Source organism: Micromonospora sp. NPDC049282 (assembly GCF_043197045.1).
Taxonomy (GTDB): Bacteria; Actinomycetota; Actinomycetes; order Mycobacteriales; family Micromonosporaceae; genus Micromonospora.
Genome location: NZ_JBICSL010000003.1, coordinates 446,229 through 502,690, shown reverse-complemented (window position 1 = coordinate 502,690; position 56,462 = coordinate 446,229). Strand labels below are relative to the sequence as shown.

Sequence of the window (56,462 nt, the reverse complement as noted above, 5' to 3'; positions counted from 1 at the left end):
ACCGCCGTCGCCGGCCGGCGGATGGCCGAGACCGTCGCCCGGCGCGGCGCCGTCGCGGTGATCCCGCAGGACATCCCGATCGAGGTCGTCGCGAACGTCGTCGGCTGGGTCAAGCAGCGACACCTGGTGCACGACACGGCGATCACGCTGGGCCCGACCGACACCGTCGGCGACGCCATCCACCTGCTCCCGAAGCGCGCGCACGGCGCGGTGATCGTGGTTGACGAGGATGGCCGGCCGGTGGGCGTGGTGACCGAGGCGGACACCGTGGGGGTGGACCGTTTCGCCCAGCTCCGGCACGTGATGTCCGCCGAGCTGCACACGGTGCCGGCGGACGCGGACCCGCGTACCGGATTCGAGCGACTGTCGGCGGGCCGGCGGCGGCTCGCGCCGGTGGTGGACGACGGCGGTCGCCTGGTCGGCGTGCTGACCCGCGCGGGCGCGCTGCGCGCGACGCTCTACACGCCGGCGGTGGACGACCGGGGCCGGCTGCGCGTCGCGGCGGCGGTGGGCATCAACGGCGACGTCACCGGCAAGGCCGCGGCGCTGCTGGAGGCCGGGGTGGACACGCTGGTCGTGGACACCGCGCACGGGCACCAGGAGCGGATGATGCAGGCGCTGCGGGCGGTCCGCAAGCTCGACCCGGGCGTCCCGGTGGCGGCCGGCAACGTGGTCACCGCGGACGGGGTACGCGATCTGGTCGAGGCGGGCGCCGACATCGTGAAGGTGGGCGTCGGGCCGGGCGCCATGTGCACCACCCGGATGATGACCGGGGTGGGGCGTCCGCAGTTCTCCGCGGTGCTCGACTGCGCGGCGGCGGCCCGCTCGCTGGGCCGGCACGTCTGGGCCGACGGCGGCGTACGCCACCCGCGGGACGTGGCGCTGGCGCTGGCCGCAGGCGCCTCGAACGTGATGGTCGGTTCCTGGTTCGCCGGCACCTACGAGTCCCCCGGCGACCTCTACACCGACGCCGACGGCCGGCGCTACAAGGAGAGCTTCGGCATGGCCTCGTCCCGGGCGGTCAGCGCGCGCACCGCCGAGGACAGCATGTTCGACCGGGCCCGGAAGGCGATCTTCGAGGAGGGCATCTCCTCGGCCCGGATGTATCTCGACCCGAACCGGCCGGGCGTCGAGGACCTGATCGACGAGATCGTCTCCGGGGTGCGCAGCGCGTTCACCTACGCGGGCGCACGCAGCCTGGAGGAGTTCCACGAGCGGGCGCTGGTCGGGGTGCAGAGCACCGCCGGCTACACCGAGGGCATGCCGCTGCCGACGAGCTGGTGACCGGGCCGCGTCAGGAGAAGAGCCGGCCGACCACCGTGCGGGCGGCCGGCTCGGGGTCGACGCCGACCCGGTCGGGCAGGGCGCCGGCCAGCCACAGCTCGGCGAAGCCGTGCGCGATCGACCAGGCCGCCAGAGCGTCCAGGTCCGGCTCCCGGCCGGTGTGCCGGGCCACGCCGCCGCGCAGCAGCTCCCCGGTCCGCTGCCGGGCCGCCACCAGGGCAGGGTCGTCCGCCCGGTAGAGGTCCGGGCGGAACATCACCTCGAAGTGCGCGCGGTGCCGCACCGCGAAGACGACGTACGCGACGCCGGCCTCCCGGAAGTCGTCGCCGGCGGCCCGCAGCGCGGCGCCGAGCAGGTCGAAGCCCTCCGTGGCGAGCGCGGTGAGCAGGCCCGCCTTGTCGCCGAAGTGGTGTGCGGGCGCCGCATGCGAGACGCCCGCCCGGCGGGCCAGGTCGCGCAGGCTCAGCGCGGCCGGCCCGGCGTCGGCGATCGCGTCCACCGCTGCGGTCAGCAGCGCGCGGCGCAGGTCCCCGTGGTGGTAGGAGCGGGAGGAGGTCATACCCCACCCTATCTTGTCGTTGACAAGATGGCACTCGACGAGTCAATCTTGTCAACGACAAGATTGCTCCGCTGGAGGGACGACCCATGGCACCCCTGATCGCACTGCTCACCGGCACCGCCGTGGCGCGCATCGCCGGCCTGCTCGGCCTGGACGCCCTCGACGGCTGGCATCCCGCCCTCCGCGTCGGCCTGGCACTGATGTTCCTGCTCACCGGCACCGCCCACTTCACGTCCCGGCGGGCGAACCTGGTCGCGATGGTCCCGCCGACGCTGCCCCGGCCCGACCTGCTGGTCACCCTCACCGGCGTACTGGAGATCGTCGGCGCGCTCGCCCTGCTCGCACCGGTCACCGCGCGCTGGGCGGCGGCCGGACTGGCGCTGCTGATGCTGGCCATGTTCCCGGCCAACGTCTCGGCAGCCCGCCGGCGGCTGACGCTCGCCGGCCGGCCGGTGACGCCGCTGGCCACCCGGACGGCCCTCCAGGTCGCCTTCGTCGCGGCCGCGCTCGCGACCGCCCTCGGCGGCTGACCGCGCCGACCTCCCGAGTCAGACCCGGGCCGGTTCCGCCCCGGCCGACGGGTGACCGGGCACGCGGTCGGCGAGGTGCTGGAGGCGCTGCGCCCGTTGCTGGTCGGCGTCGACCGGGCCGTCGCCCGGCTCACGCCCGAGCAGGCCGAGGCCACCGCGGCGTTCCTGCGCGAGGTCGCGGACGTGATGCGCGACTACATGGCGACCGCCCCGGACGAGCCGAAACCGGCCCGGCGCACCGGCGCCGACGGCGGCTGAGGTGATTCTCAGAAATTAGTTTGGGACCTGATGGTTCGGGCGCTAATCTAGCGCCCGTGAACATGGGACCGCTCGTCCGCTTCCCCGACGCGCTGCAACACGCGCCGCTCGGCCGGCTCGTCTCCATCGCCGGCCACATCGTGGAGCAGCACTGGGGGCGCTACCTGGCCGAGCACCACGGCCTCACCTCCGCCGGCATGCGCGTGCTGATGATCCTGCTGCGCTCCGGCGACGTCACCCACCGCGAGATGGCGGAGCTGTGCTTCGTCCGGCCGGCCACCCTCACCGGCATCGTCGACACCCTGGAACGTGACGGTTTCGTCATCCGCCGACGGAGCCCCGAGGACCGGCGCGCGGTCCAGCTCACGCTCACCGACAAGGGCCAGGAACACGCCCGCGCGATCATCGACATGATCCATAGCGACCGGCCGCTGACCTCGGTCGACGTCGACCCGGCCAAGCGTGCCGTCATCCGCGAATTCCTGACCGAAATCATCACCGGCATGTCCGACGGGGACCTCCGTCGGTTGAACCGGCACAGCGAGTCCGACACCGAGTCGCCAACGGGGAGACATCCGTGCTGATCCGCCTGCTCCGCACACACCTACGCCCGTACCGACGACTACTGGCCGCCGTGGTGGCGTTCCAGTTCGTCGGCACGATGGCCTCGCTCTACCTGCCCAGCCTGAACGCCGACATCATCGACCGCGGCGTCGCCCGCGGCGACACCGACCAGATCCTGCGTACGGGCGGGTGGATGCTGGTGGTCAGCCTGCTCCAGATCGCCTGCTCGATCGCCGCCGTCTACCTCGGCGCGAAGACCGCGATGGGCTTCGGCCGGGACGTCCGGAGCGCCATCTTCGGGCACGTCAACCGCTTCTCCGCCCGCGAGGTCGCCCGGTTCGGCGCCCCGTCGCTGATCACCCGCAACACCAACGACGTCCAGCAGGTGCAGATGCTGGTGCTGCTGAGCTGCACCATGCTGGTGGCCGCACCGATCATGAGCGTCGGCGGCGTGGTGATGGCGCTGCGCGAGGACGTCGGGCTCTCCTGGCTGATGCTGATCTGCGTGCCGGTGCTGGCCGTCGCGCTGGGCCTGATCATCCGCCGGATGGTGCCGGGCTTCCGGCTCATGCAGACCCGGATCGACACGGTCAACCGGGTGCTGCGCGAGCAGATCACCGGCATCCGGGTGGTCCGGGCCTTCGTCCGCGAGCCGTACGAGACCGACCGCTTCCGGGCGGCCAACACCGACCTGACCGCCACCGCGCTGCGCATCGGCCGGCTCCAGGCGCTGATCTTCCCGATCGTGATGCTGGTGCTCAATGTCTCCAGCGTCGCGGTGCTCTGGTTCGGCGCGGGCCGGGTCGACTCCGGTCAGATCCAGATCGGCGCGCTGACCGCGTTCCTGGCGTACCTGATGCAGATCCTGATGGCGGTCATGATGGCCACCTTCATGCTGATGATGGTGCCCCGCGCCGCGGTCTGCGCCGAGCGCATCGAGGAGGTGCTGGACACCGAGTCGTCGGTGGTGCCGGCGCCCGCACCGGTGACCGAGGTCGCCGGCCGTGGCGAGCTGGAGCTGCGCGGCGCCGGCTTCCAGTATCCCGGCGCCACCGCGCCGGTGCTGCACGACATCTCCTTCCGGGCCCACCCGGGCCGGACCACGGCGATCATCGGTTCCACCGGCGCCGGCAAGACCACGCTGCTGACGCTGATCCCCCGGCTGGTCGACCCGACCGCCGGCGCGGTCCTGGTCGACGGTGTGGACGTGCGGGAGCTGGCCCCGGACGAGCTGTGGCGGCGGATCGGGCTGGTGCCGCAACGGCCGTACCTGTTCAGCGGCACGGTGGCGAGCAACCTGCGCTACGGCAACCCGGAGGCCACCGACGCGGACCTGTGGGCGGCCCTGGAGATCGCCCAGGCGCGCGACTTCGTGACCGAGATGGCCGACGGCCTGGACGCGCCGATCGCGCAGGGCGGCACCAACGTCTCGGGCGGCCAGCGGCAACGCCTGGCCATCGCCCGCGCGCTGGTACGCAAGCCGGAGATCTATCTCTTCGACGACTCCTTCTCCGCGCTCGACCTCGGCACGGACGCCCGGCTGCGGGCCGCCCTCAAGCCGGTCACCGCGGACGCGGCGGTGGTGATCGTGGCCCAACGGGTCTCCACGATCGTCGGCGCCGACCAGATCATCGTGCTCGAGGACGGGGGTGTCGTCGGGATGGGACGGCACGAGGAACTGCTGGAGAACTGCCCGACGTACGCCGAGATCGTGGCGTCCCAGCAGACGGCGGGGGTGACGGCATGAGCGAACGCACCGAGCGCAGCGAGGGCCGTGAGGGCCGTGAGGGCATGCCCGGCCGGCACGGCCTGAGCGCGCAAGGAAGCGGCACGGCCGCCGTACCGCAGCAGAAGGCCGAGCCGAAGCGGCTGCCCCCGGCCGGGCGGCGACCGGGCGGCCCGCCGCACATGAGCATGGGCATGCCGGCCGAGAAGGCGATGCGGTTCGGGCCGTCCGCCCGCCGGTTGCTGGGGCGGCTGCGACCGCACCGCGTCCAGCTCACCGGCGTGCTGGCGCTGGCGCTGGCCAGCGTCGGCCTGAGTGTGGTCGGGCCGAAGGTGCTCGGTCACGCCACCGACCTGATCTTCAACGGGGTGATCGGCCGGCAACTGCCGGCCGGCACCAGCACCGAGGCGGCGGTTGCCGCGGCCCGGGCGGCGGGCAACGGCAACTTCGCCGACATGCTGGCCCGGATGGACGTGGTGCCCGGCGTGGGCATCGACTTCACCCGGCTGGGCCGGGTGCTGGCGTTCGCGGTCGCGCTCTACGTCGTCGCCAGCGTCCTGATGTGGGCGCAGGGCTGGGTGCTCAACGGGGTGGTGCAGGGCACCGTGCTGCGCCTGCGCGCCGACGTGGAGGACAAGCTCAACCGGCTACCGCTGCCCTACTTCGACAAGCAGCCCCGCGGCGAGCTGCTGAGCCGGGTCACCAACGACATCGACAACATCTCGCAGACGCTCCAGCAGACGCTGAGCCAGTTGCTCACCTCGCTGCTCACGGTCGTCGGCGTACTCGGGATGATGTTCTGGATCTCGCCGCTGCTGGCGTCGGTGGCCCTGGTCGCGATCCCGCTGTCGGTGATCGTCACCGGCCAGATCGCCAAGCGGTCGCAGCGGAAGTTCATCGCCCAGTGGACGCACACCGGCGAGCTGAACGCGCAGATCGAGGAGGCCTACACCGGGCACGAGCTGGTCAAGGTGTTCGGCCGGCAGAAGGAGGTCGAGGCCGCCTTCCGCACCAAGAACGAGGAGCTGTTCGAAGCCAGCTTCGGCGCCCAGTTCGTCTCCGGGATCATCATGCCGGCGATGTTCTTCATCGGAAACCTCAGCTACGTCGCCATCGCGGTGGTCGGCGGCCTGCGGGTGGCGTCCGGCGCGATGAGCCTCGGCGACGTGCAGGCGTTCATCCAGTACTCGCGGCAGTTCACCCAACCGTTGACCCAGGTCGCGTCGATGGCCAACCTGCTGCAGTCCGGGGTGGCCTCGGCCGAGCGGGTGTTCGCGGTGCTCGACGCCGACGAGCAGAGCGCCGACCCGACCGAGCCGGCCCGGATCGCCGACCCGCACGGTCGGGTCGAGTTCGAGCGCGTCTCCTTCCGGTACGACCCGGACACGCCGCTGATCGACGACCTCTCCCTGGTCGCCGAGCCCGGGCACACGGTGGCCATCGTCGGCCCCACCGGCGCCGGCAAGACCACGCTGGTCAACCTGGTCATGCGGTTCTACGAGCTGGACGCCGGACGGATCACCCTGGACGGGGTGGACGTCAGCACGATGCGCCGGGACGACCTGCGCGGCCGGATCGGCATGGTGTTGCAGGACACCTGGCTCTTCGGCGGCACCATCCGGGACAACATCGCCTACGGGCGGCCGGACGCCACCGAGGAGGAGATCCTGGCCGCCGCCCGGGCGACCTTCGTGGACCGGTTCGTGCGCAGCCTGCCCGACGGCTACGACACCGTGATCGACGAGGAGGGCAGCAACGTCAGCGCCGGTGAGAAGCAGCTCATCACGATCGCCCGGGCGTTCCTGGCCGAGCCGTCGCTGCTGATCCTGGACGAGGCGACCAGCTCGGTGGACACCCGGACCGAGGTGCTGCTCCAGCGCGCCATGGCGGCGCTGCGCACCGACCGGACCAGCTTCGTCATCGCGCACCGGCTCTCCACCATCCGGGACGCCGACCTGATCCTGATGATGGAGCGGGGTCGGATCGTCGAGCAGGGCACGCACGACCAGCTCGTCGCCGCCGACGGCGCCTACGCCCGGCTCTACCGGGCGCAGTTCACCGGCGCGGTGATCGCCGACGAGGTGCCGGCTCCGGCGGGCCCGCCGGCCGGGATCCGGCCCACCGGCACGCCGGTCGGGAACTGACGTGGATCCCGCGACCGCCCCGACACCGGGCGCCGCCCGGGTGACCGTGAGTCACCCGGGCGGCGGAGCCGGGTCAGGTCGGCGGAAGCAGGTCGGCCGACCGGCTCACGACCACCGCGCCGATGAGGCGCAACGCGTCCGCCCGGGGCATCGGGTCGAGGCCACGCCCGTCGCGCAGGCGCAGCGAGACCGAACCGTCGGCCGCCTCCCGGGCGCCCAGCACCCCGACGTACGGGATGCGACGGCGGGCCGCGTCGCGGATCCGGGCGCCCAGCGAGCCACCGGGGTCGACCTCGGCCCGCAGGCCGGCCGCCTCCGCCTCCCGGCAGAGCCGCCGGGCCGCGTCGACCTGCGCGTCGTCGGTCGGGAGCAGCAGCAACTGCACCGGGGCGTACCAGGCCGGGAAGGCGCCCTCGTGCACCTCGATCAGGTAGGCGAACAGCCGCTCCATGCTGCCCACCAGGCTCCGGTGCACCATCACCGGCCGCTTCCGGCCGCCGTCCGGGCCGGTGTACGACAGGTCGAACCGCTCGGGCTTGTCGAAGTCGAGCTGCACGGTGGAGATGGTCGACTCCCGGCCCGCCGCGTCCACGATCTGCACGTCGATCTTCGGGCCGTAGAACGCGGCCTCACCGGGCGCCTCGACGGCGTCCACCCCGTCGAGGGCGGCGCGGAGCAGGTCCTCGGCCCGCGCCCAGCCGGCGTCGTCGCCGACGTACCGCTGCCCCGGCCCGCGCAACGACAGCCGGAACCCGGCCGGTCGGACGCCGAGCGCGGCGTGCGCCTCGCCGATCAGCCGCAGGATCTCCCGGACCTCGTCGCCGACCTGCTCCAGCGCACAGAAGTTGTGCGCGTCGTTCAGCGAGATGGCGCGTACCCGGGAGAGCCCGCCGAGCACGCCGGAACGCTCCGCCCGATACATCCCGCCCAGCTCGGCGACCCGCAGCGGCAGTTCCCGGTAGGACCGGCCGCGCGCGGCGAACACCAACGCGTGGTGCGGGCAGAGCGCCGGCCGGAGCACGAACTCGTCGTCGGCGCTCAGCCGCATCGGCGGGAACATGTCGTCGGCGAAGTAGCCGAGATGCCCGGAGCGCTCGAACAGCTCCCGTTTGCCCAGCGGCGGCGAGTAGACGTGCCGGTAGCCGGCCCGGCGCTCCAGTTCCCGGACGTACTCCTCGACGGCGTGCCGGGCGGCGGCGCCGGCCGGCAGCCAGATCGGCAGTCCGGCGCCCGCGAGCGGGTCGGAGACGAACAGCTCCAGGTCCCGGCCGAGCCTACGGTGGTCGATCATGTCGCTCTCCTTGATCGGGTACGACCCGGAGGCGAGCGGTCCCGGAACGCCGCGAGGCCCCGGAGCGGATCGCCCCGGGGCCTCGTCGACGGAAACGTCAGTGCGGCGCGCCGGGAACTCCCGGCGTCGTGGTCATCTCCGCGCTGCGCATGCGCCGATGGTAGGGCCGACCGACCGGCCGGCGCGACCGCATTTCCGACCGGCGGGTCAGCGCTTTTCGCAGGCGACGCCGTCCTTGTCCCGGTCCAGGTGGGTGTTCTTGGCGTAGACGGTGTTGGAGACCGTGAAGTTGGTGACCGGCTTGGTGCTGCCCCGCACCTTGTCCTTCGCGCCCTTCTTGCCGACGCCGTGCTTGTAGGTCTTGTTCAGCGCGGTGCAGTTCTTGTATTTCTTCGCCGCCGCCTCCGCCGGACCGGCCACGGCGAGCGTGCCGCCGCCGACCGCCAGAGTCAGGGCGAGTACACCCCGGAGCAGGGTGGAAACCATCGAGGAGCCTCCTGTGGGGGATTGCCGCTAGGGCCCAAGATCGTATCCGGGAAGCGGAACCAGGGAGGCGTGCTGTCGCAGGCCCGACAGCGGAGAGGGGGTGCGGGTCGCCGGCACGGGACCTGCCGACGACCCGCGGCGGCCCGGGCGTCGGGAACGGGGGACCCGACGGCTTCGGTGCCGCGTCCCGTCAACGGTACGCCGCTGAGCACGGATCCGCCGCCCCGCTCGGTCCGGCCGACCGGGAAACTCCGGCGAGGAGGCGGTCGTGGCTGACCTCATCGCCCACGTCACGTCGCCGGTGTGGGCGTACACGCTGCTGTTGATCCTGCTGGTCGCGGACGCCTTCGTGCCGGTGGTGCCGACCCAGGTCGTGATGATCACCAGCGGTGCGCTGACCGTCTACGGAGGGCTCAGCCTGCCGCTCACCATCGCGGTCGGCGCGACCGGCGTCTTCGTCGGCGACCTGGCCTGCTATCTGCTCGGCCGCACCACGCCGGCCCGCCGGGCGGCCCGGCACGCGACGCCGGGACGGGCCCGGCGTGCGGTCGCCCTGGCCACCCGCCGGCTGCGCGAACCCGGACCGCTGGTGATCCTGCTCTGCCGGTTCGTGCCCGGCGGCCGGATGGCGGCGTGCTTCTCGGCCGGCCGCAGCCGCTACCCGTACCGCCTCTTCCTGGCCTACGAGGCGGTGGCTGCGATCGGCTGGGCCGGCTACGGCACGCTGGTCGGCCACCTGGGCGGCGCGGCGCTCACCCGGTCGGCGTGGCAGCTGCTGTTGATCGGCGGCGTGGCCGCGGGCGGGTTCGCGGCGGCCGGCTGGGCGATGACCTGGATCAGCGCCCGCCAGGGCCAGCCGTCCCCAGCGACGCCAGGAACACCTGACCCCATCGAAGGAGAACCAATCATGAACAGTGGAACCAACTGGAGGGACGTCCGGGCGAATGCCCAGCGGCTCGACCCCACCTGGAACGATCCCGAGCGGGTGGCCCGCCGCCGGCAACTCCGCAAGCAGATGCTGGCCGCGGTGGACGGCGCGCGGCCCGGCGGCGAGGAGTCGGACCGGGCCGACACTCCGGTCGACTGAGTCGCGGGATTTCCGAGAACATCGGAGTGCCGCAACCCGCATCGCATAAGGTTTACTTATATTTGTCGGGTGTGGGAGATCAGACTGCATCCTGAGGTCGAAGCCTGGTTCCTCGACCTGTGCAAAGGCGATCCACGCACCGCCGAACTCGTCGAAGAGGCGCTCGACCTACTGGCAGTGCACGGCCCGGCCCTTGGCCGGCCATTGGTCGATCGACTCAAGGGCAGCGCCTATCACCACATGAAGGAGTTGCGACCAGGATCGAGTGGTTCCTCGGAGGTTCGCATGATCTTTGCGTTCGACCCCTTCCGCGAAGCCGTGTTTCTGGTGGCCGGGGACAAGTCGGGGCAGTGGCAGAGTTGGTACCGGATCGTCATCCCGCTGGCGGACGAGCGGTTCCAGGAACACTTGATCAACTCGAAGGAAGACCGGACATGACCGATTGGGCGAACTGGCGCGACGTCAAGGCGAAGGCTCGGGAGGTCGACCCCTCCTGGGACGAAGCCGATCGGGTGGCCCGACGCGGCCGGCTCAGGGAGCAGATGCTGGCCGCGGTCAGCGGCGCGCAGTTGGCGGAAATCCGTAAGCAGCTGGGCATGACACAGGCCCAGTTGGCGGAAGCGGCGGCCCTGTCGCAGGCCCGGATCAGCCAGATCGAGCGCGGAGAGAGCGTCAACCTGGAGATACTGCGCGCCTACGTCACCGGGCTGGGTGGTCACCTCGACGTCGTCGCCCGGATCGGGAACATTCGGCTCGACGTGGCCTGAAGCGTTCCATCGACGCCCCGCTAGGGGCGACCCCGGGGATCGAAGTGGGTGGTGGTCCCGGATCCGTCTGGGGCGGCTCCGGCGACAGGCTGGGCACATGCCTGGAACCCGGAGCAGCGGCCTGCTGGCCCTCGGCGGGATCGCCCTGGCGGCGGTGCTCGCCGTGATCGGTCACCTCGAGGTGAACGACGACCTGAATCCCCTGTCGCTGACCGTCAGCGACTTCGCCGTCTCCGAACGGGGCGGCGTCATCGACACCGCGATGGCGGTCCTCGCGGCGGCCACCGCCGTACTCCTGCCGGCGCTGCGCCGGGCCGGCGCGGACCGCGCGTCGATCGCGCTGCTGGCGGCCTGGTCGGCCGGGCTGCTGGCGGCCGCGGTGGTGCCCACGAACGAGCCGGGCCTGCCCATGGACGCCGCGGCCTACGTGCACCGGTACGCCTCGGTGCTGTCGTTCCTCGCCCTGCCGCTCGCCGGCTGGCTGCTTGCCCGCCGGCCCGGTGGCCGGCCGGCCCGGCGGCTGCGTGCCCTGACCGTGACCAGCCTGCTGCTGGCCGCCGCGATGATCTGGTCCGCCTATCCCGGCGACCGCGCCATGATCGGCCTGACCGAGCGCCTGCTCATCCTCACCGAGACCGCCCTCCTGGCCACCGTCGCCCTCCACCTGGCGAGGGCCGCCGTGGTCGACATCCCGGTCCGGGCCGTGGATGACGTCGACGGCATTGACCCGCCGGGTCACTCCAGCTCGTGCAGCATGAGCTGGCGGGCGGCCTCGGTGATCGAGCCGGACAGGCTCGGGTAGATGGTGATGGTGTGGGCCAGCTCGTTGACGGTGAGGTTGTTCTCCACCGCCATGGTGATCGGCAGGATCAGCTCGCTGGCCTTCGGCGCCACCACCACGCCGCCGATCACCTGGCCGCTGGCCGGCCGGCAGAACAGCTTGACGAAGCCGTCGGCCAGGTCGTCCATCTTCGCCCGGGCGTTGCCGGACAGCGGCAGCATCACCTGGCGGGCCGGGGTCTTACCGGCGTCCACCTCGTCCTGCGAGACGCCGACCGTGGCCAGCTCCGGATCGGTGAAGACGTTCGCCGCGACGGTACGCAGCCGCAGCGGCCGGACCGCCTCGCCCAGCGTGTGCCACATCGCGATCCGGCCCTGCATGGCCGCGACGCTGGCCAGCGGCAGCACCCCGGTGCAGTCGCCGGCCGCGTAGACGCCCGGCACGTTGGTCCGGGACACCCGGTCGACCGTCACGTAGCCGCCCCGGGCCAGCTCGACGCCGTATTCCGCCAGGCCCAGGTCGGCGGTGTTCGGGATCGAGCCGACCGCGATCAGCGCGTGCGAGCCGGAGACCTGACGCCCGTCGGAGAGCACCACCTCGACGCCGTCGCCGACCCGGCGCACCGCCTCGGCCCGGGAGTTGTTGAGGATGCTCATGCCCCGGTTGCGGAACACCCGCTCGATCGCCATGGCGGCGTCGGCGTCCTCGTGCGGCATCACCCGGTCCCGGCTGGAGACCAGCGTCACCTGCACGCCCATGGCCAGGTAGGCGCTGGCGAACTCGGCGCCGGTGACGCCGGAGCCGACCACGATCAGGTGCTCGGGCAGCTCGGTCAGGTCGTAGACCTGACGCCAGGTCAGGATGCGCTCGCCGTCGGGCACGGCGGTGGGGAGTTGGCGCGGGGTCGCGCCGGTGGCCACCAGCACGGTGGAGGCCCCGATCGGGTACGCGGGCGAGCCGTCCGCCGGTGTGACGATCACCTGGTGGGTGTGACCGAGCGTGTCCTCGCCGAGCCGCGCGGCGCCGGCGACGAACTCCACCCCGGCCTTGACCAGCTTGGTGTGGATGTCGGCGGACTGGGCCAGCGCGAGGCGCTTGACCCGCTCGTGGACCGCCCGGGCGTCGACCGTGACAGCCTCCAGGCCGTCCGAGTGGATCCCGAACTCCTCGGTGTCCCGGTAGCCGGTCATCACCTCCGAGCTGGCGATGAAGGTCTTCGAGGGTACGCAGTCGGAGAGCACGCACGCGCCGCCGGCGCCGTCCGCCTCGACCACGGTGACCTCGGCGTCCAGTTGGGCGGCGACCAGCGCCGCCTCGTACCCGGCCGGCCCGCCGCCGATGATCACGATCTGGCTCACAGCTTCTGCCCCTCGTCAGTGCTCACAGTGACTTTCTTCTCCCCGTCGCGTCCGACACGCACCGTCGTATTCTCCCCCACCCGCCGACCGGGCTATCGTCGTCGCCGTGCGTCTCTACGCCGCTTACGGCTCAAACCTGGACCCCGCTCGCATGCGCGCCTACTGCCCGCATTCGCCGATGGTGGGCACCGGCTGGCTGGAGGGGTGGCGACTCACCTTCGCCGGCGAGGACGTCATCGGCTGGGAGGGCTCGGTCAGCACCGTGGTCGAGGCCCCGGGCGACCGGGTCTTCGTGGCGCTCTACGACATCCACCCGTACGACGCCGCCCAGCTCGACGAGATCGAGGGCGTGACCGCCGGGACGTACCGCCGGCTGACCGTCCGCGTCTCGGCGCTTGACGGGGACGTGACCGCGTGGGTCTACGTCTTCGACGGGTACGAGGGTGGCCTGCCGACGTCGTGGTACCTGTCGGAGATCGCGAACGCGGCGGAGAAGGCGGGCGCGCCGGACGACTACGTCACCGAGCTGCGGTCCCGCCCCACCGGCACGGCGTCCGCGTAGCGCGTCTCCCACCCCGACAGTGTGCGCCGGTCGGCCGCCGGCCCGCCCGGCGACCCCGGGGTTGGGGTGCCGGGTCACACCTGCGCGGCGGGCACGCTCCGCTCGTACACGTCGGCCCAGTGCTCCTCCACCAGCCCGACCGAGCGGTAGAGGGTGACCGGCGCGGTCGGGTTGGCCAGGTCCACGCCCAGCCCGGCGCGGGCACGGCCCTTTGCCGCGTAGACCGCGAAGGCCCGGCGCAGCAGCGCCGCACCCACTCCGCGCCGGCGATGGCCCGGCAACACGGAGAGCGTCCGGACCCAGCCCGCGCCCTGCTCCACCGCCTGGTCGGAGGACTGCAGGGCGCCGGCCGGCTCGCCGTCGACCTCGGCCACGAACCACTCGTCCCACACCTTGCCGTAGGAGGGAAGCAACTCCCGCCAGCGGTCGAAGTCGAGCGGCTCGTGATCGAGCGTGTCCCGGAACGCGGTGTCGTAGATCAGGTGGAACAGCCGCAGGTCTTCCTCGTCGTCGGGGCGCAGCGGCCGGACCGTCACCCCGGCCGGTGGGGCCGGCTCGGCCGGCAGGTCGGCCAGCGAGCGGCTCATCCGGAGGTAGCGCTTGACCCGGGTGAACCCGGCCGCCACCAGCTCGCCCGCCCAGCGGGTCTCCGGCGCGTACACCCCGGCGCGGGCGGTCAGCGCGGGCACGCCCCGCTCGGCGGCGCGCTCGGCGACCCGGTCGAGCAGCCGGGCCAGCAGCGGCGCGCGCAGCTCGACGCCGCGGTCGGGGTCGACGAGCACGTCCACCCACTCCCGGCCCACCCCGGTCGGGTTGTTCAGGATCGTCCAGGCCACCACCGTCTGGTCCGGGTCGGTGACCAGCCAGGAGTCCCGGGCCGGGTCGACGAAGGGCGCGGTGAGCGCGTCCCGTACGTCCTCGGCGTCGAAGTCCGGGTGGCCGATGGCGAACGTGTCGGCGGCGTGCACCACCGCCAGGATCGCGGGGACGTCGTCGAGGGTGGGGCGGCGGGCCGTCCAACCGGCGGGGAGCGTCACGCGGCAGATCCTGGCAGCCGGACCACCCGTGGCGCCTCCCATTTATCCGCGCCGGGCGTGCAGCCGCGCGGCGGTGAGCAGGTCGACCAGCTCGGCGCCGCCGGCCGGGCCGAGCGCGTGGAACGCCGGGGACACCAGCCGGTCGGTCACCGCCTCGGCCCAGATCCGGCGCCGCACCAGCGGCCCGACCGGCGGGTAGGGCGGCACCCAGCCGCAGGCGGCGGCGCCCGCCTCCCCCTCCGGCCCGGCCAGCACCGCCTCCAGCGGCGTCAACCCGGAGGCCCGTACGGCCAGCAGGTAGGCCCCGGCGAAGTGCTCGCGCAGCAGCAGCAGGCCGACGGCGGCGCGGGCGCCGGCGGACGGGTCGGGCATCGGCATGGCCCGCCAGGCGGCGAAGAGCGGCATGGCGCTGCCGTCCGCCGCATCGACGGCCCGGCCGAGCAGCCCGGCCAGCCGGGACACGTCGGGCGCGTCGCCCAGCCGGGACGTGCCCCACCGGCAGCACTCGGCCAGGTTGGCGGCGGCCACCTCCAGCGGCGGCACCGCGCGCGCCGCGGCGTCCCAGCCGTCCGCGACCGCCTCCGGGGCGATGAAGCCGAGCGCCGACGCCACCGTCTCGGCGCGGACGTCACCGAGCGCGCCGGCCCGGCCGGTGATGTAGAAGGCCCACCCGGAGATGCCGAGCAGCCGGGCCCGGCGCAGTGTCGACGGGCAGCGGGAGAACGCCTCCCCGAGCTCCAGCACCAGCGGTTTGCAGGCGGCGGCGATCTGCTCCGGGGTCATCGGCGACCCACCGCCGTCCGTCCACCGTGGCCGTTCATCGCGCTCAGTCTGCCCGTTCGTCACCGGCCTCGGCATCCCCCTCTTCGGCGTCGAGCGCCTCCAACACGGCCTCGACCTCACCGGCCCGCCGGCGGGCGGCGGTGACCGCCCGTTCCGCGCCCCGACGGGCCAGTCGGACCCGGCTCAGCTCCTGCTCGGCCACGGCCCGGCGGCGTTCCAGCTCGGCCAGGTCGGTCTCGATCCGGTCCAGCGTGGCGGCGCCGTCCCGCTCGGCCGTGTCCGCCCCGGCCAGCTCCTTCTCGGCCCGGTCCAGGTCCGCTTGGGCCTTCGCCAGCTCGCGCGTCGCGGCCCGCCGCCGTCCGGCCCGCTCGGCCCGCGCCGCCCGCTCGTCGCGGGCCCGGCGCGCGTCCGCCCGCTCGGCCGCCCGGTCCGGTACGCCGGACTTACCCGCCCGGCCCGGTACGCCGGATTTACCCGCCCGGTCCGGTACGCCGGACTTACCCGCCCGCCCGGTCGCCGGGGTTTCCTCCTCGCCGCCGGTCACCAGCCGCAACTGGGGGCGGGGCACCTCACCGAACCCGGCGTAGTGGCTGGCGCGCAGCAGCCGGCCGGCGCGTACCTGCTCGGCCACCTCGGTGTCGGAGAGCGCGGCGTTGAGCGTCGCCTCCACCTCGCCCAGCGGCAGCTTCCCGGCCGGCGGCGCGGCGGGCTCGGCGGCGGCCAGCCGGCGTACCTCGGCGACGAGCGCGCCCACGACGGCGCGGCGCTGCGCGGAGAGTTCCCGGAGCTTGCCGCCACGCAGGTCGCGTTGCGCGGCGCGGAGCGACTCGGCGAGCTGGGTCAGGTCGGCGACCAGTTCGGGTCGCCGGATCGCGAGCAGGTTGACCAGCCAGGCCGCGACGGTGGGCCGCCGCAGCCGGCCGATCTCCCGGGCGGTACGCGGATCGCCGGCCTCGCGCGCCTGCGCGACGGCGGCGTCCCGGGCCGCGACGAACCTGTCCGGCGGCGTGCCGTAGAGCCGCCGGACCACCTCGACGGGGACGTCAGGCATCGATCCGGGTGCCCGGCTCCAGACGGCGGTAGTCGGTGTTGGACATCGCGGTGTACTGCCGGTCCAGCACGCCGAAGCCGTTGGCGTTGAGCAGCCCGTCGTGCAGCGCGTACGCCCGCCGCGGCGCGACCGCGCGGATGAAGTCGAGCACCTCGGAGAACTTCGACCAGGGCGCGTGGATCGGGGCGAACAGCGTGTCGACCCGGACGTCGTCGGGGACGAACAGCGCGTCGCCCGGGTGGTAGACCACGTCGTCGAGGAGGTAACCCAGGTTCTGGATCACCGCGAGGTCCGGGTGGATGACGGCGTGCTGGCCCCCGTACGCCCGCACCGGCACCCCGGCGGCGGTGAACGACTCCCCCGGCGCGACCGCGACGAGCGCCTCGGCGGCGTCGCCGAGCACCGCGGCGAGCGAGGCCGGGCCGTGCACCGGCACCGGCCGTCGCGCCAGCGCGGCGGTCAGCGCCGGGACGTCCACGTGGTCCGGATGCTCGTGGGTGATCAGCACCGCGTCCGCCCCGTCCAGCGCCTCGGACGCGGCACTGAAGACACCGGGGTCGACGACCAGCACGCCCCCGTCGTGCTCCACCCGGAGGCAGGAGTGCGCGTATTTGGTGAGCTGCATCGTGACTCCTCGATTATCGAATCGTGACGTCCTCAGCGCAGTCTGCCGGAACCGGCGCGACAACGCGTCGCGTCCGAGGTATCGGTCCCGGCTCGCGGGGCCGTCGACGATCGGAGCGGGGAGTATGGGCGGACGACGACTCCGGGGCGTGGCCCTGGCAGCGGTGGGCCTCGCCGCGGTGCTGGCCGTGGGGGCCTGTAGCGCGGGCGGGGACAGTGGCGGCAACGACGCGGCGGCACCGGCCGCGGCGGGCGGCGGGGACGCCGGCGCGGCGCGGGACCAGGCGGCGCCGGGCGGGACCGGCGGCGCCGACCTGCGGGTGGACCAGCGGTCCATCATCTACACCGGGACGATGCAGGTCCGGGTGGCCGACGTGGACACGGCGGCGCGGGAGGCGACCGCGGCGGTAACCTCGGCCGGCGGCTTCGTCGGCGGTGACCGGCGGTCCAGTTCGTCGGCCGACGCCCGGGCGGTGCTGACGCTGCGGGTGCCGGCGGACAGGTTCGCCGGCGTGATCGACCAGTTGGCCGGTTACGGCCGGCAGGAGCGCCGGGAGATCCGCACCGAGGACGTCACCGAGCAGGTGGTCGACCTGGACGCCCGGATCGCCACCCAGCGGGCCCGGGTGGAGAGCGCCCGCAAGCTGCTCGCCCAGGCCAGTTCCGTGGACCAGCTGGTCACGCTGGAGAACGAGGTGGGCACCCGGCAGGCCGACCTGGCCGCGCTGGAGGCGCGCAAGCGCCGGCTGGCCGACCTCACCGCGCTATCCACCATCACCGTGACGTTCCTGGGTCGGGACGCCAGCACCGCCGACGAGGGCGCCGACCTCGGCTTCCTCAGCGGCCTCGGCGGCGGCTGGGCCGTCTTCCTCACCTCGGTCCGGGTGCTGCTCACCGTGCTCGGCGCGGTGCTGCCGTTCGCGGTGGTGATCGGCGTACCGCTGTGGCTGCTGCTGCGGTGGCGACGCCGGCGGTCCCGGCGGACGCCGCCGCCGGCCGGACCGAACCAGGCCGGACCGCTGCCGGTCGGGCCGACCGGCGGTCCGGTCAGCGCGCCGCCGCCAGTGCCCGCAGCGCGGTCTGGACCATGAGGCGTACGCCCGCCTCGATGGCACGCTCGTCCACGTCGAACGAGGCCCGGTGCAGGTCCACGTTGGGACCGTTCCGGCCGACGCCGAGGCGGGCGAGCGCGCCGGGCACGTGCTCCAGGTACCAGGAGAAGTCCTCGCCGCCCATGCTCTGCGGCGTCTCGGCGATGCCCTCCGGCCCCAGCGCCGACGCGGTGGCCGCGGTGAACACGCCGATCGCCCCGGCGTCGTTGGTCACCGGCGGGCGACCGCGCAGGTATTCCAGGTCGACGGTGGCGCCGGTGGGGGCCAGCACGTCCCGCACCACCTGAGCCACGATCTTGGGCGCCTGGTCCCAGGTGTCCCGGTCCATCACCCGGAGCGTGCCGGCGGCGGACGCCTCGGAGGGGATCACGTTGTAGCGGGTGCCGGCCGAGGCGTGGCCGAACACCAGCAGCAGTCCGCTGTTGGCCGGCACCCGGCGGCTGATCAGTGTCGGCACCTCGGTGACCAGCCGGCCGAGCGCGTCGACCAGGTCGACGGTCAGGTGCGGGCGGGCGGTGTGCCCGCCCGGCCCGGTGAGCCGGACGGTGACGTTGTCCGCGGCGGCGGTGATCGGGCCGACCCGCAGGCCGACCTTGCCGACCGGCAGGTTCGGGTCGCAGTGCAGCGCGAAGATCTGCACCACGTCGTCCAGGCCGCCGGCCTCGATCACCTCGAGCGATCCGCAGGGCAGGATCTCCTCGGCCGGCTGGAAGATCAGCCGCACCCGGCCGTCGAGCTCCCCGAGGTCGGCGAGCTGGGCGAGCAGCATGCCGACGCCGAGCATCACCGCGGTGTGCACGTCGTGACCGCAGGCGTGGCAGACGCCGTCGACGGTGGAGCGGTAGGGGACGTCCTTCGGGTCGCTCAGCGGCAGCGCGTCGATGTCGGCGCGGAGCGCGATCACCGGGCCGTCCGGGCGGCCGTCGATGTCGCAGATGACGCCGTTGCCCTTCGGCAGCAGGCGCGGGCTCAGCCCGGCCAGGGACAGCTCGCGGTGGACCAGGGCCGCCGTCTCGAACTCCTCGCCCGACAGTTCCGGGTGGGAATGAATGTGACGGCGGGTCGCGATGAGGCCGGGCACCCGCAGCGCGAGCAGATGGTCGAGCTCGAAGGGCAGGGGCTGGGAACCGGTCGGCGACTCGGGCCGGGACGACGCCAGCGGGCCGCCCGAAGGCAGCGTCAACGCACTCGTCACGTCGAATTCTCGATCACTAGAGAGGGATGGATCATCGGGCAGAACAGCAGACAGCCTAGACCCCTGACGGTGACGCTGCGCAACATCTTTCGCGTAGCGGTCGGACCGCACAGCGTCACGAATGCCCTGGTGGGAGTGCTCGAATATCTGCGGGACAGCAGGTAGATCGTGGTCGGACGCCGTCATCTGCCCCCCACCTCCTACAACGCGTAACCGATTCATCGGTCACCAAATCGCGAGTCGTCGTTCCGAATTGTCGCATTAGTCACGGCAATTAACTGCCGCTCCGACAATTGCCCGACAACATTCGGCTGCCGGGCGACTCCCGACGGTGACATGACCGCCCGGCGACCGACCGCACAGACTGTCCGTCCCGTTCACCCGATCGGGTTACCCCTATTCCGAAATTGCACACCCGGACGCGACGCGGCCCGCGTCGGCACACCAGGGGCGCGCCGGCGCGGGCCGTCGTCGGGTACGCGTCAGAACCGGTCGCTCGGCCGGTGGATCCCCCACACCGCGCGCAACGTCCCGCACACCTCGCCGACCGTGGCGCGCGCCCGCAGCGCCTCCTTCATCGGATAGAGCACGTTGACGTCGCCCTCGGCCGCGGCCCGCAGCTCGGCCAGGGCCCGCTCGACCGCGCCGGCGTCCCGATCGGCGCGCAGCTTCGCCAGCCGCTCCCCCTGAGCCGCCTCGATCGTCGGGTCCACCCGCAGCGGCTCGTACGGCTCCTCCTCGTCGATCCGGAACCGGTTCAGCCCCACCACCACCCGCTCGCCCGCGTCGATCTCCTGGGCGATCCGGTACGCGGACTGCTCGATCTCCCGCTTCTGGAAGCCGGCCTCGATCGCGTCCACCGCCGAGCCGTGGTCGGACACCCGCTCCATCAGCGCGGTGATCGCGGTCTCCAGCTCGTCGGTCATCGCCTCCACCACGTACGAACCGGCGAACGGGTCGACCGTGGCGGTGAGATCCGTCTCGTACGCCAGCACCTGCTGGGTGCGCAGCGCCAGCCGGGCCGCCTTCTCGGTGGGCAGCGCGATCGCCTCGTCGAAGCTGTTGGTGTGCAGCGACTGGGTGCCGCCGAGCACCGCGCCCAGACCCTGCACCGCCACCCGGACCAGGTTGACCTCCGGCTGCTGCGCGGTGAGCTGCACACCCGCGGTCTGGGTGTGGAACCGCAGCATCATCGACTTCGGGTTCTTCGCGCCGAACTCGTCGCGCATCAACCGGGCCCAGATGCGGCGGGCCGCCCGGAACTTGGCGACCTCCTCCAGCAGCGTGGTGCGGGCCACGAAGAAGAACGACAGCCGGGGCGCGAAGTCGTCCACGGCCAGCCCGGCCGCGAGCGCCGCCCGGACGTACTCGACGCCGTTGGCCAGCGTGAACGCGATCTCCTGGGCGGGCGAGGCGCCGGCCTCGGCCATGTGGTAGCCGGAGATCGAGATGGTGTTCCACTTCGGCACCTCGGCCCGGCAGTAGGCGAAGGTGTCGGCGACCAGCCGCAGCGAGGGCTTCGGCGGGAAGATGTACGTCCCCCGGGCGATGTACTCCTTGAGGATGTCGTTCTGGATGGTCCCGTTCAGCGCCGACCCGGGCACCCCGGTCTCCTCCGCCACCAGCTGGTAGAGCAGCAGCAGCACCGAGCCCGGGGCGTTGATGGTCATCGAGGTCGAGACCTTGTCCAGCGGGATGTCGCCGAAGAGCGTGCGCATGTCCTCGATGGAGTCGATCGCGACGCCGACCTTGCCGACCTCGCCGTGCGCGATCGGGTCGTCCGAGTCGTACCCCATCTGGGTGGGCAGGTCGAACGCGACGGAGAGGCCCATGGTGCCCGCACGCAGCAGCTGGTGGTAGCGGGCGTTGCTCTCGCTGGCGGTGCCGAAGCCGGCGTACTGCCGCATGGTCCACGGGCGGGACGTGTACATCGTCGGGTAGACCCCGCGGGTGTACGGATAGTCGCCCGGCTCGCCCGACCGGGAGTCCAGATCCGCCGGGAGGTCGGCCGCCGTGTAGACGCTCTTGATCGGGAAACCCGACTCGCTTGACCGCGCATCGCTCATTACCGGATGGTAGGACGCGGTCGCCGCCGCACGGGTGAGGGATACCGCACACCGGGACATGGCGACCCACCGGAGGTGAGTAGCTGCCCACGTACCGTCGAGTAGGTAAACGTCCGTCGCGTCGGGTTTCGCATCGGGCGTCGGAACCAGCAAGATAGAGGGGTTGTGTCCCAGCCCCCTCGATATCCCCCGGTGGCTTTTCTGTGACTCAGATTCCGACGTGGAGCGGTGGACCAGCCAGTCCCCCCACTGGACGCGCGGCGCCCGGCACCACCATCGGTGGTCGCTACTCGCTGCGCTCGCCGGTGGGCAACGGCGGCATGGGCACGGTCTGGCGGGCCACGGACACGTTGCTGCGCCGCGACGTGGCGGTCAAGGAGGTCGTCCTCCCGCCGGGGCTCGCCCCCAGCGACCGCGACGCGCTCTACGAACGCACGCTGCGCGAGGCCCGCGCCGCCGCCGCGATCCAGCACCCGGCCGTGGTGCAGGTCTACGACGTGGTCACCGAGGGTGGCCGGCCGTGGATCGTGATGGAGCTGCTGGACGCCCGCAGCCTGGCCGACATGGTGATCGAGGACGGGCCGGTCGCGCCCCGCGCGGTCGCCAAGATCGGCATCGCCCTGCTCGGCGCGCTGGAGGTGGCCCACGCCCTCAGCGTGCTGCACCGCGACGTCAAGCCGGCCAACGTGCTGATCTGCTCCGACGGCCGCTGCGTGCTGACCGACTTCGGCGTCGCCCGGATGCCCACCGACGTGCAGCTCACCACGCCCGGCATGGTGCTCGGCTCGCCGCACTTCATCTCCCCCGAGCGGGCCATGGGCCAGGAGTTCGGCCCGCCCAGCGACCTGTTCTCGCTCGGCGTGACGCTCTACACCGCGGTGGAGGGCCGGCCCCCGTTCGACAAGGGCGACCCGATCGAGACCATGCACGCCGTGGTCGAGGACCCACCCGCCACCCCGCAGCGCAGCGGCCCGCTCACCGGCGTGCTGATGGGCCTGCTGGAGAAGGACCCGGCCCGCCGGCTCGACGTGCACCGGGCCCGGGCCATGCTGCGCGAGCTGCTCGCCGGCCCGCTGACCAGCACCGCCACCGCGGTCAACTCGGTCACCGACCCGTACGCGGTGGTGCCGGTGCCGCGCCCGACCACGCCGCCGCCGACCGCCCCGGAGCCCAAGCCGGGCGGGCAGATCGGCGGCCGGGCGATGATCGGCCCGAGCGAGTCGCTTACCGACCGGCTCGCCGCCCTGCGCCGCGGCGAGCGCCCCGGCGCGAACCCCGCGGCGGGCGACGCCGCGCTCGACGAGACCAGCGCCGACGCGCTGGCCGGGCCGCTGCACACGCCCACCGGCGCGATGTCCGGGCCGGACGCGCCCGAGGCCACCCGGCGCATCTCCTCGGACGCCACGGTCCGCTTCGGCCGGGGTGCCGGCTCCGATGCCACGCAGCGCGTGCCCACCGGCCCGCCGGCCACCTACGGCGGCGGCGTCGACGCCACCCAACCGGTGTACGGCGGTGGCAACCAGTGGTCGGTGCCCGGCACCGGCCAGCCGTGGACCACGTCGGCCACCGCGCCGCCCACCGGCGGCGGGGGCGCCCGGGGCCTGCTCGGCAAGGTCAAGGCGTGGCCCCGCAAGGTGCAGCTCGCCGCCGCCGGCGGCCTGGCCGTGGTGCTGCTGGTGAGCGTGATCGCGCTGACCAGCGGCGGCGACGACGCTCCCCCGCCGATCGTGGGCACGCTGCCGTCGAACTCGGCCGCCGCCCCGCCGGTGGAGATGCAGGAGCAGTCCGTCAAGGGTGTGACCATCCAGGTGCCGAAGGGTTGGCAACGGCAGACCGGCCGTCTCTTCGTCGACTACGTGGACCCGGACGACGAGGGCCGCAAGGTGCGGGTCGTCGCCGAGGATTGGGGCGGCACGTCGATCAGCTGGGCCGAGTTCGCCTCGCGGAACCTCAAGAAGAACACCACCAAGAGCAAGACCTGCCCCGCGCCCTACACCGAGGTGTCCGTCTCCGAGCAGCCGCTCGCCGGCCAGACCGCGGGCCAGGTCGAATACACCTGCGGCGAGGGGGACGGCATGCGGCACGGCATCTGGCGAGGGCTGGTGAAGGACGGCAAGGTCTACTCGTTCTACCTCTCCTCCACCGACGCGCGCTTCGCCGAGAGCAAGCCGATCTTCGATGCGATGGTCGGTTCGTTCCAGCTCACAGGTGCCAACTGAGTCGAGGCCGACGGCCGGGGGTGATCCGCCGCCGTGCTATCAAGAGGCCATGGCGGCGGATACCACTGACCTTGACGACCTTCGCGTCCGAGCCGAGCGCTGGCTCGCCGACGACCCGGACCCGGCCGACCGGGACGAGCTGCGTGCCGTCCTCGACGGGCTGCCCGGCACGGCCACCGACCTGGCCGACCGGTTCGCCGGTCCGCTGACCTTCGGCACCGCCGGGCTGCGCGGCCCGCTGCGCGCCGGGCCCAACGGGATGAACCTCGCCGTGGTCACCCGGGCCGCCGCCGGGCTGGTCGGCTGGCTCGCCGCCCAGGGCGGCGAGGGGCCGCTGGTGATCGGGTACGACGCCCGGCGCGGCTCGCGGGCCTTCGCCGAGCGCACCGCGCAGGTGGCCACCGGCGCCGGCCGGCCCGCGCTGCTGCTGCCCCGGCCGCTGCCCACGCCGGTCCTGGCGTTCGCGGTGCGGCTGCTCGGCGCGGTCGCCGGGGTGATGGTGACCGCCAGCCACAACCCGCCGCAGGACAACGGCTACAAGGTCTACCTGGGCGCGCAGCTCGGCGGTGAGCTGGGCGCCGGGGCGCAGATCGTGCCGCCGGCCGACGCCGGCATCGAGGCGGCCATCCGCGCGGTCGGCGCGCTCCTGGAGGTGCCGCTCGGCCCGGCCGGCCAGGTGCTCGGTGACGACCTCGTCGCCGCGTACGTGGACCGGGCCGCCGCGGTGGTGGACCCGGCCGGTCCGCGGGACCTGAAGGTGGCGTACACGCCGTTGCACGGGGTGGGGGCGGCGGTGCTGACCGCCGCGTTCGCCCGGGCCGGGTTCGGGGTGCCCGGCGTAGTGCCCGAACAGGCCGAACCCGACCCGGCGTTCCCGACCGTCAGCTTCCCCAACCCGGAGGAGCCCGGCGCGGTGGACCTGCTGGTCGCGCTCGCCGACCGCACCGGGGCGGACATCGCCATCGCCAACGACCCGGACGCGGACCGCTGCGCGGTGGCCGTCCGCGACGCCGGGTCCTGGCGGATGCTGCGCGGCGACGAGGTGGGCGCGCTGCTCGCCGACCACCTGATGCGGCGCGGGGTGACCGGCCTGTACGCCACCACCATCGTCTCGTCGACGCTGCTGCGGGCCATGGCCGCCGCGCGAGGGCTGCCCTACGACGAGACGCTGACCGGCTTCAAGTGGATCGTCCGGGCCGGCGGCGGCAGGGAGCCGCTGGTCTTCGGCTACGAGGAGGCGTTGGGCTACTGCGTCGCGCCGGAGCACGTCCGGGACAAGGACGGCATCACCGCCGCGCTTACCGTCGCCGAGCTGGCCGCCGGGCTCAAGGCCGAGGGCCGTACGCTCCTCGACCGGCTGGACGAGCTGGCCGCCGAGTTCGGCGTGCACCACACCGACCAGCTCTCGGTGCGGGTGGAGGACCTGCGGGTGATCACGGACTCGATGGCGCGGATCCGGGCGGCCACCCCGACCACGCTGCTGGGGCACCCGGTCACCGGGGCGTCCGACCTGCTCCCCGACGCGGACGTGGTGATCCTGCGCACCGACGCCGCCCGGGTGGTGATCCGGCCCTCCGGCACCGAGCCGAAGCTCAAGGCGTATCTGGAGGTGGTGGAGCCGGTGACCGGCGGCGACGTCCCCGCGGCCCGGCGCCGGGCCCGGGCCGCCGTCACCGAGCTGCGCACCGAGATCGCCGCCGCCCTCGGCCTCTGACCGCGATGAAGGAGGGTCCCCTTCTTGACACCTGAGTGTGAGAAGGGGCCCCTCCTATACCGGATGCGTTGAGAGGGGGCCCCTCCTCACACGGCGGGGCGCTTGCCGAGGGCGGCGTCGACCGCCTGGCCCAGGGCGGCGATGACCAGGCTCACCGAGGGACGTACCACGCTGTCGTCCAGGCTCACCGTGCCGGAGAAGCCGGCCCCGGTGGCGATCTCGTGCAGGCGCGTGCCGGCCTCGTCCGCGGCGGCGCCGGTGAGCCCGAGCGCCGGCTCCATCCGCAGCACCGCGACCAGCGTGGCCAGCGCGGCGGTCCGCTCGTCCGGGACCTGGCCGCTGGTCAGCGCCTCGGCCAGCCGCCGCCGGATGTCCGCCTCGACCGAGGTGTCCGCGACCGGGTAGCGGTGCACGTGGATGAAGCCCAGTTCGGTCTCCTCCACGTCGCGGACCACGCCCCGACCGCAGAGGTCGCCGAGGATCCGGTCGCGCAGCCCGTGCCGCAGCCGCTGCACCCACGACGACGGCGTGTGCGGGGTGTCCGCGGCGATCTTGGCGAGCACCGCGTCCGCGATCGGCTCGCCGGTCGGCGCCGGGTCGACCACCGACAGGTTCCCGTCCGCGTACGCGACCCGCCCGGCCAGGGCCAGCTCGACCAGCACCGCGGCGGCCATGCCCAGGTCCAGGCTGATCCGCGGCATGGCGGCCTTGCCGGTTTCGTCGTCATACGCGAGGAGCAGCAACTCCTCGGCGAGCGCAACACCAGTCATGGCCCGGAACGCTAGCGCCTCCCCGCACCCCCGCGCGCCAACTCGCCGGGCTCGCCCGCCACGCCCGACCCGGGTCCCCCGCCTGAGGCACGGAAAGTGGGCCGGTTCGCGCTCGAACAAGCCCACTTTCCGTGCTTCAGCGACGTAGAGCGGTGGGGGTCAGAAGCGGGGCATGCCGCCGAACTGGCGGTCGCCGGCGTCGCCGAGGCCCGGGACGATGAACATCCGGTCGTTGAGGCCCTCGTCGATGGCGGCGGTGACCAGGCGCAGCGGCAGGCCACTGCGCTCCAGCCGGGCGATGCCGACGGGCGCGGCCAGCACGCAGAGCACGGTGATGTCGGTGCAGCCGCGGTCGGCCAGCAGCCGGCAGCAGTGCTCCAGCGAGCCGCCGGTGGCGAGCATCGGGTCGAGCACCAGCACCGGCAGGCCGCCCAGGTCCCGGGGCAGCGACTCCATGTACGCCCGCGGCTCGTACGTCTCCTCGTCGCGGGCCAGGCCCACGAAGCCCATCGACGACTCGGGCACCAGGCCGAGCGCGGCGTCGGCCATGCCGAGCCCGGCCCGCAGCACCGGCACCAGCAGCGGGGGGTTCGCCAGCCGGGTGCCCTCGGTGGCGGTGACCGGGGTCTGGATCGAGTAGTTCTCGACGGGGAAGGAGCGCGCGGCCTCGTACACCAGCATGGTGGTGAGTTCGCGCAGCGCGGCCCGGAACGACGCGGAGTCGGTCCGGGCGTCCCGCATGGCGGTCAGCCGCGTCTGGGCGAGCGGGTGGTCAATGACGTGTACGTCCACGATCGCTCAACCTACCGGTCGCCGACGCGGCGCAAGCCGGGTGCGGTCGGACCAGCGACGCCGCTCACGTGCGGCTTGCGCCTACCCCCGGACCACCTCATCGTGACCAAGATCACATGACTCGCGGGTGCGTACTATTCGGGGCATGACGGCGACAACGACGTCGGCCCGGTCGGACCTCTCCGAGCTGGGACGATCCGAAACCGCTCTGCGGACCTTCCTGCACGGCCTGCCCGGCGTGGACCAGGTCGGCGCGGAGCAGCGGGCGGCCCAGCTCGGCACCCGCTCCATCAAGACCACAGCCAAGGCCGAGGCGATCGACCTGGCGATCCGGATGGTCGACCTGACCACGCTGGAAGGGGCCGACACCCCGGGCAAGGTGCGGGCGCTGGCCGCGAAGGCGCTGCGTCCCGACCCGGCGGACCCGAGCTGCCCGCACGTCGGCGCGGTCTGCGTCTATCCGTCGATGGTCCCGCACGTGGCCGAGGTGCTGCGCGGAAGCGGCGTGCACCTGGCCAGCGTGGCGACCGCGTTCCCGTCCGGGCAGGCGCCGCTGGAGGTCAAGCTCGCCGACACCCGGGCGGCGGTCGCCGCCGGCGCGGACGAGATCGACATGGTGATCAACCGGGGCGCGTTCCTGGCCGGGCGCTACCAGGAGGTCTACGACGAGATCAGGGCAGTCAAGGAAGCCTGCGGCTCTGCTGATGGCGGTCGCCAGGGGCGACCGGCAGCGCACCTCAAGGTGATCCTGGAGACCGGCGAGCTGGCCACCTACGACAACGTGCGGCGCGCCTCCTGGCTCGCCATGCTGGCCGGCGGTGACTTCATCAAGACCTCCACCGGCAAGGTCCCGGTCGCGGCCACCCTCCCGGTGACCCTGGTGATGCTGGAGGCGGTCCGCGACTTCCGCGCCGCCACCGGGCGGCAGGTCGGCGTGAAGCCGGCCGGCGGCATCAAGAACACCAAGGACGCGATCAAGTACCTCGTCATGGTCAACGAAACCGTCGGCGCGGACTGGCTCGACCCGGACTGGTTCCGGTTCGGCGCCTCCAGCCTGCTCAACGATCTGCTCATGCAGCGCACCAAGCTGACGACCGGCGTCTACGCCGGCCCCGACTACTTCACCCTGGACTGAACGCGATGTTCGAATACGCACCCGCCCCCGAGTCACGCTCGGTGGTCGACATCAAACCCTCGTACGGGCTCTTCGTCGACGGGACGTTCGTCGACCCGTCCGACGGCGGCAGCTTCAAGTCGGTCAACCCGGCCTCCGAGGAGGTCCTGGCCGAGATCGCCGAGGCCGGCGGCGAGGACGTGGACCGCGCGGTCCGCGCCGCGCGCAAGGCGTACGAGAAGGTCTGGGGTCCGATGCCGGGCCGGGACCGGGCGAAGTACCTGTTCCGGATCGCCCGGCTCGTCCAGGAGCGCTCGCGCGAGCTGGCCGTGCTGGAGTCGCTGGACAACGGCAAGCCAATCCGGGAGTCCCGCGACGTCGACCTGCCGCTGGTGGCCGCGCACTTCTTCTACTACGCCGGCTGGGCCGACAAGCTGGAGCACGCCGGCTTCGGCGCGAACCCGCGCCCGCTCGGCGTCGCGGCGCAGGTCATCCCGTGGAACTTCCCGCTGCTCATGCTGGCCTGGAAGATCGCCCCGGCGCTCGCGGCGGGCAACACGGTGGTGCTGAAGCCGGCCGAGACCACCCCGCTGACCGCGCTGCTGTTCGCCGAGATCTGCCAGCAGGCCGACCTGCCGGCCGGTGTGGTCAACATCGTCACCGGCGCCGGCGACACCGGCCGGGCGCTGGTCGAGCACCCGGGCGTGGACAAGGTCGCGTTCACCGGCTCCACCGACGTCGGCCGGGCCATCGCGCGCGCCGTGGCCGGCACCCGCAAGAAGCTGACCCTGGAGCTGGGCGGCAAGGCCGCCAACATCGTCTTCGACGACGCCCCGGTCGACCAGGCGGTCGAGGGGATCGTCAACGGCATCTTCTTCAACCAGGGTCACGTCTGCTGCGCCGGCTCCCGCCTGCTGGTCCAGGAGTCGGTCGCCGACCAGGTGCTGGAGTCGCTCAAGCGCCGGATGGCCCACCTGCGGGTCGGTGACCCGCTGGACAAGAACACCGATGTCGGCGCGATCAACTCGGCCGAGCAGCTGGCGCGGATCCGCGAGCTGTCCGAGGTCGGCGCCGCCGAGGGCGCGCAGCGCTGGTCGCCGCCGTGCGAGCTGCCCGACCGCGGCTTCTGGTTCGCGCCGACCATCTTCACCGGGGTCACCCAGGCGCACCGGATCGCCCGCGAGGAGATCTTCGGCCCGGTGCTGTCCGTGCTCACCTTCCGCACCCCGGCGGAGGCGGTGGAGAAGGCCAACAACACGCCGTACGGGCTGTCGGCCGGGATCTGGACCGACAAGGGTTCCCGGATCCTGTGGATGGCCGACCGGCTGCGCGCCGGCGTGGTCTGGGCCAACACGTTCAACAAGTTCGACCCGACCTCGCCGTTCGGCGGCTACAAGGAGTCGGGTTACGGTCGCGAGGGCGGCCGGCACGGGCTGGAGGGGTACCTCAATGTCTGAGCGGGTCGCGGTACGCAAGACGTACAAGCTCTTCATCGGCGGGAAGTTCCCGCGCAGCGAGTCGGGACGGTCGTATCTCGTGCAGGACTCCAACGTGTCGCTGGCATCGCGCAAGGACGCGCGGGACGCGGTCGTCGCGGCCCGGGCCGCGGTGAAGGGCTGGGCCGGGGCGACCGCCTACAACCGGGGTCAGATCCTCTACCGGGTCGCCGAGATGCTGGAGGGCCGGCGCGAGCAGTTCGTGGCGCTCGGCGTACCTGCCGACGAGGTGGACGCGGCGATCGACCGGTGGGTCTGGTACGCCGGCTGGGCCGACAAGCTCGCGCAGGTCTACGGCGGGGCCAACCCGGTGGCCGGCCCGTACTTCAACCTGTCCGCGCCGGAACCGACCGGCGTGGTGGCCGTGGTGGCGCCCGAGGCGCCGGCGCTGCTCGGTCTGGTGAGCGTGATCGCCCCGGCGATCGTCACCGGCAACACCGTGGTGGTGGCCGCGTCGCCGGCGGCGCCGCTGGCGGCGGTGACCCTGGCCGAGGTGCTGGCCACCTCCGACCTGCCGGGCGGCGTGGTCAACATCCTCACCGGGAAGATCACCGAGACGGCGCCGACGCTGGCCGCGCACATGGACGTCAATGCCGTCGACCTGACCGGCGTCGCCGACGCCGAGCTGGCGGCGGAGCTGGAGGTCAAGGCCGCGGAGAACCTCAAGCGGGTGCTCCGGCCGGCCCCGGCCGACCACGACTGGCACACCGATCCGGGCCTGACCCGGATGACCACGCTCCTGGAGACCAAGACCGTCTGGCACCCCAAGGGCGTCTGACCCACCCGCCCGCTCCCCCTCCCCGCGACCGCCCGGGGGGTGGGGGGCGTCTACTACGCGGGGTAGGATTGACGGGTGACTCGGCTGGGGGACCTTGAGCGTGCGGTGATGGACGTGCTGTGGGCGTTGCCCGCCACGTCGGACGGCGTGACCGTGCGCGAGGTCGCCGACGCCCTGGACGGGCGTGAGCTGGCCTACACCACGGTGATGACGGTGCTCGACCGGCTCGCCGGCAAGGGCATGGTGCAGCGCGAGCGGGAGGGGCGGGCCTGGCGTTACCGGCCCGCCGCCACCCGCGAGGCGCACATCGCCCAGCTCATGCTCGACGCCCTCGATCTCGGTGGCAGCCGGGACGCCGCGCTGGTGCGCTTCGCCCGCTCGGTGACCGGCACGGAGGCGGACGTGCTCCGCGCCGCGCTCGGCGCCGAGGCCGGGCTGACCGACCGAGCCGGATCGACCGACCAGACCGGAGTGACCCACCGAGCCGGAGTGACCGACCGGGTCGAGGATCCGCGGCCCGCCGGGCCGGCCCTCGACGAGGCGACGGACCGGTAGGGCGGCTGCCATGGCGTACGCCGTGCACTTCGCCGCGACCATCCTGGCCTGCTGGCTGACCGCGCAGGTCCTCGCCGCCGCGCGATGGACGTGGCGCGCGCCCCGGGTGGCGATCGTCTGCTGGCAGGCGGTCGGGTTGGCGCTCGGTCTCTCCGCGATGGGGCTGCCGATGGCGCTGGGTCTCACCGCCTACGACCGGCCGACCGGGGGCGCCCTGCTGGCGCTCGCGGACGACCTGGCCCACGGCACGCTGCCGGCCGGCGTGGGCGCGGCGCACCTCGGCCTGGTCGGGGTGGGCTTCGGCATCGGCGTGGTGCTGCTCACCACGACCGTGCGCGCGGTGCACGGCGCGGTTCGCGCCCAGCGCCGGCACCGGGAGCTGCTCAGCCTGGTCGCCCGGCGTGACCCGACGGTCCCCGGCGCGCTGGTGCTCGACCACCCGAGCGCGGCGGCGTACTGCCTGCCCGGGGTGCGGCCCCGGGTGGTGGTGAGCGCCGGCACGGTCGACCTGCTCGACCCGGCGGAGCTGGCGGCGGTGCTGACCCACGAGCGGGCGCACGCCCAGGAGCGGCACGATCTGGTGCTGCTGCCGTTCACCGCGCTGTGCCGGGCGCTGCCCTGGTTCGGCTGGGTGCGCGACGCGCACGCGCGGGTGGCGCTGCTGGTCGAGATGCGCGCCGACGACAAGGCCCGGGAGCTGCACGCGGACGAGCCGCTGGCCGGCGCGCTGCGCCGGTTCGCCGCCGCCGGGCACCGGGTCACGCCGGCCGGCACGCTCGGCATCGGCGACCGTGACCTCGACGTACGCGTGCAGCGGCTGCTGGTCGCGGACCGCCCGCCGCGGGTGCTGGGCGCCACCGCGCTGGCTGTCGCCGCCACTCTGGTCTCGTTGCCGATCTCGCTGTTCCTGAGCTGAGCACCCCTACGGGCCTTCTCCGGGTTCGCCCGCCCTGATAGGTAGAGACGCTACGTGTAGGGTCGCTATGACAAGCGAACCAACCCGTGGGAGAACCGCCATGGATCCCCTGCTCCTCGCCCGCCTCCAGTTCGCCACCACCACCTCGCTCCACTTCCTCTTCGTGGTGGTCACGCTCGGCCTGGTCACCCTCCTGGTCGGGCTCCAGACGGCCGGCTACCTCACCGGCAAGCCGGTCTACGAGCGGCTGACCCGGTTCTGGGGCCAGCTCTACGTGATCAACTACGTGCTCGGCATCGCCACCGGGATCGTGATGGAGTTCCAGTTCGGGCTGAACTGGAGCGGCCTGTCGCGCTACGTGGGCAACGTGTTCGGCGCGCCGCTGGCCATCGAGACGCTCGTCGCGTTCTTCCTGGAGTCCACGTTCCTCGGCATGTGGATCTTCGGCTGGCACCGGCTCGGACGCGGCGTGCACCTGGCGCTGCTCTGGGGCGTCGCGCTCACCGCGTACGCCTCGGCGTTCTGGATCATGGTGGCGAATTCCTGGCTCCAGCACCCGGTCGGCTACGAGGTGCGCGACGGCGTCGCCCACCTCACCGACTTCGGCGCGCTTGTCACCAACCCCACGTTCGGCTTCGCGTTCGGGCACGTGGTGTCCGCGAGCCTGGTCACCGGCGGCCTGCTGATGGCCGCGGTCAGCGCCTGGCACCTGCTCCGGCGCACCCCCGACTTCCCGCTCTTCCGCACCTCGCTACGGATCGGGCTGGTCACCGCGGCGCTCGCGGTGAGCGCGTTGCAGGGCTTCGGCTTCGCCCAGTTCGGCCCGGTCGGGCAGCTTCAGCCCACCAAGTTCGGCGGCGGCGCGGACCGCGACGCGATGGTCGCCGACTGGACCGCCCGCTTCGGCCCCGGCGACTGGGACCCACCGGCGCTGTCCGGCGTCAGCCTCGGCTTCATGATCCTGATCGGCTTCACGCTGGGCTGCGTGTGGCTCCTGCTGCCGCTGCTCTGGCGCGACTGGATCATCCGGCTGAGGTTCCCGCTCCGGCTGGTCCTGCTCGGCCTGCCGCTGCCGTTCGTGGCGGTGCTGCTGGGCTGGATCGCCCGTGAGGTGGGCCGCCAGCCCTGGGTGGCGTACGGGCTGCTGCCCACCGCACAGGCCGTCTCACCGGTCCCGCCCGGGCTGATGCTCGCCTCACTCATCGGGTTCAGCCTGCTGCTCGGCGCGCTCGCCGTCACCAACTGGGTGCTGCTGGCCCGGCACGCCGCCCGTGGGGCGCTCGACCCGCTCCTCGGCCGCCCGCCCGCGCCCGACACCGACGACCACCACCAGCCCGTGTTCGCCTGAGGAGCCCATCGTGGAACTCGCCTGGTACGCCCTGCTCGGCCTCTTCTTCGCCACCTACCTGGTGCTCGGCGGCTACGACTACGGCGTCGGCCTGCTGCTGGCCCGGCGCGGGGCGGCCACCGGAGCGGACGCCGCCGCCCGCCGGGCCGCGCTCGCCGCCGTCGGCCCGTTCTTCCTCGGCAACGAGGCCTGGCTGGTGGCCGCGGTCGGCATCCTGTTCGGCGCCTTCCCCGTGCTGGAGGGTGAGCTGCTCTCCGGCTTCTACCCGGTCGTGCTCGGCGCGCTGGCCGGGGTGGTGCTGGTGACCGCCGGCGTGCAACTGCGCGGCCGGGCCGGCGGCGAGGCGGCCCGGGCCGGTTGGGACCGGATCGTGGTGGTCGGCAGCGTGCTGGCCGCGCTGGGCTGGGGCGCCCTGCTCGGCGGCCTGCTCCAGGGGGTCCCGCTCACCGCCGACGGGCAGGTGGTCGGCGTCGGTCACGTGGTCACGCCGTTCGTGGCCGCCGCCGGGCTGACGCTTGTCGCGCTTGTCGCGCTGCACGGTGCGACCTTCCTCACGCTCCGGCTGCCGGCCGCCGACGCGCCGGCGCTGGCCCGGCTGGCCCGCGGCCTGGTGCCCGCCGCGCTCACCGCGGTCGCCGCGGCCACCGTCCTGGGCCTGCTCTCCGACCGGGTACGCGCTGCCGTGGCGCGACCTGCGGTCGCCGTACTCCTGCCGTTTGCGCTGGTGGCGGCGCTGCTGGTGGCCCGCGCGGCGCTGCGCCGGGGCCGGGCCGGGGTGGCCTTCGCCGCCACCGCGACGGCGCTGGCGCTGCCCGTGCCGCTGGTCGGCGCGGCGCTCTGGCCCCGGATCCTGGTCTCCACCACCGACCCGGCGACGTCGCTGACCGTCGCCGAGGCGGCCGCGAGCCGACCGACGCTGGCGCTGCTGGGCTGGCTCGTGCTGCCGCTCGTGCCGGCCCTACTAGGCTTTCAGGCGATGTGCTGGTGGGTGTTCCGGGGACGGATCGACGGCAGGGCACCGGTGTACTGGTGAGCCGCCGCCCGTTCGACCCGCGTCTGCTGCGCCGGGTCCCCGCGGCCCGGCGCGACCTCGCCGTGCTCGCGATGCTGGGCGGGCTCACCGCGCTGCTGGTGGTCGCCCAGGCCACCGCGCTGGCCACGCTGCTGGCCACCGCGATCGACGGGCGGCTGCACCGGCCGGCGCTTGCCGCCTTCGCGGCGGCGGTCGCCGCCCGGGCGCTGGTGAGCTGGGCGCAGGGCACGGTGGCCGCGCGGGCCGCCGCGACGGTCAAGGCGGAGCTGCGGGTGGACCTGCTCCGCGCGGTCGGCCGGCACGGTCCCACCTGGGTCGCCGGACGGCGGGCCGGGCAGCTCGCCACGCTTGCCGGTCGCGGGCTGGACGCGCTCGACCCCTACTTCACCGGCTACCTGCCGCAACTCGTGCTGAGCGTGACCGTGCCGGCGGCGGTGCTGGCCCGGATCGTGTTCGCCGACTGGAGCTCGGCGCTGATCATCGCGCTCACCATCCCGCTCATCCCGATCTTCGGGGCGCTGCTCGGCTGGCAGGCGCAGGCCGCCACCGAGCGCCAGTGGCGGCGACTGTCGCTGCTCGGCGGGCACTTCCTGGACATGGTCGCCGGGCTGCCCACGCTGCGTGCGTTCGGCCGGGCCCGGGCCCAGGTGGACGTGGTGCGCCGGATGGCCGACGGCCACCGCCAGGCCACCATGCGGACGCTGCGGATCGCGTTCCTGTCCGCGCTGGTCCTGGAACTGGTCGCCACGCTCTCCGTCGCGCTGGTCGCGGTGCCGGTCGGCATCCGCCTGCTCGGCGGCGGGATCACGCTCTCCACCGCGCTGCTGGTGCTGCTGCTCACGCCGGAGGCGTACCTGCCGCTGCGCGCCGCCGGCAGCCGGTTCCACGCCAGCATGGAGGGGCTCACCGCGCTGGACGAGGCGCTCACCCTGTCCGCGACCACCGAGCCGACCGCGCCGGCCGCCGGGCGTACGGCCCCGAGCGGCCGCGGCGAGATCCGCTTCGAGGGCGTGACCGTCGCGTACGACCGGACGACCGCGCTGCGGGACGTCACGCTGACCATCCGCCCCGGCGACCGGGTGGCCGTCATCGGCCCCAGCGGCGCGGGCAAGAGCACGCTGCTCAACCTGCTCCTCGGCTTCGTCGCCCCGACCGCCGGCCGGGTCACCGTGGACGGCGTCGACCTGGCCGGGGTCGACCTCGACGCCTGGCGCCGCGAGCTGGCCTGGGTGCCGCAGCGGGCACACCTGTTCGCCGGGTCGCTTGCCGACAACATCCGCCTGGGCGCCCCGGCCGCCACGCTGGCCGCCGACGTCGCCGACGCCACGCTGGCCGCCGCGGTCACCGACGCCGCGCTGGACGAGGTGGTCGACGCGCTGCCCGACGGGCTCGACACCCGGCTCGGCGAGCGCGGCCACGGCCTGTCCAGCGGGCAGCGGCAACGCGTAGCGCTGGCCCGGGCGTTCCTCCGGGACGCCCCGCTGGTGCTCCTCGACGAGCCGACCGCCCGGTTGGACAGCGCCAGCGAGGCGGTAGTGCTGACCGCCACCCGGCGGCTGGTCGCCGGGCGGACCGCGCTGCTGGTCGCGCACCGGCCGGCGCTGCTGGCCGACGCCGACCGGATCCTGCGCGTCGAGGACGGCCGGGTCACCGAGCTGCGCCCGACGCCGGCCGGTGGGGCGGTGGCGCGATGAGCGCCGAGCGCGCCGTGCTGCGCCTGGCCCGGCCCTATCTGGGCCGCTTGCTGGGCGCCGGGCTGCTCGCCGCCGCGACCGAGTTCGCCGGGCTGGCGCTGATGGCGACCGCCACCTGGCTGCTGATGAGCGCCGCCGGTCAGCCGCCGCTGGACCGGTTGACCGTGGCGATCGTCGCGGTGCGGGCGCTCGCGGTCGGTCGGGGCGTGTTCCGCTACACCGAGCGGCTCGCCGGGCACGACGCCGTGCTCCGCATGATCACCGACGTGCGGGCGCGGGTCTTCGCCTCGCTCGCCGGGCGACGCGAGGGCGGCGACCGGCGCACCGGTGACGCGCTGAGCCGGCTGGTCTCCGACGTGGAGGCGGCCCAGGACCTGCTCCTGCGCGTGCTCGTGCCCGGAGCAGCGGCGGCCCTGGTCAGCCTGGTCGCCGTCGGCGCCGCCGCGCTGATCTCACCGCCGGCCGCCGGCGTCCTCGCGGTCGGCCTGCTGGTGGCCGGTGTGGCACTGCCCGCGCTGGCCACCCGGCTCACCCGTCGGGCCGCCGACGAGGTGGCCCCGTTGCGGGGCGCACTCGCGGTGGACGCGGTCGACCTCACCCACGGCGCCGCCGACCTGGCCGCCTTCGGGGCGACCGACGCCGCGCTGGCCGCCGCGCGGGGGCGGGCCGGACGGCTGGCCCGGTTGGAACGCCGGCTCGCCGCGACCGGCTTCGCGGTGGACGCGGCCGGCGTGCTGGTCGGCGGCCTCACCGCCGCCGCGGTGGTGGTCGTGGCGCTGCGGGCCGGCGTGGGCGGGGTGCTGGTCGGCGTGCTCGCGGTGGGCACGCTGGCCACCGTCGAGGTGGCTCTCGCCCTGGTCGCCGCCGCCCGGCAACGCACCCAGCTCCGGGCCGGGCTGTCCCGGGTCGCCGACCTGCTCACCGAGCCCGCCGCGCCGACGCCGGCCACCGCCGCGCCACCAGTGCCGGGCGGCCACGACGTGCGGTTCGCGGACGTGACGGTCCGCTACCGGGCCGGCGCCGCGCCGGCGCTGGCCGGGCTCGACCTCGACCTGCCGGCCGGCCGCCGGGTGGCCGTGGTCGGGCCGAGCGGGGCCGGCAAGAGCACGGTGGCCGGGGTGCTCACCGGCGCGGTACGCCCGGACGCCGGCCGGGTCACCGTCGGCGGTGTGCCGGTCTCCGACCACCCGGCCGACCACCTGCCCCGGCTGGTCGGCGGCCTGCTCGCCGAGGCGTACGTCTTCCACGCCACAGTGCGGGAGAACCTGCTGCTCGGCCGGCCGGACGCCGGTGAGGCGGAACTGGCCGACGCCACCCGGGCGGCCGGGCTGCTGGACTGGGTACGCGACCAGCCCGACGGTTGGGACACCGTGGTCGGCGAGCAGGGCGGGCAGCTCTCCGGCGGGCAGCGGCAGCGGCTCGCGCTGGCCCGGGCGCTGCTGGCCGCCCCGCCGGTGCTGGTGCTGGACGAGCCGACCGAGGGTCTCGACCCGGCGGCGGCCGACGCGGTGCTCGCCTCCGCGCTCGCCGCCACCCCGGCCGGGCACTCGGTGCTGCTGATCAGCCACCGGCTCAGCGGGCTGGCCGGGCTGGACGAGATCGTGGTGCTGGAGGACGGCGGGGTGGCGCAACGCGGCCGGCACGACGAGCTGGTCACGCGACCCGGCTGGTACCGGGAGCAGTGGCTGCGCCAGGAGGCGGCCGAGCGCGGCTACCTGGCGCTCGCCCCCTGAGTCCGCGGTAGGGGATTTCCCGGACGCGGCCGGTGGCCCGGCGGTGGCAGGCTGGTTCCATGCGCGTGGATCAGGAGGCACGGGTCGAGGACCGGCTGTGCGAGCTGTCCGGGCGGCTGCACGGGCCGACCCGGCTCAAGGCCGACCTGCTGACCGAGGCGCGGCACGCGCTGGAGGACGCCGCCGAGGCGTACCGGGAGGGTGGCCTGCCGCGGGCGGAGGCCGAGCGGCGGGCGGTGGCCGAGTTCGGCAGCGTCGCCCAGCTCGCGCCCGGTTTCCAGGCCGAGCTGGCCGCCGGGGCGCTGCGCGGGTTGGCACTGCGCACGCTCGCGGTGGCGGTGGTGCTCATCGCCGCCGGGGACCTGACCTGGCAGGGGTCGAGCTGGAGCGCCGGCCCGCGCCCGCCGGCGGGCTACCTGCTGCTCTCCGCCGCGCTGAACGGCATCTGGGCGGTGGTCGCCGGGTTGGCGCTGGCCGGGCTGCTGCTCGGCGCGCTCGGCGCCCGACGGGGGTCGCCCGGCGTCCTCCGGTCGGCCCGCGTGGTCGGTTTCGGGCTGACCGGAGGGTTGCTGGTCGGCGCGCTCGCCGGCGGCGCGTTGTTCGGCTGGTCGGTCCGGTTGTGGGACGCCGCGCTGACCTGGCCGCCGATGATCATCGGGGCGGTGGTGGTGTCGGCGGCCTGGTTCGCCCTGGCCCGCTCGGCCCGCTGGTGGCTGCTCAGCGCGCGCGGCCCCCGGTTGGCCCGCCGGTGAGGGACGGGTCAGGCCGGGGCCGCGGGCGGCTCGTCCGCGCCGAGGAAGCGGCCGACGGTGGCGCTGAACTCGCGCCAACCGGCCCGTTCCCCGGCCAGCGCCCGGCCACCGGCGTCGGTGAGTTGATAGGTGCGCCGTTCCCGGCCGTTGACCGTGCTCCACGTGCTGGCGACCAGGCCGGCCCGTTCCAGCCGGCGCAGCGCCGGATAGATGGTGCCGGTGGGCAGGTCCAGCGTGCCGCCGCTGCGCGCCCGCAGCGCCTCGATGATCGCGTAGCCGTGCAAGGAGCCCTGTTCCAGCACGGCCAGCAGCAGCGCGTCCAGGTGTCCGTGCAGCGCCTGCGCCCTCATGCGTAGAAAGACTACTTGTCCGAGCTTCGGGACGCCACCGGGGTGCGGCTCCCAACCGGAACCGGTCGCACACTAGGGTATGTGCGCAGAGTCACTCGGCGGCGCGACGCCGCCGGGTGGGCACCCGAACGCACCCGGAGGTCAGCGTGGCCCGCCAGTCGCCCCAACGGCCCGACGCCGACGAGCCCGAGCTCGACGACACCGAGACGCCGGCCGCAGCAGACGAGGTCGAGATCGACCGCCCGGCGGCGGACCGCGCGCTCTGGGACGAGGTGCGGATCGACCCGGTGGAGATCGCCCTGCCCGCCGGCACCGGCTACACGCTGCGGGCCTACCGGTCGGCGCGCGAGCTGACCCCGACCGACGTCGCCGAGCGCGACCTGGACGACCCCTTCCTGGCCCGGCGCCAGGTCGTCGAGACCGAGGACGACGAGGAGGTGGTGATCCTCGACGAGGAGTTCGCCGCCCTCTCCGCCGAGGAGGACGACGAGGACGGGAAGAAGGACGGGGAGCGCGCCGCGACGCGCCGCCGCGGGAAGGCCGACGCCGACGACGAGACGGAAGCCGCCGCCGACGAGGCCGACGACGACGAGTCGGACGAGGACGACGACGCCGCGGGCGACGAGGAGGTGCCGGTCTTCCTCACCCACAAGGGCCGGCTGCTGCTGTTCAAGACGCCGGAATCACTCGTCACTTTCATCCGTTCCGGTGCGCCAAACGATCTGTCCCAGCTGGACAGTTGGAATGAACTGTCCGAACGGCTGGAACCGGCCGACATCGCCCCGTCGGACGAGGACACCTACGAACTCGACCTGGTGGTGGAGAACCTGCGCGGCGGGCACGACGCGTGGGATCCGGCGCTGCTGATCGAGGCTGGCGAGGTCGCCCGTGACCTGGCGTACGCCCTGCGGCTACCGGCGGTGCTCGACATGCTCTCCGCCGGCTCCAGCCTGGACGATCTGGACGAGGCGTTGCGCGCTTCCGTCAACGGTGGGATCGGCGGTTTCCTGGGTCGCCGCCGGTTGAAGAAAATCGGGGCACAAACCGCAAGTCTGGGTTGGCGCACCATTGTCGGCAAGATCTCTGCGGTTGTGGACTGGCGCGACTGACCCGGAGCGGGGAGCATCAGTCTCTGGCAGAACAAGACCTGTGTCCCGGGAGGAGGACGACGCCGTGGCGCTCGTGCGCGTGTACTGCGGTCTGGCCTCGGCAGATCCGGCCGACCGAACGGCTTCGGCCGGAACGACGCTGACGTCCGCTGTGGTCGACGACGCAGGCCGTCTTCTGCACGTCTGTGAGATCGGGGACGAGCCCGCCGGCTACGCGCGGCTGGTCGCGCTGCTGGTGGAGCGGTCCGGTGGGCCGAGCGGGGCGGCCATCGCCGCGGACAGCGACGACCACACCGTCACCTCGCTGCTCAGCGCCGCCGGCCGGCCGCTGGCGATCGCGGACGACGACTCGGTCGACGACTTCGCCGAGCGCTTCGCCGACGACGACTCCCTGGAGGAGATGCAGTCCCCGCCGGCCGAGCGCCGCGCGGTCGGTCTCGCCCGGGCCCTCCAGGCCGGCGCGCTCTCCGCGGTGAGCCTCCCCGCACCGCGCGACCTCGCCGGTTACAAGCAGGTCCTGTCCGCGCACGCGGCACTGGCCAGCGGGCGGCACTCGGCGGCGGTCACGCTGCGCGAGGTGCTCCGCGAGCTCTACCCGGCCGCGCTTCGGGCCTACCCCGACCCCGCCGAGCCGGTCGCCCTGGCGGTGCTCGACGCGCTGCCCGAAGCGAGCATGCTGACCGGCGCCGGCCGTGGCCGTGACATCGGCGCGGCCACCGACGCGGTGACCGCGCAACTGGCCGCCGAGGGCCTGGCGGACGCCGCCACGGTCACCGAGGCGGTGACCGCGCTGCGGGTCGCCATCTCCGAGACGCCTCGGCGCGCCACCGTCAACCGGGTGCTCACCGCCGCCGTCGCCGAGACGGTGCGGCAGGCCGTCGCCTCCGTCCGGGCCTGCGACGCCGGTTGCGACGCGCTGGTGGGCGCGCTGGCCGAACGGGCCACCCCCGTGCCGGCCGCCGGTCGCCGGGCCGCCGGTCGCCGCGGCGATCAGGTCGACGAGTTGACCGCACCCACCGGGCTGCGTCCGGTGCGCCCGGCCCAGCCCGAGCCCGCCGTCGAGCCGGCCGGCCGTCGCAGCCGACCCGAGCCGGAACTCGACGCCACCGAGCCGGCAGGCCGGCGCAGCCGCCCCGAGCCGGTCCCCGGTGGCCGGCGCAGCCGCCCGGAGCCGGTCTCCGGTCCGGCCGCCCCGACCACGCCCCGACCGCTCGGCCCGCCGCCGGTGGCGCCCGCGCCGGTCGCGCCGCCGCCGGTCGCCCCGGCCCCGGTCACCCCCGTCGCCCCGGCCGCGGCGCTGGGCCGACCGATGTCCGCGCCCCCGAACCGTCCCGCGCCGACCGGCGCCCCCCTGCCCTCGCGGGTGGACGGGCCGACCAACCGGCCGGTCTCCGCGCCGCCCCCGCCGCCGCCCGGGATCACCCCGATCGCCCCGTCCCAGCGTGGTGCGGTCCCGCCGGCCGAGGCCGGCGAGCCGTTCCGCCCGACCCTGACCACCGCGGCGATCAACAAGGCCCGGGCCGAGCGGCAGCGCACGGTCATCCCGCCGCGCCCGAAGACCACCCCGGCGGAGCCGCCGACCGGCGGCTTCAGCGCCACCGATCTGAGCATCCCGGTGCCGAGCCCGCGCCCGTCCGCCCCGGAGCCCGCACCGCCGGGTTCCCGAGCCAACTGGCCGCTGGTCAACGCCGGTGACGACCAGGCCGACCACGAGCGGGAGGCGCCCGCCTACCCGTACGGGCGAAGCGTGGACGCGCCGAGCGACCCGGGGCGGGTCACCCCGCCGTGGCTCGCCGACGACCTTCCGCAGGAGCCACCGATGCTGCGGCTGGTCGAGCCGCCGCCGCTGGCCGACCGGGCGCTGCGCTCCGAGCTGGACCGGCCGACCGACCCGGGGCTGGACACGCCGCCGCTGCGGCTGGTCGACCGGAGCGACGCGGCCCGGACGGCCGCCCGCGTCGAGGAGATGTCCGCCCCGCTGGAGCGGCGCCCTGCCCCGCTGGAGCGGCGTCCCGCGCCGAAGGAACACCGACCCCCGCCGGTCTCCGACGAGGGCGACGGCGACCTGCTGATCTTCGCGCAGGCCAAGTCCGCCTGGTTCGTCGGGCACGGCGACGAGGCCGACCTGGAGTGGTCGTCGACCGCCGACACCGGCTGGCAGGCCGCCGAGCAGGCGGCCCGCCCGGCGATCGGCTCGGAGACCAAGGCCGGCCTGCCCAAGCGGGTCCCGCAGGCCAACCTGGTGCCGGGCTCGCCGCTGCGCGAGGAACGTCCACTGCGGATCGTCCGCAACGCGGCCAGCCTCGCCGAGAACACCACCGGCTACTTCCGGGGCTGGCGGCGCGGTCAGGAGATCGGCGGCTTCGCCGTCGGCGGTCGACCGGGCCGTGAGGCGGCCGGCGGCTGGGACTTCAGCCGGGACACCGGTGACCGCGACGACGAGCGGGAATACGAATACCGCTCGGCGGGCTACCGGTCCTGACCGCAGGCCGCACGCAGGGTGTTCCTGCCCACACCGGGATAATTTGACGCCGGGTCGGGCCGGCCGGGAACATACCCGGCGGACCAGCGGCGGCGCGTGTTCGCCGTGGTGGGAAGGCGACTCCATTGGCGACACCGGCATTCGACTCCACCGTGCTCACCCGTCGGGGCGTCCTCGCGGCCGCGGCCGGCAGCCTGCTGCTCGCGGGTTGCGGGCCGCAGGGGCAGCGGCCGGACGAGGGCGCGAGCAGCAGCGCACCAGGTGACCAGAATCTGGTCGTCGGCGTCAGCCTGGAACTGAGCGGCCGGGGCGGGGCGCTCGGCGTGGTGCAGCAGCGAGCCCTGGAGATCACGGCGGAGTCGCTGAACCGGTCCGGGATCCCGGTCGGGAACCTGCTCCGGTCGGTCCGGCTGGAGATCCGGGACAACGGCAGCGACCCGGAGGTCGCCGCCCGGCACGCCGCCGAGTTGACCCGCGCCGGGGCGCACGCCCTGGTCGGTGGCGTCCTCGGTGACACCGCCACGGCCATCGCGGCGACCGCCCAGCGGGTCAAGACGCCGTTCCTGGCGCTGGGCTTCTCCGACCGCATCGTGCTGCCGCTTCCCGACCGCACGTTCAGCTTCAAGCTCACCCCGGACGGCACCGACGTGGCTCGCCGGATGGTGGACCTGCTCGAGTCGCAGCGGGTCGGACGGGTGGCCCTGCTGGCCGAGGACGGGTCGCACGGCGACTCCGGCGTACGGGCGCTCCGGGACGCGCTGGGCAGCAGCAGTGTGGACCTGGTGCGCACGGTGCGCCTGCCGGGCGGTGGGCAGAGCTTCCGGGCCGCCGCGGAGCGGGCCACCGCCGGGAAGCCGGACGGCGTCATCGTCTGGGGCACCGCACCCGACTCCGGCACGGCGGCGCGGGAACTGCGGCGCGCCGGCCACCGTGGCGCGATCTTCTTCGACGCCGGCGCGGTCGCCGACGACACGCTGCGCGGCGCCAACGCGAAGGCGGTCGAGGGCGCGTACGCCGTACACCCGGCCTGCCTGGGCGGTTCCGCGCTGACCGCCACCAGCGGGGCGCTGGTGGCCCGGCGGGACTTCGACTACCGCTACACCCAGCGGCACGGCACGTCGGTCGGCTTCGCCCCGTACGCCGCGGACGCGCTCCAGCTCCTCGCGGCGGCGGCCCGGAAGGCGACGAGCCTCGACCGGGGCCGGCTGCGGGCGTTCCTGCAGACCCAGATGGCCGAGGGCATCGCGGGCGGGTACGCGTTCACCGCGGACCGGCACGGGGGCATGGAGGCCGACTCACTCGGTGTCTACCAGGTGTCCCAGGGCGGCTGGGCCCGGTACGCCTGACCGGTCCCGCCCGGGACCGTCCCCGCCGGACGGTCCGGGTGAGCGTACGTCGCCTCCGGCGACGGACAGCACGAAGCGCCCGGTGGCCGATGGCCGCCGGGCGCTTCCGCGCGTCGGTCAGGCGGGCGCGACGGCCCGCGAGCGCCGCATGGTGAGCACGTACTCGACCAGCGAGATCAGCACGTGCTTCGTCGACTCCCGGTTACGGGCGTCGCAGGGCACCACCGGCACGTCGCGGGAGATCGCCAGCGCGTCCCGAACGTCCTGCGGATCGTGGTACTGCATACCGTCGAAGCAGTTGATGGCCACCAGGTACGGCAGCCGCCGGTGCTCGAAGAAGTCGATGGCGGCGAAGCAGTCGGCGAGCCGGCGGGTGTCCACCATCACCACCGCGCCGATCGCTCCCCGGACCAGTTCGTCCCACATGAACCAGAACCGCGTCTGACCCGGCGTACCGAAGAGGTACAGGATCAGGTCACGGTCGATCGAGATACGACCGAAGTCCATCGCCACCGTGGTCGTCGTCTTGCCCGGCACCTGCCGGGTGTCGTCGACGCCCACGCCGGCGGAGGTCATGATCGCCTCCGTGGTCAGCGGCGTGATCTCCGAGACCGAGCCGACCAGCGTCGTCTTGCCGACGCCGAAACCACCGGCGATAACAATCTTCGCCGACGTCACGCGTCCGCTCGGCACCGGCGGCCGGTGCGACATGTCAGAGCCTGCGAAGTCCACTCAGCACCCTCTCCAGCAATTCAGTGCCCACCGCGTCGTCGGAGTCGTCCAGAATGGTCGGCTCGTGGACCGCGACCAGGCCATCCGTCGCCATGTCGGCGATGAGCACCCGGGCCACGCCGAGCGGAAGCTGCATCCGCGCCGCGATCTCGGCGAGCGACTGCACACGTCCGTCACACAACGCGGCGATGTACTGGTGTTCACGACCTTGACCACCGTTGCCAGTGGCCACGGCTCGGCCGCGCACCGTCGTCTCGACGAGCGCCTCCAGGGCGATGTCGAGCCGAGGACGGGTACGACCACGGGTCACGGCGTACGGCCGGACCAACGCTCCGGTCGGTTCGTCACGATCCGCCATGTAGCCGCTCACCTCCCTCGTACCCGACACCGGCTCGCCCCGGTGACACCCGTCGCTGTCGTTGTCATTCCCGCTCCTGACCCACCGGCCAGCGCGTCATTCAGCCCATCATCCCCACAGCCGTACGCGGCTGTGGCGTCAGGGCGTCGCCCACCCGGTCGACGAGCAGGGCCATCTCGTACCCGACCTGACCCACGTCGCAGCTGCGCGCCGCGAGTACCGCGAACGACGAGCCGTCGGAGATGGACATCAGGAACAGGAAACCGTTGTCCATCTCGACGACTGTCTGCAGCACCGCCCCGCCCTCGAAGCAGCGCGCCGCGCCCTGGGTCAGGCTGACCAGGCCGGAGGAGATGGCCGCGAGCTGGTCGGCGCGATCCCGCGGGAGGTCACGGGACGAGGCCAGAAGCAGGCCGTCGGCCGAGACCGCGACCGCGTGCGCCACGCCGGGCACCCGGTCGGCGAAGTTGGCGAGCAGCCATCCGAGATCCTGCGTAGTAGTCATCCTTGTTGCTCCTTCTGCCCGCTCCCGGCCACCGGGCCTGAGCCAGACTGCGAGGACTGCTGCCCGCCCGGAGTGCCCTCCGGGCCGGTCGTGTTGCTGTCGGTCGGGTGGTTACGCCCCCGCTGGACACCCCGATGGTAGGCCGAGAGCAGACCCCGGACGGCCTCCGGCGTCCGCCGCTGCGCTACCGGCGACGGCTTGTCGATGCTTCCCGGCACGAGTTGCGCCATCGGCGTCCGCTTCGGCAGGCCCTTCTGCGTGGTCTCCGCGACCGGGACCTCGGTGGCCGCCGAGGCGGCACGCCACCCGTCGTCGGCCGCGGTCTGCCACGGCGACGACGACGGCTGCGGCGGCGCCGCCGGCTGCCGGGTGGGCAACCCTCCGGCGTACGCGGGACGGGCACCCCCGTTCGCCGCCCGGCTGTCCCGCGGTGCTCCGCCGGCCGTCGGGGTGTGTGCCATCGGTGTGTTACCTGTCGTGGCGGGTGTCTGCGGCACGGGCCGACCGGCGGTGTCCACCTTGGCGAACTGCTGGGTCGCGGCGCCGTTCGCCGACGCCGCCTGGGCCGGTGCCGCCGCCTCCTCGTTCGGCCCCGGCCGGCGGGTGCGGAACCAGGCCGACTCGAGCTCCCGGAAGATCGGCAGCTCCATCGTCTCGTCCGCGTACCGCTGGCGGCTGCCGGCCTGCTGCGGCGCCGCCGGCCGCGGTGCGGGGGCCGGCGCCGACGGCGTGGCCGGCGGCTGGGCGACGGGCTGCTGCGGCGCGGCCGACGGCGTCTCCGAACGCGGGACCCGTGGCAGCTCGGTGGTCATGTCCATGCCGCTGGTGGGACGCTCCGGCGCGGCAGGGGCCGGGGCCGGGGTGACCGGCGGCCAGACCGGCGGCGCGCCCACGTGCGGCGCGGGCGCCGGACGCGACGGCAACTGGCCAGCCGGCGGCGCGGAGACCGGGTAGCCGTCGTTCGTCGGGCCGGAGACCGGAGTGGCCGACACCGGACGGGCCGGGAGCGGGGTGCCGGAGACCGGCGCCGCCGACACCGGACGGCCGGAGTATGCGTCGCCCGAGACCGGCGCGGCGGACACCGGACGGCCGGAGTATGCGTCACCCGGAGCCGGACGGCCCGAGTAGGGGTCGATCGAGTACGGGTCACCCGAGACCGGGTGGCCGGAGACCGGGGCGGCCGACACCGGATGTCCGGCGAAGGGGTGGCCCGAGGCCGGGACGCCGGAGACCGGCGGCAGCGGCGGCGCCGACACCGGCGGGACCGGCGGGGCGGACACCGGCGGCGGGCTGTAGGGCCGCGCCTCGGGGCTGCTCGGCAGCTGCCGCGGGATCGCCGGCTGCTGGCCGCTGACGGCCGGGTCGCCTTCGCCCGGGTTGCGCCGCTGGGGCAGCGGGTCGATCGGCTGACCGTTCGCCGACCGCGGCGGATAGCCGTCGCCGCCGCTCGCGTTGGCCCCGGTCAGGTCGGACCAGGCCGGCATGGCGCGACCGGCGTTGGCCGGCGTGCCGGCGCCGTTGCGGTGGCCCGGGTCGAAGGACCGGCCGCCGAGCGTGACCTGGTTGCCGGAGGTGCCGGGGTGCGGCGCCGGCGGCGGGGTCTGCGGGCCGTTGCCGAGCGCGGCCAGGGCACCGAAGGCCGGGGCCGGGCCGGCGCCGAAGGCCGGCGCGGGACCGGCGCCGAAGGCCGGCGCGAGGCCGCCCTGCTGCGGGCCGGCGGCCGGGAGCGCCGGCGTCGGCTGTCCGCGTCCGGCGAGGGCACGCGGCACCAGGACCGTGGTGGGCAGCGTGACGTCGGCGACGGTGCCCCGGTCGGCGGCGGGCCGCAGCTCGACCCTGACGCCGTGCCGGGCCGCCAACCGGGCGACCACGACGAGACCCATCATCCGGGAAACCGCCACGTCCACCTGCGGCGGCGTGGCCAGTCGCTCGTTCAGGTCGTGGAGCTGGTCGGCGCTGATGCCGATGCCGCGGTCCTCGACGTAGAGGGAGGCGCGGTCGCCGACCCGGCGGGCCTCCACCATGACGTGCGAATCCGGCGGGGAGAACGCGGTGGCGTTGTCGAACAGCTCGGCGACGAGGTGCACCAGGTCGTTGACCGCGTGCGCGGCGACCTCGATGTCCCGGTCGATGACGCCGAACTCGATCCGGGTGTAGTGCTCGACCTCGGACTGGGCGGCCCGGAGCACGTCGATCAGGGCCGCCGGCTCGCGCTGCACGCGGGTGGAGTCCGCGCCGGCGAGGACCAGCAGGTTCTCGTCGTTGCGGCGCATCCGGGTGGCCAGGTGGTCGAGCTGGAACAGCTCGGCCAGCCGGTCCGGGTCCTCCTCGCCACGCTCCAGCCGGTCGAGGTGACCGATCAGGCGGTCGACCAGGATCTGCGAGCGGCGGGCCAGGTTGACGAACATGGTCGCGACGGACGCCCGCAGCGCGGCCTGCTCGGCCGCGGTCCGGACCGCCTCCAGGTGGACGGCGTTGAACGCCTCGGTCACCTGGCCGAACTCGTCCTTGCTGCGCACCGGCAGCGGCTCGGCGATCTGGTTGGCCAGCTGCACCGGGGAGAGCTGGCCGGTCACCTGCGGGTCGCGCAGCCGGGCCACCGCCTGCGGCAGGCCGTACTGGGCCACCGAGAGGGCGCCCTGGCGCAGGTCGCGCAGCGAACGGGCCATCGAGCGGGCGACCAGGTAGGCGAAGAGGATGGCCAGCAGCAGCATGGTGAGCAGCAGGCCGGTCTCGAGGAACACCTGGCGCTGGGTGTCCGAGCGCAGCTCGTCGGCCTGCCGGACCACGTTGCCGTCGAGCCGGGACTCGACCGTGCGGATCAGCTTGGCGTTGCCGACCATGGCCTGGTCCCACTGGTCCGGCCCGAACGGCGCGCCCCGCATCGAACCGCTGTTGTTGCCCCGCATGAAGCCGGTGAGGTTTTCCGCCTTGCGCAGGTCGGGGCCCTCGACGGTCTGGTCGAAGAACTCGGAGTCGGCCGGGGTGGCGACGGACCGGAAGGTCGCGAGCGCCTGCGCCTGGGCGGTGCCGCTGGCGATGAACTGCTCGCGCAGCGCCGGACTGTACTGCCCCTGGGTGAGCGCCTGGTGCACGACCACCCGACGCTGGGCCAGGTATTCCTTCTGCCGGGCCACCGCGGCGGCGGCGCGCATCCGGTCGCTGAGGTCGTTGTCGCCGGCGAGCTGGGTGGTCGAGTCGCGGATCGACAGCAGGTCTTCGATCAGGCTGTCGTACACCTTCTTCGCGTCGTCGATCTTGAGCTTGCCGTTCAGCACCTGGCTGCGGGTGGCCGGCAGGTCCTTGAGCTGGTCGTCGATCTCGTTCAGCCGGACCTCGAAGTTGCGCGGCAGGTCGTCGAGCTCGCCGCGCTGCCGCGAGTAGGGCGCCTTCGCCTGGTCCACCCGCTGGTTGGCCCGGTTGAAGGCCTCCTGGTACTGCGCCCGGGTCTGGACTTCCCTCGCGCCGAGGAAGAGCACCGAACCGGCCCGCTCGTCCTGCATCTTGTCGGCCAGGTCGCCCGAGTAGCCGATCAGGCTGGCCAGATCGCCGGCCCGATTGGCGCTGTTGAGCGTCTCCAGGTGGTCGACCAGACCACTGGTGCCCACCACGACCGTGGCAATGGTCGGCACGATCATGATCAGACCGAGCTTGGACCAGATCGGCATGTCGCGCAGCCGGCTCGCCGGCCGGCGCAGCCGCGACAGGAAGGAGCCCGCCGTCGTTGGCCGTTTGCTCACGTCACCGCCCTCGCAAAACCGCGTCCGACGTCACCTGAGGGCAACGCCGAGCGACCGACCCGGCGGGTCGGACCTCCGAGATTCCATCACGCCGCTCCGCAAAGAGAAAGCCCAGGTTGTCCCTCGCCGGAGGTGTGATGAGATGTTGATGCAATTTGATAGCAATCCGTCTGGCCGGAGTCACTGAAGGTAATGGAACACCCGCATCGCGTCGTCCTCCTCGCCGGGCCATCCGGCTCGGGAAAGTCGTACATAGCGCAGCGAACCGGACTTCCGGTGCTGTGCCTGGACGACTTCTACAAGGACGGCGATGACCCCACGTGTCCACGCCGGAACGGACAGGTCGACTGGGAGTCCCCCTTGTCCTGGGATGCGGACACGGCGGTGGAAACAATTGCCCGATTGGCCCGGGAGGGCAAGGCCGAAGTGCCGGTTTATGCGATCGGCGCGGACCGGAGGGTGGCCACCCGGCCATTTGACGTCGACGGATCGCCATTCTTCGTCGCCGAAGGGATCTTCGCCGCCGAGATCGTCGCCGAGTGCCGGCGCCGGGGCCTGCTCGCCGGGGCGTACGCGCTGCGCCGCCCACGCGGCGCGACCTTCCTCCGCCGGCTCGCCCGCGACCTCGCCGAGCAGCGCAAGGCGCCCGGGGTGCTGCTCCGGCGCGGCCTCACGCTGCTGCGGGCCGAGCCGGCCGTGCTGCGCCGCCAGACCGGGCTGGGCGCCGAGGCCGCCCGCGCCGGCGAGGTGCTGCGCGGGGTGGCCGCCCTCCTCGCCGGCCACCCGCGCCGGCCGTGATCAGCCGATCAGCTTCGCGTACGCCGGCTTGATCACCTCGTCGATGATCCGCAGCCGCTCGTCGAACGGGATGAAGGCGCTCTTCATCGCGTTGATGGTGAACCACTGGAGTTCCTTCCAGCCGTAGCCGAAGGCCTCCACCAGCAGCGCCATCTCGCGCGACATCGAGGTGCCGCTCATCAGCCGGTTGTCGGTGTTCACGGTCGCCCGGAAGCGCAGGTCGCGCAGCAGCCCGATCGGGTGGTCGGCGATCGACGCCACCGCGCCGGTCTGCACGTTCGACGACGGGCACAGCTCCAGCGGGATGCGCTTGTCCCGCACGTACGCGGCCAGCCGGCCCAGCACGGGCGGGTTGCCCGGCGTGATGTCGTCGACGATGCGTACGCCGTGCCCGAGCCGGTCCGCGCCGCACCACTGGATCGCCTGCCAGATCGACGGCAGGCCGAACGCCTCGCCGGCGTGAATGGTGAAGTGGAAGTTCTCCCGCTGGAGGTATTCGAACGCGTCCAGGTGCCGGGTGGGCGGGAACCCGGCCTCGGCGCCGGCGATGTCGAAGCCGACCACGCCGGTGTCCCGGTGCCGCACCGCCAGCTCGGCGATCTCCTGCGAACGGGCGGCGTGCCGCATCGCGGTGAGCAGGGTGCCGATCCGGATCGGCGTGCCCGCCTCGCCGGCCAGCGCGCTGCCCTCCCGGAACCCGGTCACCACCGCCTCGACCACCTCGTCCAGGGTCAGGTTCCGCTCCAGGTGCTGCTCGGGCGCGAACCGGACCTCGGCGTAGACGACACCGTCGGCGGCCAGGTCCAGCGCGCACTCCCGGGCGACGCGGCGCAGCGCGCTCGCGGTCTGCATCACCGCCACGGTGTGCGCGAACGTCTCCAGGTAGCGCTCCAGCGAACCGGAGTTCGCCGCCTCGGCGAACCAGCGACCGAGCGCGTCCGGATCGGTGGTGGGCAGTTCGTGGCCGGCCTCGGCGGCCAGTTCGACGATCGTCGCGGGCCGCAGGCCGCCGTCGAGGTGATCGTGCAGCAGCGCCTTCGGGACCTTGACGATGTCCTCGTACGAGATTGCGACCATGCCCAGACCCTAGTCACCGGTGGTACCGGCCGGGCAGCGGACCGGGTGAGGATCAGGGCCGCCAGCCGTACACCCGCTCCACGACCAGACGCAGGACCAGACGCCCGTCGGCCACCATGGCGGCCCGGTAGTCCGCCCAGTCCGGGTGTTCGCCGCGGATCCGCCGGTAGACCTCGACCAGCTCCTCGACCGTCGCGTCGTCGGTCGCGGCGGCCGGCGGGGTGAGCGTGACCGTGCCCTCGGCCACCGCGTACGCCCCGCCGTCGGCGGTGGTCACGTGGAAGCTGGCCCGGGGATCGCGGCGCAGGTTGCGCACCTTGGCCCGGTCGGCCGTGCTGGAGCAGCGGACGAGCCCCGGTTCGGCCAGGTAGTCGAGGTTGGAGAGCTGGGGTCGCCCGTCCCGGCGCAGGGTGACCAGGACACCGCGCCCGCGCTCGCCGAACAGCTCCCACAACCGCGCTTTCGTTGACATGTCATCGAACATAGGAGGCACATCGGTGATGCGTCAACCACTTCGTTAGGATCGGGGCATGGACGAACCGCGCTGGCTGGACGAGCGGGAGGACCGCGCGTGGCGCGGCTACCGGCGAATGCGCCGCCTGCTCGACCTGGAGCTGGCCCGCGAGCTGATGCAGGACGCCGGCCTCTCCGAGCCGGACTACGACGTCCTCAGCGACCTCTCCGAGACCCCGGACCAGCGGTTGCGGCTCAGTGAGCTGGCCGATCGCATGCTCTGGTCCCGCAGCCGGCTCTCCCACCACATCTCCCGGATGCGGCAGCGCGGGCTGGTCACCCGGGAGGAGTGCGCCACCGACGGTCGCGGCTCGATCGTCGCGCTCACCCCGGCCGGCCGGCGGGCCGTCGAAGCCGCCGCGCCCGGCCACGTGGCCGCCGTCCGGCGGCACCTGATCGACCTGCTCACCCCGGCGGAGCTGACGGCGCTCGGCACGCTGAGCCGGCGCGTGGTCGACCACCTCACCGACCGCACGGAAGCGGCGGGCTGACGCGTGGACCCCCGCATCCTGACCCGGCTGCGCTGCCCGGTCTGCGGCGAGCCGCTGGCCGAGACCACCGCCGGCACCACCCGCGCGCTGCGCTGCCCGCGCGGGCACAGCTTCGACACCGCCCGACAGGGATACGTCAACCTGCTCGCCGGCCGGGCCCCGCACGGCGGGGACAGCGCGGAGATGGTCGCCGCCCGGGCCGACTTCCTCGCCGCCGGCCACTACGACACGCTCGCCGCCGCGCTGGCCGCCGCCGCGAGCCGGATCGCACCCGGCGATCCGTACCCCCTGGTGGTGGAGCCCGGCGCCGGGACCGGGCACTATCTCGCCACGGTGCTGGCGGCGCTGCCGGACGCCGCCGGCCTGGCCCTGGACGTCTCCAAGCCGGCGCTGCGCCGCGCGGCCCGCGCGCATCCGCGCGCCGCCGCCGCCCTGGCCGACACCTGGCAGCGGCTGCCGCTGGCCGACCGGTCCACGGCCGTGCTGCTGAACGTCTTCGCGCCCCGCAACGGCCCGGAGTTTCACCGGGTGCTCGATTCGACCGGCGCGCTGCTGGTGGTCACCCCGACCACCGACCACCTCGGCGAACTGGTCGAGGCGCTCGACCTGCTACGGGTGGACCCGGCCAAGGCCGACCGGGTCGCCGGCAGCCTGGGCGGCCACTTCGTCGAGGAGTCCACCACCGAGCACCGGGCCCGGCTGGCATTGACCCGCACCGAGGTCACCACGCTGGTCGGGATGGGCCCCAGCGCCTGGCACTCGGATCCGCAACGGCTCGCCGCGCGGATCGCCGCGCTGCCCGAACCGACGCCGGTCACGCTCGCCGTCCGGCTCGGCACGCACCGCCCGCGCTGAGCGGACTCAGGTGGAGAGGTCGACCTCTTCCCAGCCCGGCGGCTCCTCGTGGTACGGCCCGCGCAGCACCACCGCCCACTCCAGCGCCCACCGGCGCTGCCCGATCGCGTTCGCGTCCACCAGCCCGGGCAGCTCCTGCCCGGCCCGCTCGGTCTCCAGGTAGGCCCAGTCCAGGCAGTAGTGCAGGTCGAGCAGGGCGGCCGCGTCGGCGGGATGCTGCGGGGCGGCCAGGATCCGGGCCCGCCACTGGGCGAACGTCTCGCCCGTGACGAGGTTCGGCATCCGCTCGACCAGTCGCTCGTCCACCGGCACGGTCGGGTCCAGCTGCTTGCTCAGGCCGAGCACCCAGGCCAGCGAGAAGAGCGCGTCGTGGTGCAGCACGAACGACCGGTGGTCGCCCCGGCCGCCCATCACGAACTGCCACTCCGGCGGCGTCAGCATCTCCACCAGATGCGACTCCAGCAGCCAGCTCATCGCGGCCTGCGGAGGCATGCCGAAACAGCGGGCCAGGATCAGGTGCAGCACCGCGATCCGCGCCTCGATCTCCGGCGTGGGGCGCAGCTCGATCTCGTCGCCCGGCTCCCAGACCAGCGGGAACTGCGGCGGCGGCAGCGGAAGACCCAGCCGGGACAGCTCGTCCAGGCTCGCCTCACGGACGGCCCGGGGGTCGGGAGCGGATACGCGCAACGCCTCAGTCCCTGTCTGCTCGCCTCGGCTCGATGCCGGTCGGTCCCCCTGGCCTGCGAGGATAGCGGCTCCGACCGGGCCGGCACCATGCCCGGCCGGTCACCCGATCCGCTCGATGAGCAGCGGCGTCGTGGTCGGGGCCGCCGACGCCACCCGGATCGCCCCGCGCGCCTGCGCCAACGCGGCCGGGATCCGCTCGGCGTGCTCGGCGCGCAGCTCGAACAGCGGGTCCCCGACGCGCACCGGGTCGCCGGGGCGCTTGTGCAGCACCACGCCGGCCGGGACGCTGACCGGGTCCTCCTTGCGGGCCCGGCCGGCGCCGAGGCGCCAGGCGGCCACCCCGATCGCGTACGCGTCCACCTCGGCCACCCAGCCGTCCTCGGCCGCGGTGACCACCTCGACCTCGTTCGCGGTCGGCATCGGGGCGTCCGGGTCGCCGCCCTGCGCCCGGATCATCGCGCGCCACGAGTCCATGGCCCGCCCGTCGCGCAGCGCGGCGGCCGGGTCGGCGTCCGGCAGGCCGGCCGCGTCGAGCATCTCCCGGGCCAGCGCCAGCGTCAGCTCCACCACGTCGGCCGGGCCGCCGCCGGCCAGCACCTCCACCGACTCGGTCACCTCGACCGCGTTGCCGACGGCCAGGCCGAGCGGGGTGGACATGTCGGTGAGCAGGGCGACCGTGCGCACCCCGTGCGCGCCGCCCAGCTCGACCATGGTGCGGGCCAGCTCGCGGGCGTCGTCGACGTTCTTCATGAAGGCGCCGGAGCCGACCTTCACGTCGAGCACCAGCGCCCCGGTCCCCTCGGCGATCTTCTTGCTCATGATCGAGCTGGCGATCAGCGGGATCGCCTCGACGGTGCCGGTGACGTCGCGCAGCGCGTACAGCTTGCGGTCGGCCGGGGCGAGCCCGTCACCGGCCGCGCAGATCACCGCGCCGACGTCGCGGAGCTGGGCGATGAACTCGTCGTTGCCGAGCGCGGCCCGCCAGCCCGGGATCGACTCCAGCTTGTCGAGCGTGCCGCCGGTGTGGCCCAGGCCCCGGCCGGAGAGCTGCGGGACGGCCGCGCCGCACGCGGCGACCAGCGGGGTCAGCGGCAGGGTGATCTTGTCACCGACGCCGCCGGTGGAGTGCTTGTCGACGGTCGGCCGGGCCACCGGCGACAGGTCCAGCCGCTCGCCGCTGGCGATCATGGCGGCGGTCCACCGGGCGATCTCCGGGCCGGTCATGCCGCGCAGCAGGATCGCCATGGCCAGCGCCGACATCTGCTCGTCGGCCACCAACCCCTTGGTGTACGCGTCGACCACCCAGTCGATCTGCCCGTCGCTCAGCACACCCCCGTCCCGCTTGGCCCGAATGACATCAACCGCCGTGAAAGCACTCACCTTTGAGTTCCCATCAATAGATCAACACTCGGACCCGCGACGATCCGCGAACGGCGACCACGTCAGGCCTGGGCCGACCGTGCCCGGCGGAGGGATCAAGCCTGACCGCCCGGAGCCGGGCACGGTCGGCCCAGGCCCCCACCGCAACCAAACTCAGCCCCACCGAACCGGAATCTCCGACGGCGGCTCACCCTCACCGGCCCAGAAGATCGCGCCCGAAGCGTCCACCACGACCACGCGCGGCGTCCGCGCCGCCCCCCACTCGATCGCCCCGCCGGGATCGTCCCAGGTCGGGCCCTCCTCCAGCACGCCGGTCTCGGCACCCTCGGTGTCACCGGCCGACCGTTCCCAGTACGCCGTCCAGACCTGCTGGCCGGCCGAGAGGTCCGGGTGCACGAACACCGTGCCACGACCCCGCCAGGAGGCCAGCCGGTCCGGCACCACCGGCACCGGGTGCGCGCCGGTCACCGCCTCGATGTCGGCCACGTCGAACGCGTGCGGCAGCAGCTCGGCCATCCGCAGCGGGCCGCCGTTCGCCTCGATCAGGCACTCCGGCCCGCCCTGCTCCCAGAGCAGCTGCCGGCACCGGCCGCACGGCATCAGCGGCTCGCCGGTCGCGTCGACGCAGGACAGCGCCACGATCCGGCCGCCGCCGGTGGCGTGCAGCGAGGAGACCACGCCGCACTCGGCGCAGAGCACCACGCCGTACGCGGCGTTCTCCACGTTGCAGCCGACCACCACCCGGCCGTCGTCGACCAGGGCGGCCGCCCCGACCGGGAACTTCGAGTACGGCACGTACGCGTGTCGCATCACCTCGGTGGCGGCGGCCCGCAGCCGCTCCCAGTCGATCTCCATCACAACTCCCATTCTGCCCAATTCACGCCGATCGGTCGCGCGCGCCGCCGGAGACGACGGTGCCCGGCGGGTCGACCCCGCCGGGCACGGTGCCTCGCGGGCGGTCAGCCCTTGATGTACGGCTTGCCGTCGGCGGCCGGCGCCCGGACCCGGCCGACCAGCCCGGCCACCGCCAGGATCGTCGCCAGGTAGGGCAGCATCGCCAGGAACTGGCTCGGGATGCTGCTGCCGATCGCCCCGAGGTAGGTGGCGAGTTGGTCGGCGAAGCCGAAGAAGAGCGCCGCGAGCAGCGCGCCGGTCGGGCTCCACCGGCCGAAGATCAACGCGGCCAGGGCGATGAAGCCCTTGCCGCCGATCATGTTCTTGGTGAACGAGTAGAGCGCCAGCGTGTACGACGCCCCACCGACGCCGGCCACCAGGCCCGCCATGATCACGTTGCGGTAGCGCAGCCGCAGCACCTTCACGCCGAGCGTGTCCGCGGCGGTCGGGTGCTCACCGACCGACCGGGTCCGCAGGCCCCACCGGGTGCGGAACAGCGCCAGGTGGATGACCAGCACCAGCAGCAGGCCCAGGTAGAGGAAGATGTTGCCGCGGAACAGCGCCGGACCGAGCAGCGGGATGTCCTTCAGCAGCGGGATCTCCCAGTTGCTGAACCGCGGCGCGCTGTTGTACTTCGCCACGTCGGTCTGCATCAGCCGCTCGTAGAGGAAGCCGGTGACGCCGACCGCCAGCAGGTTGAGCACGATGCCCATGACCACCTGGTCGACCAGGTAGCGGATGGCGAACACGGCCAGCAGCAGGGAGATGAACGCGCCGCCGATCGCGGCGGCCACCAGACCCACCCAGACACTGCCGGAGATGCTGCCGAACAGCGCGCCGGAGAAGGCGCCCATCAGCAACTGGCCCTCGATCGCCACGTTGACCACGCCGGAGCGCTCGCAGAGCACACCGGCAAGCGCGCCGAAGATCAGCGGCAGCGCCAGGATGAACGTGCCTCGCAGCACG

General features: G+C 73.8%; 52 protein-coding genes and 1 pseudogene (2 of these 53 cut by a window edge). 30 read left to right on the top strand and 23 right to left on the bottom strand.

Annotated elements, in window-relative coordinates:
• A protein-coding gene (locus tag ACGFI2_RS09005; RefSeq protein ID WP_393512965.1) for a GuaB1 family IMP dehydrogenase-related protein crosses the window boundary here: on the top strand, positions 1-1,284 show its 3' portion. Its footprint begins 156 nt before the window's first position; only the last 1,284 of its 1,440 coding nucleotides appear in the window; its start codon lies beyond the left edge, outside the window; the stop codon is at positions 1,282-1,284.
• Between the two features lie 10 nt (positions 1,285-1,294).
• Here the strand turns inward: ACGFI2_RS09005 and ACGFI2_RS09000 are convergent, their stop codons facing one another.
• The gene (locus ACGFI2_RS09000; RefSeq protein ID WP_393512962.1) at positions 1,295-1,843 is read right to left on the bottom strand and encodes a TetR/AcrR family transcriptional regulator; all 549 of its coding nucleotides are present in this window, start codon (positions 1,841-1,843) and stop codon (positions 1,295-1,297) included.
• 86 nt (positions 1,844-1,929) lie between these two features.
• Between ACGFI2_RS09000 and ACGFI2_RS08995 the strand changes: the two genes are divergently transcribed.
• The 5 genes from ACGFI2_RS08995 (at position 1,930) to ACGFI2_RS08975 (ending at position 7,065) form a co-directional block, all read left to right on the top strand.
• Positions 1,930-2,373: a DoxX family membrane protein gene (locus ACGFI2_RS08995; RefSeq protein ID WP_393512960.1), complete on the top strand. Its 444-nt coding sequence runs from the start codon at positions 1,930-1,932 to the stop codon at positions 2,371-2,373.
• A 51-nt stretch (positions 2,374-2,424) separates the two neighbouring features.
• On the top strand, positions 2,425-2,631 hold the full coding sequence (locus ACGFI2_RS08990) for a hypothetical protein (RefSeq protein ID WP_393512957.1): 207 nt from the start codon (positions 2,425-2,427) through the stop codon (positions 2,629-2,631).
• Between the two features lie 62 nt (positions 2,632-2,693).
• Complete coding sequence (locus ACGFI2_RS08985; protein WP_393513168.1) at positions 2,694-3,215, top strand: MarR family winged helix-turn-helix transcriptional regulator; 522 nt, start codon at positions 2,694-2,696, stop codon at positions 3,213-3,215.
• Positions 3,209-4,942, top strand: a complete 1,734-nt coding sequence (locus ACGFI2_RS08980) for an ABC transporter ATP-binding protein (protein WP_393512954.1) — start codon at positions 3,209-3,211, stop codon at positions 4,940-4,942. The genes ACGFI2_RS08985 and ACGFI2_RS08980 overlap by 7 nt, the downstream gene beginning before the upstream one ends.
• Before the next feature lie 173 nt (positions 4,943-5,115).
• Positions 5,116-7,065 carry an ABC transporter ATP-binding protein gene (locus ACGFI2_RS08975; RefSeq protein ID WP_393513165.1) on the top strand — a complete coding sequence of 650 codons (1,950 nt, stop codon included), beginning with the start codon at positions 5,116-5,118 and terminating at the stop codon, positions 7,063-7,065.
• Between the two features lie 73 nt (positions 7,066-7,138).
• Here ACGFI2_RS08975 and thrS read toward each other — a convergent pair whose 3' ends face one another.
• Positions 7,139-8,356, bottom strand: a complete 1,218-nt coding sequence (gene thrS, locus ACGFI2_RS08970; RefSeq protein WP_393512950.1) for a threonine--tRNA ligase — start codon at positions 8,354-8,356, stop codon at positions 7,139-7,141.
• A 207-nt stretch (positions 8,357-8,563) separates the two neighbouring features.
• A complete protein-coding gene (locus tag ACGFI2_RS08965; protein WP_393512947.1) occupies positions 8,564-8,842 on the bottom strand; it encodes an excalibur calcium-binding domain-containing protein in 279 nt (92 codons plus the stop codon).
• 268 nt (positions 8,843-9,110) lie between these two features.
• Between ACGFI2_RS08965 and ACGFI2_RS08960 the strand changes: the two genes are divergently transcribed.
• The 4 genes from ACGFI2_RS08960 to ACGFI2_RS08945 all read left to right on the top strand — a co-directional run bounded on the left by ACGFI2_RS08960 (position 9,111) and on the right by ACGFI2_RS08945 (position 11,498).
• Positions 9,111-9,929 (top strand): DedA family protein, encoded by an 819-nt coding sequence (locus tag ACGFI2_RS08960; protein ID WP_393512944.1) that lies wholly within the window; start codon positions 9,111-9,113, stop codon positions 9,927-9,929.
• 69 nt (positions 9,930-9,998) lie between these two features.
• Positions 9,999-10,367 (top strand): type II toxin-antitoxin system RelE/ParE family toxin, encoded by a 369-nt coding sequence (locus ACGFI2_RS08955; protein ID WP_393512941.1) that lies wholly within the window; start codon positions 9,999-10,001, stop codon positions 10,365-10,367.
• Entirely contained in the window at positions 10,364-10,696 is a 333-nt protein-coding gene (locus tag ACGFI2_RS08950) for a helix-turn-helix domain-containing protein (protein ID WP_393512938.1), read from the top strand. Before ACGFI2_RS08955 ends, ACGFI2_RS08950 begins: the two co-directional genes overlap by 4 nt.
• A 97-nt stretch (positions 10,697-10,793) precedes the next feature.
• Positions 10,794-11,498, top strand: coding sequence for a DUF998 domain-containing protein (locus ACGFI2_RS08945; RefSeq protein WP_393512935.1), 705 nt, complete (start codon positions 10,794-10,796; stop codon positions 11,496-11,498).
• Here the strand turns inward: ACGFI2_RS08945 and ACGFI2_RS08940 are convergent.
• Positions 11,432-12,835 (bottom strand): NAD(P)H-quinone dehydrogenase, encoded by a 1,404-nt coding sequence (locus tag ACGFI2_RS08940; protein ID WP_393512932.1) that lies wholly within the window; start codon positions 12,833-12,835, stop codon positions 11,432-11,434. The two genes, ACGFI2_RS08945 and ACGFI2_RS08940, sit on opposite strands and share 67 nt — an antisense overlap.
• A 106-nt stretch (positions 12,836-12,941) precedes the next feature.
• On the opposite strand from ACGFI2_RS08940, the gene ACGFI2_RS08935 reads away from it, so the two are divergent.
• Positions 12,942-13,397 (top strand): gamma-glutamylcyclotransferase, encoded by a 456-nt coding sequence (locus ACGFI2_RS08935; protein WP_393512930.1) that lies wholly within the window; start codon positions 12,942-12,944, stop codon positions 13,395-13,397.
• A gap of 74 nt (positions 13,398-13,471) precedes the next feature.
• Here ACGFI2_RS08935 and ACGFI2_RS08930 read toward each other — a convergent pair whose 3' ends face one another.
• From ACGFI2_RS08930 to ACGFI2_RS08915, 4 genes are read right to left on the bottom strand one after another with little or no spacing between them, the layout of a single operon-like run.
• Positions 13,472-14,434 (bottom strand): GNAT family N-acetyltransferase, encoded by a 963-nt coding sequence (locus ACGFI2_RS08930; RefSeq protein ID WP_393512927.1) that lies wholly within the window; start codon positions 14,432-14,434, stop codon positions 13,472-13,474.
• Positions 14,435-14,476: 42 nt separating this feature from the next.
• Entirely contained in the window at positions 14,477-15,217 is a 741-nt protein-coding gene (locus ACGFI2_RS08925; protein ID WP_393512924.1) for a hypothetical protein, read from the bottom strand.
• 43 nt (positions 15,218-15,260) lie between these two features.
• Complete coding sequence (locus ACGFI2_RS08920; RefSeq protein WP_393512921.1) at positions 15,261-16,268, bottom strand: hypothetical protein; 1,008 nt, start codon at positions 16,266-16,268, stop codon at positions 15,261-15,263.
• On the bottom strand, positions 16,261-16,893 hold the full coding sequence (locus ACGFI2_RS08915) for an MBL fold metallo-hydrolase (RefSeq protein ID WP_393512918.1): 633 nt from the start codon (positions 16,891-16,893) through the stop codon (positions 16,261-16,263). Before ACGFI2_RS08915 ends, ACGFI2_RS08920 begins: the two co-directional genes overlap by 8 nt.
• A gap of 124 nt (positions 16,894-17,017) precedes the next feature.
• On the opposite strand from ACGFI2_RS08915, the gene ACGFI2_RS08910 reads away from it, so the two are divergent.
• On the top strand, positions 17,018-17,983 hold the full coding sequence (locus ACGFI2_RS08910; protein WP_393512915.1) for a DUF4349 domain-containing protein: 966 nt from the start codon (positions 17,018-17,020) through the stop codon (positions 17,981-17,983).
• Here ACGFI2_RS08910 and ACGFI2_RS08905 read toward each other — a convergent pair.
• Entirely contained in the window at positions 17,940-19,199 is a 1,260-nt protein-coding gene (locus ACGFI2_RS08905; protein WP_393512912.1) for an amidohydrolase, read from the bottom strand. The genes ACGFI2_RS08910 and ACGFI2_RS08905 overlap by 44 nt on opposite strands.
• 482 nt (positions 19,200-19,681) lie before the next feature.
• Positions 19,682-21,265 (bottom strand): methylmalonyl-CoA mutase, encoded by a 1,584-nt coding sequence (locus tag ACGFI2_RS08900; protein WP_393512909.1) that lies wholly within the window; start codon positions 21,263-21,265, stop codon positions 19,682-19,684.
• 203 nt (positions 21,266-21,468) lie between these two features.
• Between ACGFI2_RS08900 and ACGFI2_RS08895 the strand changes: the two genes are divergently transcribed.
• Together ACGFI2_RS08895 and ACGFI2_RS08890 are read left to right on the top strand one after the other, a co-directional pair.
• Complete coding sequence (locus ACGFI2_RS08895) at positions 21,469-23,484, top strand: serine/threonine-protein kinase (protein ID WP_393512906.1); 2,016 nt, start codon at positions 21,469-21,471, stop codon at positions 23,482-23,484.
• A 49-nt stretch (positions 23,485-23,533) separates the two neighbouring features.
• Positions 23,534-25,198: a phospho-sugar mutase gene (locus tag ACGFI2_RS08890; protein ID WP_393512903.1), complete on the top strand. Its 1,665-nt coding sequence runs from the start codon at positions 23,534-23,536 to the stop codon at positions 25,196-25,198.
• Positions 25,199-25,284: 86 nt separating this feature from the next.
• Here the strand turns inward: ACGFI2_RS08890 and ACGFI2_RS08885 are convergent, their stop codons facing one another.
• Together ACGFI2_RS08885 and upp are read right to left on the bottom strand one after the other, a co-directional pair.
• On the bottom strand, positions 25,285-25,968 hold the full coding sequence (locus tag ACGFI2_RS08885) for a GPP34 family phosphoprotein (RefSeq protein ID WP_393512900.1): 684 nt from the start codon (positions 25,966-25,968) through the stop codon (positions 25,285-25,287).
• Between the two features lie 159 nt (positions 25,969-26,127).
• Positions 26,128-26,760 (bottom strand): uracil phosphoribosyltransferase, encoded by a 633-nt coding sequence (gene upp, locus ACGFI2_RS08880; RefSeq protein WP_393512897.1) that lies wholly within the window; start codon positions 26,758-26,760, stop codon positions 26,128-26,130.
• 145 nt (positions 26,761-26,905) lie between these two features.
• Between upp and deoC the strand changes: the two genes are divergently transcribed.
• The 10 genes and pseudogenes from deoC to ACGFI2_RS08830 all read left to right on the top strand — a co-directional run bounded on the left by deoC (position 26,906) and on the right by ACGFI2_RS08830 (position 38,179).
• Complete coding sequence (gene deoC, locus ACGFI2_RS08875; protein ID WP_393512894.1) at positions 26,906-27,895, top strand: deoxyribose-phosphate aldolase; 990 nt, start codon at positions 26,906-26,908, stop codon at positions 27,893-27,895.
• Positions 27,896-27,900: 5 nt separating this feature from the next.
• A complete protein-coding gene (locus ACGFI2_RS08870; protein ID WP_393512891.1) occupies positions 27,901-29,331 on the top strand; it encodes an aldehyde dehydrogenase family protein in 1,431 nt (476 codons plus the stop codon).
• Entirely contained in the window at positions 29,324-30,148 is an 825-nt protein-coding gene (locus tag ACGFI2_RS08865; protein WP_393512888.1) for an aldehyde dehydrogenase family protein, read from the top strand. Before ACGFI2_RS08870 ends, ACGFI2_RS08865 begins: the two co-directional genes overlap by 8 nt.
• A 75-nt stretch (positions 30,149-30,223) precedes the next feature.
• Entirely contained in the window at positions 30,224-30,703 is a 480-nt protein-coding gene (locus tag ACGFI2_RS08860; protein ID WP_393512885.1) for a BlaI/MecI/CopY family transcriptional regulator, read from the top strand.
• Positions 30,704-30,713: 10 nt separating this feature from the next.
• Positions 30,714-31,619 (top strand): M56 family metallopeptidase, encoded by a 906-nt coding sequence (locus tag ACGFI2_RS08855; RefSeq protein ID WP_393512883.1) that lies wholly within the window; start codon positions 30,714-30,716, stop codon positions 31,617-31,619.
• 100 nt (positions 31,620-31,719) lie between these two features.
• Positions 31,720-32,967, top strand: a complete 1,248-nt coding sequence (locus ACGFI2_RS08850; RefSeq protein WP_393512880.1) for a cytochrome ubiquinol oxidase subunit I — start codon at positions 31,720-31,722, stop codon at positions 32,965-32,967.
• Between the two features lie 10 nt (positions 32,968-32,977).
• Entirely contained in the window at positions 32,978-34,000 is a 1,023-nt protein-coding gene (locus tag ACGFI2_RS08845; protein WP_393512877.1) for a cytochrome d ubiquinol oxidase subunit II, read from the top strand.
• Positions 33,997-35,694, top strand: a complete 1,698-nt coding sequence (gene cydD / locus ACGFI2_RS08840; protein WP_393512874.1) for a thiol reductant ABC exporter subunit CydD — start codon at positions 33,997-33,999, stop codon at positions 35,692-35,694. Before ACGFI2_RS08845 ends, cydD begins: the two co-directional genes overlap by 4 nt.
• A pseudogene (gene cydC / locus ACGFI2_RS08835) lies at positions 35,616-37,427 on the top strand (thiol reductant ABC exporter subunit CydC); the annotation flags it as partial. The gene cydD and the pseudogene cydC, both read left to right, overlap by 79 nt.
• A gap of 59 nt (positions 37,428-37,486) precedes the next feature.
• Positions 37,487-38,179 carry a permease prefix domain 1-containing protein gene (locus ACGFI2_RS08830; RefSeq protein ID WP_393512872.1) on the top strand — a complete coding sequence of 231 codons (693 nt, stop codon included), beginning with the start codon at positions 37,487-37,489 and terminating at the stop codon, positions 38,177-38,179.
• An 8-nt stretch (positions 38,180-38,187) separates the two neighbouring features.
• On the opposite strand, the gene ACGFI2_RS08825 is transcribed toward ACGFI2_RS08830, so the two are convergent.
• Positions 38,188-38,529 (bottom strand): PadR family transcriptional regulator, encoded by a 342-nt coding sequence (locus ACGFI2_RS08825; RefSeq protein WP_393512869.1) that lies wholly within the window; start codon positions 38,527-38,529, stop codon positions 38,188-38,190.
• A gap of 116 nt (positions 38,530-38,645) precedes the next feature.
• Here ACGFI2_RS08825 and ACGFI2_RS08820 point away from each other — a divergent pair, with 116 nt between their 5' ends.
• From ACGFI2_RS08820 to ACGFI2_RS08810, 3 genes are all read left to right on the top strand, one after another.
• Positions 38,646-39,638, top strand: a complete 993-nt coding sequence (locus ACGFI2_RS08820) for a DNA primase (protein ID WP_393512866.1) — start codon at positions 38,646-38,648, stop codon at positions 39,636-39,638.
• Positions 39,639-39,678: 40 nt separating this feature from the next.
• Positions 39,679-42,120 carry a transposase gene (locus tag ACGFI2_RS08815; protein ID WP_393512863.1) on the top strand — a complete coding sequence of 814 codons (2,442 nt, stop codon included), beginning with the start codon at positions 39,679-39,681 and terminating at the stop codon, positions 42,118-42,120.
• A 125-nt stretch (positions 42,121-42,245) separates the two neighbouring features.
• Positions 42,246-43,466, top strand: a complete 1,221-nt coding sequence (locus ACGFI2_RS08810) for an ABC transporter substrate-binding protein (RefSeq protein WP_393512860.1) — start codon at positions 42,246-42,248, stop codon at positions 43,464-43,466.
• Between the two features lie 117 nt (positions 43,467-43,583).
• Here ACGFI2_RS08810 and ACGFI2_RS08805 read toward each other — a convergent pair whose 3' ends face one another.
• From ACGFI2_RS08805 to ACGFI2_RS08790, 4 genes are all read right to left on the bottom strand, one after another.
• Positions 43,584-44,177: an ATP/GTP-binding protein gene (locus ACGFI2_RS08805; protein ID WP_091061022.1), complete on the bottom strand. Its 594-nt coding sequence runs from the start codon at positions 44,175-44,177 to the stop codon at positions 43,584-43,586.
• A 1-nt stretch (position 44,178) separates the two neighbouring features.
• Positions 44,179-44,556 (bottom strand): DUF742 domain-containing protein, encoded by a 378-nt coding sequence (locus ACGFI2_RS08800; RefSeq protein ID WP_091416218.1) that lies wholly within the window; start codon positions 44,554-44,556, stop codon positions 44,179-44,181.
• Positions 44,557-44,656: 100 nt separating this feature from the next.
• Positions 44,657-45,061 (bottom strand): roadblock/LC7 domain-containing protein, encoded by a 405-nt coding sequence (locus tag ACGFI2_RS08795; protein WP_089011242.1) that lies wholly within the window; start codon positions 45,059-45,061, stop codon positions 44,657-44,659.
• On the bottom strand, positions 45,058-48,801 hold the full coding sequence (locus tag ACGFI2_RS08790; protein WP_393512855.1) for a nitrate- and nitrite sensing domain-containing protein: 3,744 nt from the start codon (positions 48,799-48,801) through the stop codon (positions 45,058-45,060). The genes ACGFI2_RS08795 and ACGFI2_RS08790 overlap by 4 nt, the downstream gene beginning before the upstream one ends.
• A gap of 459 nt (positions 48,802-49,260) precedes the next feature.
• Here ACGFI2_RS08790 and ACGFI2_RS08785 point away from each other — a divergent pair, with 459 nt between their 5' ends.
• Positions 49,261-49,599 carry a hypothetical protein gene (locus tag ACGFI2_RS08785; RefSeq protein ID WP_393512853.1) on the top strand — a complete coding sequence of 113 codons (339 nt, stop codon included), beginning with the start codon at positions 49,261-49,263 and terminating at the stop codon, positions 49,597-49,599.
• Here ACGFI2_RS08785 and ACGFI2_RS08780 read toward each other — a convergent pair whose 3' ends face one another.
• Complete coding sequence (locus tag ACGFI2_RS08780) at positions 49,600-50,676, bottom strand: adenosine deaminase (protein WP_393512850.1); 1,077 nt, start codon at positions 50,674-50,676, stop codon at positions 49,600-49,602. It lies immediately after the preceding gene.
• Positions 50,677-50,728: 52 nt separating this feature from the next.
• Positions 50,729-51,148 carry a PPOX class F420-dependent oxidoreductase gene (locus tag ACGFI2_RS08775; RefSeq protein ID WP_393512847.1) on the bottom strand — a complete coding sequence of 140 codons (420 nt, stop codon included), beginning with the start codon at positions 51,146-51,148 and terminating at the stop codon, positions 50,729-50,731.
• Positions 51,149-51,206: 58 nt separating this feature from the next.
• On the opposite strand from ACGFI2_RS08775, the gene ACGFI2_RS08770 reads away from it, so the two are divergent.
• The gene (locus ACGFI2_RS08770; protein WP_393512844.1) at positions 51,207-51,680 is read left to right on the top strand and encodes a MarR family winged helix-turn-helix transcriptional regulator; all 474 of its coding nucleotides are present in this window, start codon (positions 51,207-51,209) and stop codon (positions 51,678-51,680) included.
• Positions 51,681-51,683: 3 nt separating this feature from the next.
• Positions 51,684-52,535 carry a putative RNA methyltransferase gene (locus ACGFI2_RS08765; RefSeq protein ID WP_393512841.1) on the top strand — a complete coding sequence of 284 codons (852 nt, stop codon included), beginning with the start codon at positions 51,684-51,686 and terminating at the stop codon, positions 52,533-52,535.
• A gap of 6 nt (positions 52,536-52,541) precedes the next feature.
• On the opposite strand, the gene ACGFI2_RS08760 is transcribed toward ACGFI2_RS08765, so the two are convergent.
• The 4 genes from ACGFI2_RS08760 to ACGFI2_RS08745 all read right to left on the bottom strand — a co-directional run.
• Entirely contained in the window at positions 52,542-53,222 is a 681-nt protein-coding gene (locus tag ACGFI2_RS08760; protein WP_393512838.1) for a DUF4272 domain-containing protein, read from the bottom strand.
• A gap of 99 nt (positions 53,223-53,321) precedes the next feature.
• Entirely contained in the window at positions 53,322-54,602 is a 1,281-nt protein-coding gene (locus tag ACGFI2_RS08755; protein ID WP_393512835.1) for a thymidine phosphorylase, read from the bottom strand.
• Between the two features lie 153 nt (positions 54,603-54,755).
• Positions 54,756-55,457 carry a cytidine deaminase gene (locus ACGFI2_RS08750; RefSeq protein ID WP_393512832.1) on the bottom strand — a complete coding sequence of 234 codons (702 nt, stop codon included), beginning with the start codon at positions 55,455-55,457 and terminating at the stop codon, positions 54,756-54,758.
• Positions 55,458-55,561: 104 nt separating this feature from the next.
• On the bottom strand, positions 55,562-56,462 hold the 3' portion of the coding sequence (locus ACGFI2_RS08745; RefSeq protein WP_393512830.1) for an ABC transporter permease. It continues 380 nt past the right edge of the window; 901 of the gene's 1,281 nt are visible here — the last part of the coding sequence; its start codon lies beyond the right edge, outside the window; its stop codon occupies positions 55,562-55,564.

What these genes read in the sequence shown, in the direction of transcription:
- ACGFI2_RS08870 (WP_393512891.1), top strand. Translation starts at nt 27,901, where the DNA reads ATGTTCGAATACGCACCCGCCCCCGAGTCACGCTCGGTGGTCGACATC.
- ACGFI2_RS08925 (WP_393512924.1), bottom strand. Translation starts at nt 15,217, where the DNA reads ATGACCCCGGAGCAGATCGCCGCCGCCTGCAAACCGCTGGTGCTGGAG.
- ACGFI2_RS08750 (WP_393512832.1), bottom strand. Translation starts at nt 55,457, where the DNA reads ATGGAGATCGACTGGGAGCGGCTGCGGGCCGCCGCCACCGAGGTGATG.
- ACGFI2_RS08915 (WP_393512918.1), bottom strand. Translation starts at nt 16,893, where the DNA reads ATGCAGCTCACCAAATACGCGCACTCCTGCCTCCGGGTGGAGCACGAC.
- ACGFI2_RS08910 (WP_393512915.1), top strand. Translation starts at nt 17,018, where the DNA reads ATGGGCGGACGACGACTCCGGGGCGTGGCCCTGGCAGCGGTGGGCCTC.
- ACGFI2_RS09000 (WP_393512962.1), bottom strand. Translation starts at nt 1,843, where the DNA reads ATGACCTCCTCCCGCTCCTACCACCACGGGGACCTGCGCCGCGCGCTG.
- ACGFI2_RS08780 (WP_393512850.1), bottom strand. Translation starts at nt 50,676, where the DNA reads ATGGTCGCAATCTCGTACGAGGACATCGTCAAGGTCCCGAAGGCGCTG.
- ACGFI2_RS08850 (WP_393512880.1), top strand. Translation starts at nt 31,720, where the DNA reads ATGGATCCCCTGCTCCTCGCCCGCCTCCAGTTCGCCACCACCACCTCG.
- ACGFI2_RS08825 (WP_393512869.1), bottom strand. Translation starts at nt 38,529, where the DNA reads ATGAGGGCGCAGGCGCTGCACGGACACCTGGACGCGCTGCTGCTGGCC.
- ACGFI2_RS08795 (WP_089011242.1), bottom strand. Translation starts at nt 45,061, where the DNA reads ATGACTACTACGCAGGATCTCGGATGGCTGCTCGCCAACTTCGCCGAC.
- ACGFI2_RS08800 (WP_091416218.1), bottom strand. Translation starts at nt 44,556, where the DNA reads ATGGCGGATCGTGACGAACCGACCGGAGCGTTGGTCCGGCCGTACGCC.
- ACGFI2_RS08900 (WP_393512909.1), bottom strand. Translation starts at nt 21,265, where the DNA reads ATGAGCGATGCGCGGTCAAGCGAGTCGGGTTTCCCGATCAAGAGCGTC.
- ACGFI2_RS08885 (WP_393512900.1), bottom strand. Translation starts at nt 25,968, where the DNA reads ATGACTGGTGTTGCGCTCGCCGAGGAGTTGCTGCTCCTCGCGTATGAC.
- ACGFI2_RS08995 (WP_393512960.1), top strand. Translation starts at nt 1,930, where the DNA reads ATGGCACCCCTGATCGCACTGCTCACCGGCACCGCCGTGGCGCGCATC.
- ACGFI2_RS08775 (WP_393512847.1), bottom strand. Translation starts at nt 51,148, where the DNA reads ATGTCAACGAAAGCGCGGTTGTGGGAGCTGTTCGGCGAGCGCGGGCGC.
- ACGFI2_RS08855 (WP_393512883.1), top strand. Translation starts at nt 30,714, where the DNA reads ATGGCGTACGCCGTGCACTTCGCCGCGACCATCCTGGCCTGCTGGCTG.
- ACGFI2_RS08965 (WP_393512947.1), bottom strand. Translation starts at nt 8,842, where the DNA reads ATGGTTTCCACCCTGCTCCGGGGTGTACTCGCCCTGACTCTGGCGGTC.
- ACGFI2_RS08770 (WP_393512844.1), top strand. Translation starts at nt 51,207, where the DNA reads ATGGACGAACCGCGCTGGCTGGACGAGCGGGAGGACCGCGCGTGGCGC.
- deoC (WP_393512894.1), top strand. Translation starts at nt 26,906, where the DNA reads ATGACGGCGACAACGACGTCGGCCCGGTCGGACCTCTCCGAGCTGGGA.
- ACGFI2_RS08805 (WP_091061022.1), bottom strand. Translation starts at nt 44,177, where the DNA reads ATGTCGCACCGGCCGCCGGTGCCGAGCGGACGCGTGACGTCGGCGAAG.
- ACGFI2_RS08890 (WP_393512903.1), top strand. Translation starts at nt 23,534, where the DNA reads ATGGCGGCGGATACCACTGACCTTGACGACCTTCGCGTCCGAGCCGAG.
- ACGFI2_RS08950 (WP_393512938.1), top strand. Translation starts at nt 10,364, where the DNA reads ATGACCGATTGGGCGAACTGGCGCGACGTCAAGGCGAAGGCTCGGGAG.
- ACGFI2_RS08830 (WP_393512872.1), top strand. Translation starts at nt 37,487, where the DNA reads ATGCGCGTGGATCAGGAGGCACGGGTCGAGGACCGGCTGTGCGAGCTG.
- thrS (WP_393512950.1), bottom strand. Translation starts at nt 8,356, where the DNA reads ATGATCGACCACCGTAGGCTCGGCCGGGACCTGGAGCTGTTCGTCTCC.
- ACGFI2_RS08945 (WP_393512935.1), top strand. Translation starts at nt 10,794, where the DNA reads ATGCCTGGAACCCGGAGCAGCGGCCTGCTGGCCCTCGGCGGGATCGCC.
- ACGFI2_RS08985 (WP_393513168.1), top strand. Translation starts at nt 2,694, where the DNA reads ATGGGACCGCTCGTCCGCTTCCCCGACGCGCTGCAACACGCGCCGCTC.
- ACGFI2_RS08975 (WP_393513165.1), top strand. Translation starts at nt 5,116, where the DNA reads ATGCCGGCCGAGAAGGCGATGCGGTTCGGGCCGTCCGCCCGCCGGTTG.
- ACGFI2_RS08920 (WP_393512921.1), bottom strand. Translation starts at nt 16,268, where the DNA reads ATGCCTGACGTCCCCGTCGAGGTGGTCCGGCGGCTCTACGGCACGCCG.
- ACGFI2_RS08865 (WP_393512888.1), top strand. Translation starts at nt 29,324, where the DNA reads ATGTCTGAGCGGGTCGCGGTACGCAAGACGTACAAGCTCTTCATCGGC.